Here is a 55,966-nt window from a genome sequence, read left to right as displayed (position 1 = left end):
GTGTTCGAGCTGTCGGCGCAACACCATCTTGCCCCCGAAGGGTCGCCGCAGCGTCATCTCTTCCTGGACAAAGGTGACCAGCGGTCGGGGTACCCGATCGAAGACGGCCTTCCGTGCCATGCGTGCGGCCACGTGACGTTCGATCTCATCCTCGGTGTAGGCCGGCCGCCGCATGGCGTACAACGCCTGGGCGTACTCCGGCGTCTGCAACAGCCCGTGGATGTGCAGAGCTGCGTAGGCCCCGAGTTCGACCGCCTGGTCCTCCAGCTTCGTCAGGTCCCGCACGGTCTTCGGATACCGGGCCTTCTCCACGTCCTCCTTCATCGCTGAGATCTTGCCCCCGGCGCCGAGCACCTCATCGGTCTTGTCCAGGAAGTCCGGCTTGGGGATCCGCCTCGCCCGCTCCACGGACGAAACCATCTCCTCGCCGTACCCGATCGCCGAGCCCAGCTCCGTCTGCTTCAACCCGGCGGCCTCGCGCCACATCTTGATCTGCCGCCCGACCGTCCTGAGCACGGCCGCCGCTTCCTCGTCCTCCACGCCTTCCCCTCCTGACGTACGAGCCGTACGACCCCGCCACCCGTCCGGACAGTCACCCTCCGTACCGGGGTCGTTGCTGTTCAGGGTAGGGAGGTCCGGCCACGCTGGGTGACATGAGTCAGAGATCCCTCGCCCAAATCACCGCTCCCACGCGCCACTTCGCAGTGCAGCTGTCCGCTACTCGAAGAGGTGCTCGACTGGCCCGCCTGCTCACCGAACGCCAACTCGACGAGTGGGGCGAGCCGTACGAGGCTGCCGCGCAGGTGGTGGCGGAGCTGGCGTCCAACGCCGTACTGCATGGACGGGTCCGGGGCAGGGACTTCCGGCTGCGACTGGCGCTGCGAGCCGATCGCACTCTCCGTATCGAGGTCACCGACGCCCGGGGCGACGGGGTCCCGCGCATTCAGGCCCCGGTGGAGCAGGACGCGGAAGGAGGACGCGGCTTGCGCATCGTCGAGGCGTACGCGGACCGCTGGGGCGTGGCGGAGGCGCCGGCCCACGGCAAGACGGTGTGGGCCGAACTGGCCATGATCAGCGCCCCCCGTGAGCGGCGACCTCGCGTACGGACTCGGCGATGGCCCGGAAGTCCTTCTTGAGGAGCGCGCCGTGGTTGCTGGGGACCTTCGCGCTGATCCGGATGTTCGGGTTGCGGACGGTCACCGCATCGAGGCCGGCGCGTATCCGTTCCTGCTCGTCACCGCGGCTTCCGAAGGACGTCCCCGAAGCGACCACATACCGCACCGGGACGGTGATGCCGTCCAGCACGGGGCCCAGCTCGCGCTCCCGGGAGAGCCTGCCGAGCTCGATGTTGCTCTCGGCCTGCTGTGCGGCGGTCATCCGCGGGGTCAGGCCCGTCGGGCGCAGCAGCGGCATGAACCAGCCCAGCCGCCGGAACAGCTTCCGGATCCGCTGCTCCATGGCCTCGTCCAGCCAGTCGTACGGGAACGCGCCGTCGACCAGGACCGCCCCCACGGCACGCTCCGGATTCCGGTCGGCCCAGTGAGCCGCGACGACCGCCCCGTAGGACCAGCCGATCACCAGCGCCCGGTCCACGCCGCGGGCCGCGAGAACGGCGTCGACATCACGGACGGCGGCCTCGAAGGAGTAGTCCGCCGAACGCTTCGACCTGCCGCGGGCCCGCTCGTCGTAGGTGATGTGCCGCCACCCCGCCCCCAGTTCGGCGATGACCCGCCGCCAGTACCCCTGGGTGGCGAACTGGCCGTTGAGGTAGACCACCGGGATCCCGGGCCCGCCGGTGTCGGTGACGGCCAGGGCCGTGTCGTCGACCGGCACCATGCCGGTCCATGCCGAACCGGTCGCGGACGTGCTGTTCTTCGTCATGTGTTCCCCCTGGTGATGAGTTCGGCCGGACAGTTCCGGCGCTGCTCGTTCAGAGACTGCGGGCGGTGATGTCGCCGTGCGAGGTGGTGGCGCGGATGTCGAGTCCGGTGGTGCCGTCGTTCTTGAGGGAGTTGCTGACACGGCCGTAGCCGGTGTCCGCGTCCAGGGCGGCCGAGACGCCGGCGGCGGCGACGACCGAGATGTCACCGGACTGCGTGCGCAGCACGACCGTGCCGCCCAGAGCCTCGGCGATCCGGATGTCGCCCCTCGCGGTGCTGATCTCCGCGGGGCCGCCCAGCCGGCCGACCTCGACGTCGCCGTCGGTCGCGGTGAGCCGGACGCCCGCGGCCTCGTCGATCTTGATCCGGCGGTACGCGCCCTCGAAGACGACGTCGCCGAGCCGCCCGACGCCGCGCAGCTCGGTGCTGTCGGCCTTGGCCTCGACGCGGGAGCCGGCGGGCAGCCGCACCGTGACCTCCACGGCTCCGGAGGGGCCGAGGAGCCGGCCGGCGGAGGCCGATGCCCTGATCCGCAGGACACCGTCGGCGTAGGTGACGGCGGTCTGCTCGGCGGCCTTGGTGTCGCGGCTCCTGGAGGGGTCGGCGGGCAGCACCTCGACGGTGGTGTCGGCGCGGTCCGCGGCGATGAACTGGACACGTCCGGCGGGGATGTCCAGGACGGCGGTGATCGGGGCGGGAGTGGCGAACTTCTGCATCGTGCTCTCCTCTGACTCGTTGTTTCGAACGATGGAAAAGCTACGTTGCGTTCGCCGATTCAGCAATGCATTCGTTGCGTGGAGACGTGGAATGCGCAGGTCACCCCCGAAGAATCGTTGCAACGGCTAGGAAATCAAAGCAACAACCCGGGGGAGGGTGTTGCAATGGGTGGAAAGTGAACGCACTGCGGGCCGCCTGTCGTCCCCGTTCGATTACAGTGCTGAGCTGTCGTACGTATGGACGGTCCCTGGGAGGTCAAGGTGGGTGCGACTGCCGGTGCCGTCTGGGGGCGTACGGAGCAGCAGGACTTTCGCAGCAGGGTGCGCGGGACGTTGCTCGGGCTGGCCGTCGGGGACGCGCTGGGCGCGCCCGTGGACGGGCTGGGGATCGACGGGATCAGGGAGGAGTACGGGGCGGAGGGGCTGGTCGATCTGGCTCCCGCCTATGGCAGACGCGGTGCCGTCACCCATCTCACCCAGCTCACCCTGTTCTCCGTGGACGGGCTGATCCGGGCCCAGGTGCGACGGGACACCGGCGCCTGGCATCCGCCGACCGACCTGCACCGGGCCTATCTGCGCTGGGCCGCCACCCAGCGGGACTGGGGGCCCGACCTGCGGCGCAAGGACGACGGGTGGCTCGCGCGGGAGGAGTGGCTGTACGCGCGCAGGGACCCGAGCAAGGCGCTGCTCCTCGGGCTCGCCGACGCGACCATGGGGACGCCCGAGGCGCCCAAGAACCCCGGTGAGCTCGGGCCGGAGGCCGCAGCCCGGTCCGCCCCGTTCGGGCTGCTCGTGGGCTGGGAGCCGCAGCTCGTCGTCCAGCTCGCGGTGGAGTGCGCGGCGCAGACCCACGGGCATCCGACGGCGTATCTCGCGGCGGGTGCGTACGCCGTGATCGTGCACGCGCTCGCCCTCGGGGAGAGTCTCGACGGTGCCGTGCAGCGGGGCTTCGCCCTGCTGGCCGCCCGGCCCGGGCACCAGCCCGTGTCGGACGCGCTCCAGCACGCGCTCGGTGCCGTAAGGCAGGGGCTGCCCGGGCCGGAGCGCGTGGCGGAGCTGTGCGCGGCCGGTACGGCGGAGAGCCTCGTCGGTGCCGCCGTGTACTGCGCCCTCGTCGCCGCCGACGTCCGGCACGGGCTGACCCTCGCCGTCAACCACGACGGCCCCTCGGCCGCCACCGGCGCGCTGACGGGCGCGCTGCTCGGTGCCCTGCACGGCGAGACGGCCCTCCCCCCGGCCTGGCTGGCCGAGCTGGAGGGCCGTCCCACGATCCTGGAGCTGGCCGACGACTTCGCCATGGAGATGACCCAGGGCCCGGCCCTGCACAGCCCGGCGGGCGCGTCCCCGGGGTGGCTGGCGCGCTACCCCCGGGCATGAATCCGCGCTACCCCCGGGCGTGAACCCGCACTACATCAGCGTGAACCCGCGCCCCCGGGCGTGAACCACAGGACGGCCCCCTCGCAGGACGGCCGCGCCGCCGGACGGCCTCCTCGCTGGACGGCCGCGCGCAGGGCGGCCCCAGGCTGGATGGCCCCCGGCTGGACGGCCCCCCGGCTGGACGGCCCCCCGGCAGGGCGACCGCCCGCTGGACGGCCCCCCGGCAGGGCGGCCTCCTCGCTGGACGGCCCCCCGCTGGACGGCCGCGCCGCAGGGCGGCCCCCGGCTGGACGGCCCCCCGGCTGGACGGCCCCGGCAGGGCGACCCCCCGCTGGACGCCCCCCCCGCTGGACGGCCCCGGCAGGGCGACCCCCCGCTGGACGGCCCCCGCAGGGCGCCCCCCCCCCGCTGGACCCCCCCGCAGGGCGACCGCCCCGCAGGACGGCCGCCCCCCGGCGTACGCACCCCGCCGCTACTCCTTGCCCGGCGTCGCCCCCACCACGCCGTCCGCCGCGCCGGCCGGTGTCGGGATCGCGGCCGACGCCGCCCCGTCCCCGTCCGTGTTGATCTTCTCGATGAGCGCCAGCCGCTCCGGGGTGTCCTCCGGCTTGATGTAGCCGACGAGGATGTAGAGGACCAGCGACACCGCCAGCGGGATCGACACCTGGTACTGGAGCGGCACGCCGCCCTCGACGTTCCAGTGGATCGGGTAGTTCACCAGCCAGAAGGCGAGCAGGCCCATCGACCAGCTGACGAGGGCCGCGGTCGGGCCGGAGCGGCGGAACGCCCGCAGCAGGCCCAGCATCATCGGGATCGCCATCGGGCCCATCAGTCCGGCCACCCACTTGATGACGACCGTGATGATGTCCTTGAACGCCGGGGAGTTGACCTGCGTCGCCGCCGCCATGGACAGGCCGAGGAAGACGACCGTCGCGACCCGGGCGACCCGCAGGCCCTGGCTCTGGTTCCAGGCCCGGGCCCGGGCCCAGATCACCGGCGCGCAGTCCCGGGTGAACACGGCCGCGATGGCGTTGGCGTCCGAGGAGCACATGGCCATGGTGTGCGAGAAGAAGCCGACGATGACCAGGCCCAGCAGGCCGTGGGGGAGGAGCTGTTCGGTCATCAGGGCGTAGGAGTCGGAGCCGTCGGCCTTCTGCGACTCGACCAGCAGCGGGGACATCCACATGGGGAAGAACAGCACCAGCGGCCAGACCAGCCAGAGGATCGCCGACAGCCGGGCGGACCGCTCGGCCTCCTTGGCGTTCGGCGTGGCCATGTAGCGCTGGGCCTGGTTGAGCATGCCGCCGTTGTACTCGAAGAGCTTGATGAAGAGGAACGCGAGCAGGAAGACCGTGCCGTACGGGCCGACCAGCGGCTTCTCGTGGCCCTGGAGCTCGGGGGAGTCCCAGACGCCGAAGAAGCCGCCGTGGTCGTCGAGCCGTACGACCACCGCCACGAACATCGCGACGCCGGCCAGCAACTGGATGATGAACTGGCCGAGTTCGGTCAGCGCGTCCGCCCACAGGCCGCCGATGGTGCAGTAGACCGCGGTGATCGCGCCGGTGATGAGAATGCCCTGGTTGAGGGAGATCCCCGTGAAGACGGACAGCAGCGTCGCGATCGCCGCCCACTTCGCGCCCACGTCCACGATCTTCAGCAGCATGCCGGACCAGGCCAGCGCCTGCTGCGTCTTCAGGTCGTAGCGGTTCTTCAAGTACTCCAGCGGGGAGGCCACATGGAGTCGCGAGCGGAGCCGGTTGATGCGCGGCGCGAACAGCTTCGAGCCGATGGCGATGCCGAGGGCGATCGGGAAGGACCAGGTGACGAAGGACGTGACGCCGTAGGTGTAGGCGATGCCCGCGTACCCGGTGAACATCACCGCGCTGTAGCCCGACATGTGGTGCGAGATGCCGGAGAGCCACCACGGCATCTTGCCGCCGGCGGTGAAGAAGTCGCTGACGTTGTCCACGCGTTTGTGCGACCAGACGCCGATCGCGACCATCACGGCGAAGTAGCCGATGAGCACGGCCCAGTCGAGACCGTTCATGAGTCCCCTTCCACGGGTGCGCCGCCAGGGTCAGGCATGTGAACTCTGGGTTGGGTGACGTGCGCACGGCAAGGAAGAGGAAGGTCAAGAGACCGTAAAAAAGTTCGGTGAGGTGACTTGCATTTATATATCTGAACCGTGTCGCCTGGCTGGAAATCGCCCTCAGCGCATCAGCTCACCCGCGTTCACCAGCAGCGACTGGCCCGTGATCGCCCGTGCCCGGTCCGAGGCCAGGAACACCGCCGCGTCCGCCACGTCCGCATCCGTCGCCGGCTCCGGCAGCGCCATACGATCCGTCAGCCTGCCCAGCACCTCCGCCTCCGACACGCCCTCCGAGCCGGCGGCGAACCGTACGTACGCCCGCACCGGCGGACCCCACATCCAGCCCGGCAGCACGGTGTTGACCCGGATCCGGTACGGCCCCAGCTCGCGCGCCAGCGAGTACATCGCGCTCGTCAACGCCCCCTTCGACGCCGCGTACGCCGCCTGCCGCACCTGCGACGGAGCCGCCACCGCCGACTGCGTCCCGATGAACACGACGGACCCGCCGCCCTGCTTGAGCGACGGCAGACAGGCCCGGGTCATCCGCAGCGTGCCCAGCAGGTTCACGTCCAGGACGGAGCGCCAGGTCTCGAAGTCCGCGTCCTCCAGACCGCCGAAGCAACTGTCCAGCGCGGCCACATGCACCACCGCGTCGATCCGCCCGAACCGCTCCCGCGCCAGCCCCGCCAGCGCCTCGCACTGCGCCTCGTCGGTGATGTCGGTCGCCCGGTACGCCGTGCGCGACCCGTCCGGATCGAGTTCGGCCGCCGTCTTCGCCAGTTGCGCCTCCGTACGCGCCCCGAGCACGGCCCGGCCCCCGTCCCGCACGACGGCCGCCGCCACCTGCCGCCCCAGCCCGGCCCCGACCCCCGACACGACGACCGTCTTCCCCGCGAGCAGCGACATCGAAGCCTCCCGGAACCCTGGCGCAATATCTGACGGAGCGTCAGAGTATGAGCCAGCCGCCAACAGAGGGGAAGGGCATGAGCGACGACACCCGCAGCGAGCTGTACGCCGAACTGGCCGCCGTCGGCCCCTACGGCACCCACCCCGGCCACGCCCTGATCACCCTGGTCGAACCGCACCCGGGCCACGAGTACGCCTACAACCGCTGGTACGAGGACGACCACTACTACGCCGGTGCGATGGCCATGCCCTGGATGTACGCCGGCCGCCGTTGGGTCGCCACCAGGGACCTGCAACTCCTGCGCTACCCCGAGAAGTCGGCGATCGCCCGGCCCGTCACCACGGGCTGCTACCTCTCCACGTACTGGATCACCGACGGCCGCTACGACGACCACATGCGCTGGACGGTCGCCATCAACAAGCGCCTGGGCCGCGACGGCCGCGTCTACCACGACCGCACCCACGTCCTCACCGCGTTCCACGACCACGAGGCGACGGTCTACCGGGACGGGGCGGCGGGCCCGCGCGACGTCCACGCCCTCGACCACCCCTACGCCGGCCTGGTCCTCCAGGTCGTCGAGGCAGGCACCCCCGAGCAGCGCCCGCGGCTGCTGGAGTGGCTGCGCTCCCGCCACCTGCCCAAGCGGCTCGCGGGCTCCCCGGCGGCGCTGGTGACCGTCTTCCGCCCGACCCCGCTCCCCGGCGACCGCATGACCTACGTCAAGCAGGTCGAGGGCGTCGACACCCGGCTGACCCTGCTGTGGTTCCTCCAGACGGACCCGAGGGAGTGCTGGGACCCCTGCTTCACGGACCTGGACGCGGCGGTGGCGGAGTCGGGGCTGGGGCGAGTGGAACTGGTGGCGCCGTTCATCCCGACCGTGCCGGGCACCGACACCCACGTGGACCGGCTCCGCTGAGGGTCAGCGCAGTTCCTCCGGGCAGGGCGTTCCCCTGGGCAGCTGGTACGGGGCCGCCAGGCGGTACGTGCCCGCCCTGGGGGCCAGCAGCTCCGTCCACTTGTCGCCCTGGGCGTCCTCCTCGGTCTCCGTCAGGCAGCCGTTGACGTTGACGTACGTCTTCGGCTCGTCCTCGGGGCGCTCCCTGGAGGCCTGTGTCTCCTGGGGCGGCTTCAGGCTCTTGCCCTCCGCGTCGACGATGCTCAGCCAGGGGGAGTAGGGGATACGGACCAGGATGCGGCCCGGCTTCTTCACCCGGAGGATCATCTCGCCCTGCTCGGCCCGGTCGACCACGGCGTTCGGCTCGGCGAGGGGCGTCGGGGCGGTCACCTTGAACAGCTGCCATTGGTCGTCGCCCCAGATCTGGGTCAGATACGGCAGCCCGCGCCGCACCAGCGCCCGCTCCCGCTGACCCCCGTCACCGTCCGGCTCGTCCTTCGGCAGCACCACGTAGTGCACCGCCCAGCGCTTGAGCCACTCGTGGTAGTTCGCCGAGTTGAGCGTGTCGTCGTAGAAGAGGGGGTTGCGCTCCATGTCGGCCTGCCGGTTCCAGCCGCGGGCCAGGTTGACGTACGGGGCGAGGGCGGAGGCCTCGCGGTGGGAGCGGGCGGGGACGACCTCCACGCGGCCCTTCTCGGCGCCGACCTCCTGCAACTCGTTCACCAGCGGGGCCAGCTCGCGCGACCAGGACGCCGCCGGGGCCGTGTGCACGATGTCGTCGACCGTCTTGTAGCCGATCCACACGGCGAAACCGACGAGCGCGACGACGCCCGCGTACCACTTGCGGCTGCGCGGCACCGTGAACGGCAGCGCGGCGACCAGCGCCACCCCGGCGAACAGCATCGCCAGCCGCGTGATGTTCGAACCGATCTGGGAGCTGACCAGCCACACCAGCACGACCCCCAGCCCGTACACCGCGGCCGTGACCCGGACCGTCTTCCAGTCCTCGGGCACCAGGACGAAGACGAGGACCGAGAACGCGAGCGGCAGCAGCACCGAGCCGAACGTCATCGGCTGCGTCCCCGAGAACGGGAACAGCCACGCCGACACCGCCACCACCGCACTCGGCGCCAGCCCCAGCGCCCACGCGCCCGGCCGCCGCTTCTGCAGGAACAGCGCCGCCGCGACCAGGCCCACGAACAGACCCGCGACCGGCGACGCCATGGTGGCCAGCGCGGCCAGCGGCGCCGCGCACAGGGCCTTCGCCCAGCGCTTGTAACGCCACCGGTAGGGCCAGCAGAACACGACCGCGACCGCGCCGAGCGCGAACATCATGCCCAGACCGAACGTCACCCGCCCGGACACCGCGTTGCAGAACAGCCCGAACACGCCCGCCAGTGACGCCCACAGGGGGTTGCGGACGGAGCGGCTGCGCAGCAGGAGCAGGGTCAGCAGCCCCGCCGAGACCGTCCCCGCGATCATCATCGTCGTCCGCACGCCGAGCACCGACATCAGATACGGCGACACGACGCTGTACGACACCGGGTGCATCCCGCCGTACCAGGCGAGGTTGTACGCCGAGTCCGGGTGCCGGCCGACGAACTCCGCCCAGGCGTCCTGCGCGGCCAGATCGCCGCCGCTGTTCGCGAACGTGAAGAACCAGAGGACGTGGAGCAGTCCGGCGAGGCCCGTGACGGACAGGACCGGGTGCCGCAACATGCGCTCACGCAGCGTCAGGACGAGGGTCCGCAGCCGGTCCTCACGGCCGTCCCGGCTGCCGCCTTCCCCGGCTGCGGGCAGGCGTATTCGCGGGCCGGCGGATACCGGGCCCGGATCGGCGTCGTCGGCGCGTGTCGGCTCCGCAGTGGCCACTCGAAGGCACTCCCCGTTGTCCCGTCTTCTGTTCTCGTCTTCTCTTCCGGCTCTTCCCGGCCGTGTCCCGTCGGTCAGCGGTCCACGGCCTGCCCGGTTCGCGACGCTAGCACGCACCCCGCCGGGCGGCGCCCGGACGGGCCGTCACTCGGCGGGGTGCGGTGGTGCGGGCCGGCCCGGCTCTCAGCCGAGGCGGGTGAGCTTGTCCGCGAAGCCCGGCTCCACGAGATCCTTCTGCAGGGCGACCGGAACCTTGACCGCGCTGCTGCTGCCGTCACCGACGGTGAGCGTGCCCACCTTCGTGCCGGCCTTCGCCGTGTGCGGCAGGTCGTCCGCGGCGAACGTCAGCTTGACGGACAGGCCCGCCCAGCCGACGGCCGTGACGTCCTCGGTGGCGACGACCGGCGTACGGCCGCCGAGACCGTCGTCGGCGTACCCGACGACGTCGCCCTTCTTCAGGATCGTCGCCGACTCCAGCGCGCCCTGCGCGGCCTTGATCAGCCGGTCGCCCTCGTAGAGCGCGGCGCCCAGGATGGTGTTGTCCGGGCCGCCGGCGGGCTGGCGCACCACGGCGCCGACGATCCGGTGGGTCTCGCCGTCGACGTCCTTCCTCGCCGAGAAGACGAGGTTGCCGAGCGCGGAGGTGGTGGTGCCGGTCTTGATGCCGGTGACGTCGTTGTAGCCGACCAGGCGGTTCCAGTTGTCGTGCTTGGTGCCCTTGTAGTCGACGTACGACATCATCGCGGCGACCTCACGGAAGGCGGGCTGCTCCATGGCCGCCTTGCCGAGCTTCACCTGGTCCACGGCCGTGGACACGGTGGTGTTGTTCAGGCCCGACGGGTCGGTGTACGTCGTGTTCTTCATGCCGAGGTCCTGGGCGGCGTCGTTCATCTTCCGCACGAACGCCTTCTCGGAACCCGCGTCCCAGCGGGCGAGCAGGCGCGCCACGTTGTTCGCGGAAGCGATCAGGATGCTCTCCAGCGCCTCCCGCTGGCTGATCTTGTCGCCCTTGGTGACGTCGACGGTGGACTCCTGGCCGGCGTCGGACTGGTCCTCGGCGGCCTGGTCGATCTCGATCTTCGGCCCGTCCTGACCGCTCTTGAGCGGGTGATCGCGCAGGATCACATAGGCGGTCATGACCTTGGCGACGCTCGCGATCGGCACGGGCTTCTGCTCGCCGGACGACCCGAACGAGCCGATGCCCTGCACGTCCAGCGCGGCCTGGCCCTTGGCCGGCCAGGGGATGTCGACCTTGCCGCCCTCGAAGGTGTAGCTGTCCTCGGCGGTGAGGTCCAGGGTGGGCGCCGGCAGCGGGCGCACGCTCTGCACGACGCCGAGGAGGACCACCAGAAGCAGCACCAGCGGCGTCCAGATCTTCACCCGCCGCACGGCCGTCCGCAGCGGGGTGTCCGGCGGCGGCGGGGTGTTCGTCAGTTCGGCCAGCAGGTCCAGCGGCGGCCGCGGCGGCAGGGGCTGCTGGGTGGTCCGCTCGGGGCCGACGGCGGGCACGGGTGCGGTGGCGTCGGCGGGGGCGGGCGGAGTGGCTTTGGCGGCCGGAGTGGCCTGTCCGGCCTGTGCACCGGCCTGTGCACCGGTCGCCGGCTTCCGCGTCGACGGATCGTCCAGCGGCTTGAGCGCGACGAACTTACTGGTCCGCTCGGCTTCCTTCTCGGGTTCCTTCCCAGGCTTGGTCTTGGCGTCCTTGGCGGCCCCGCCCAGCTTCAGCATGGTGGTGGGCTGATCGACCGGGGGCCGCACGGCCTTGAAGACGGCGGTGGGCTGGTCGACGGGGGGTGGGGTGTCGCCCTTGTCGGTGTCGGAGTCGTCCGACTTGGAGGCGTCGTCGGTGTCGTCGGCGGGGGCGCTGTCCGCGGAGGCGGCCTCGGAATCGCCCGCGCCGCCGGTGGCGGAACGGTCCGCCTCCGGCTCGTCGGCCTCTTCCCGCCCATCCCGGGCCTGGGCACCGTCGCCCTTCGGCTGCTCCTGGACGCCGGCGCCGTCCTCGGCAGCGTCGTCCGTGTCTTCGGCCTCTCGGTCGTCCCGATCGTCTGCGCCGGCCTCAGCAGGCTTCTCAGGCTTCTGGGCGTCCGTGTCGGCCTCTGCGGCCTCTTCCGCCCTCTCAGCCGCCTCCTGGCCGTCCTCAGAGCCCTTGTCGGCGCCCTCGGCTGCCGCGGGCTCCTCGTCCTGGTCGGCCGACGCGACCCACGCGGCCACGGCGTCCCGCAGCCGCCCGTCACTGGCGGCGGCGTCACCCCCGCGCTCACCGGAGCCGGAGCCCTTCACAGACTCCTGGGACGCGTCGACCGCCGCGCCCTCGGCCTCGGCGTCCTGCTCGGCGTCATCCGCCGCGCCCGCACCGCTGACGTCCTGCTCGGTGTCACCGGCCGTGTCGGCCTCGCCCGCGTCCTGTTCGGTGTCAGCCGAGCCCGCGGCATCCGCGCCGCCGTCGTCCGGCCCGGCGTCCGTCGCCGAGTCCGCCTCGTCCGCGCCTCGCTGGGCGTCAGTCACCGTCCCCTCGGCGTCCGCGTCGTTCTCGTCCCGCTCGGCGTCGCCGTCGGCCGGCCCGGCGTCAGCCGCCGAGTCCGCCTGGCCGGCGTCCCGCTCGGCGCCCGCGCCGCTCACACCCTGCTCGGTGTCGGCCTCGCCGGCGTCCCGCTTGGCGTCAGCCGTGCCATCGGCATCCGCGTCGCCGTCGTCCGGCCCGGCGTCCGTCGCCGAGTCCGCCTCGTCCGCGCCTCGCTGGGCGTCAGTCACCGTCCCCTCGGCGTCCGCGTCGCTCTCGTCCCGCTCGGCGCCCGCGCCGCTCACACCCTGCTCGGTGTCAGCTTCGCCGGCGTCCTGCTCGGCGTCGGCCGTGCCCGCGGTGCCCGCGTCGTCGGCGCCCCGCTCGGCGTCCGCCACCGCGTCCGTCTCGCTCTCGTCCCGCTCGGCGCCGGCCGCCGGCTCGGCGTCCGACGTCTCCGTCGGCTTCTCCGCCGTCCGGGTGGAGAACACGCGGGTCGCCGTGTCGGCGCCGCCGCGCTTCGTGGACCTCTCCGTGTCCCGGGCCACCGCGAGGCGCGGGTCACGCTTGGGTGGGGCCTCGCTCCTGGCCTCGGGAACCGGACTCGCGCTCCCCGACGTCGGTTCTGCCGACGACTCGCGCTGCTTCGACCTGTCGGGGGACTCGCCCGCCACCGATGCCTCCTCCTCGCGCCGCACTCCCCGCGTGCGCGTACCGAACCGTGAACCGCCGCCCGTGACACCGCTCCAGGCGCTGTCCGAACCATGTACCAGTGTCCTGTGCGCGCACTGAACCCATCCGGTAGACGAGAACGACATACCTACTGGTTCCACTACGAACCGGTCACGCACCCTCGACAGACCATTGTGAGAGGGGTCACCCTGTCATTCATCCACGCGGGGAGGCATGGATGGGCAGGAGCCGCAGAACACTTCCGGAGGAGCTTCTGCTGCTGGCATTGGACCCGACCACGGGTACCACTGCGCAGCCGCAGTCGCTCGACCTCGGTCTGGCCGGAGCACAGCTAGTGGAGCTGGCACTGGCCGGACGGATAGCCCCAGACGGGGATCGTATCGCCGTGGTTGTACCACGGCCGACTGGAGATCCAACGTTGGACTGCGCGTTGGAGTTGCTGCGTAGGCGCGGCGCTCCCGTGCGGGCAGTGAACTGGATTGGCGGGCCGCGTCTCGGGCTCCGCCAGACCTACCTCTCGCATCTGGAGCGGTGCGGCATGGTGCATGCCGTGGCCGGCCAGATGTGCGGAGTGCTGCCGACGACTCGCTACCAGGCGACGGACACGGAGATCAGCCGGGAGATCAGGGCCCGGCTGGACTCGGCGATCCGCACCGGCGTACCGCCGGACCCGCGGACCGCCGCGCTCGCCGCCCTGGCACACGCGGTCGGCCTCGGCAAGCACCTGTACCCGGGCAACGAGGGGCGTTCCTCTCGGTCCCGGCTGCGGGATCTGATCAGGCACGACCCCATGGGCGGTCTCGTCGCGCACGCCGTGATGGACGTCCAGAACGGCGTGGCGGCGCAGCCGCGCCGCAGCCCGGCCCCGTCCGGCCGTCAGGCCGCCGGCGGAGCCAGGTCCGCAGCGGAACCCGCCCGAGGCGTTCCGATGCAGCCGCGCCACGGGAGCATGGCGCGCGCCGTGGCCCACTGAGCCGCGGACCCACAGCACCACGCAGTACCCCAGAACCCGGTCACGGGAGCCGCTGTCCGAGCGGGGCGGGGAGAGCACACACTCTCCCCGCCCCGCTCGGCGTGCCCTGTCCGAACTGGGCGTGTACCCGTCGCATATCCACCGTTTCCCAGCGGTAGGAAGCACCTTGGTGGCAGTCTGCTCAACAGCAGATACGCAAAGTAGAGGCACGCAGCCGGAGGTGCACGTCCCGTGGCGTCCAATGTCAATCCCACCGTCAGGCGGCGCCGGCTGGGCCAGGAGCTGCGCAGGCTCCGTGAGCTCAAGGGCATGACGGCCGAGGAGGTCGCCGAGCGGCTGCTGGTCTCGCAGTCGAAGATCAGCCGGCTGGAGAACGGCCGGCGCAGCATCAGCCAGCGCGACGTGCGGGACCTGTGCGGGGTCTACGAGGTCGAGGACCAGCGGATCGTCGACTCGCTGATGCAGATGGCCAAGGACTCCCGGCAGCAGGGCTGGTGGCACGCCTTCGGGGACATCCCGTACAGCGTCTACATCGGCCTGGAGACGGACGCCGAGTCGCTCAGGGTCTACGAACCCCAGATCATCACCGGCCTGCTGCAGACGCGTGCGTACGCCGAGGCCATCATCCGGGGCGGCTCGCCCGAGGCCTCGGAGGCGGACAACGACAAGCGCGTCGAGGTCCGGCTGCGCCGGCAGGGACGTATCACCGCCGAGACGGACCCGCTGCGGCTGTGGGTGGTCCTGGACGAGGCGTCCCTGCACCGGACCGTCGGGAGCCGGCAGGTGATGCGCGAGCAGCTGGAGCACCTCATCGAGATGTCGCAGCTGCCCCACATCACCGTGCAGGTGCTGCCGTTCGAGGTCGGCGCGCACGCCGGCATCAACGGCCAGTACTCGATCCTGGAGTTCGCCGACGCGGCCGACTCCAGCGTGGTGTACATCGAGGGCGTGACCAGCGACCTGTACCTGGAGAAGCCGCTCGACGTGCAGAAGTACACGGTGATGTACGAGCACCTGCGCGCGCAGTCGCTGAACGTGGACCAGTCGCGGCAGCTCATCGAGCGCCGGGCGAAGGAGTACGCGCGCTGACCTTCCGTGGCGCGCTCCATGGTGCACGACCTTCCGTCCGGCAAAGTGCGGGATGCTACACCCCTGCCACGCCTGCCTGTAAGTCTCCCCTGGAATATGCCATCCGGTCGAGTGAATGACTGCTCCGAACGAGGATGTTGGCGAGTAGCGTCGATCACGCCAACCACCAGCACGGGTTGGCGTAAACGCAACTGGCTACGGAGCGAACATGGCAATTCGTCTGGGCGCCACGGAAACGTGGACGACGTCCTCCTACACCAACAACAACGGCGCCTGTGTGATGGTCAGGTCGACCGTCGAAGAGGCCCTGGAGCTCGGGGACACCAAGATCCCCGAGGGCCCCAAGCTGGCCTTTCCCGCCGACGCGTGGAGCGCTTTCGTGGCCTCGGTCAAGGCCTGAGCCACCGCTGGACAACAGCACAAGCACCACCGAAGAGCCCTCTCGACCAGCTTCGCCGTCCTTGCCGAGAGGGCTCCGCTTGTGCCCGCGGGCGCCTGAGGGCGATCAGCTCACCGGGAACGCCACGTCGCACACCGGGTCCTCGGCTCCCGCCGCCTCCCAGTCCGCGAAGTACAGCTCACGGCACGGGCCGGCCGGGGTCAGTCCCTGTGCCGCCATCCACTCCTCCACCGCCTCGAACGCGGCCAGGATCTGCGGGTGCGCCACCTGCGCCTTGGTGATCCGGGTGTACGCCAGCCGCCGGGCCGGCTCCACCCGCACCGCCGTCTCCCACGCCCGGCCGTGCCGCTCCGCCCACGCCCGTGCCGCCGCCTCGTCGGCGACCGGCACGCACGCCTCGGCGGGGCCGTCGCTCTCCATCGACACCTCGGCGTGGTAGGCGACGTACGGCACCCCGCTCACGCCCCCGCACTCCCGGGCCGCCGCCTCCAGCCGGCCCAGCGAAGCCCCGATCCACGCGGGCAGCTCGTCCGCCAGCGTGTGCCGCTTCTCGGTGATCACCACCTGCTCGGGCACGTCCACCGTCTCGACCGCGAACCTCTGGTACATCTCGGAGCTCCTCCCCGACAGTCGTCCACGGAGGTACTCGGCGAGCGTCCGCTGCCCCGCCACCCGCGCCTCGACATCCGCCCAGTACGCGCCGAGCAGCCCGGCCGCCGTCGGCCCGTCGCCCGCCGCGACCACCTCGGCGATCCGGGCGAGCGGCATGTCCAGCTGCCGCAGCATGGCCACCAGCCGGGCCCGTTCGACCTGTCCGGCGCGGTAGTAGCGGTAGCCGGTGGCCTCGTCGACGTGCGCCGGGGACAGCAGCCCCAGCCGGTCGTACAGCCGCAGGGCCTTGGCCGACAGCCGGGCGCGCGCGGCGAACGCCCCGATGGTGAGCAGGTCACGGTCCGGTACGTCCACCACGGCATCCTCCGTCATCGGGCGGCTCTTCCGCCCGATGACAAGGAGGCTCGGCCCTGCCCCAGGGGCAAGGTCAACGGGGCCGTATTCAGGCCAGCTGCGCCTCGATCGCCGTCACGAGCTCCGTGGCCTCGGGCTCGGTCTGCGGGGAGAAGCGGGCGACGACCGTGCCGTCCCGGCCGATCAGGAACTTCTCGAAGTTCCAGCGGATGTCCCCGCTGTGCCCCTCGGCGTCGGCGAAGCCGGTCAGGCGCTCGTACAGCGGGTGCCGGTTCTCGCCGTTGACCTCGACCTTCTCGGTCATCGGGAACGTCACGCCGTAGGTCGCCGAGCAGAACTCGGCGATCTCCTCGGCGCTGCCGGGCTCCTGCCCGAGGAACTGGTTGCAGGGCACGCCGAGGACGGTGAAACCGCGCTCGGCATAGCGCTCGTGGAGCTTCTCCAGCCCGTTGTACTGCGGGGTCAGGCCGCACTTGGAGGCCACGTTCACCACCAGCACCGCCTTGCCCGCGTACTGGGACAGGTCGGCGGAACCGCCCTGGAGGGCACCGATCTCGACGTCGAGGGGAGAGGAACCGTTGCTAGTTGTCATGAGCGGATGCTAACTCCGGCCGGTGTCGGCCCGGCCGGTTCCGGCCTCCACCAGCACCTGCCCCGCCCCCGTCCGCGCATACAGCACGGACCGGCCCGCGCGGCGCCGCTCGACCAGACCGGCGTCCAGCAGCACCCTCAGATGCCGGCCGACCGAGCCGAGGCCCTGGCCGGTCACGGCGACCAACTGGCTGGTGCTCATCGGGGAGTCGAGAAGGACGAGCACCGTGGCCCGGGCGGCCCCGAGCAGCGCGCCGAGGCTCGCGGGGACGGTCCGGCCGCCGGGGTCGGCGAGCACGCCCGCGCACGCGTAGACCACCGCGTACCGGTCGGGCTCCTCCCAGGACACCCAGCCGGTCTTCGGGGTCACCGGCACGAACAGGAGCTCGGCGCCGGAGATCTCGCGGGGCGGGTACTCGTGCAGATTCACCTGGAGCCGGTTGTCGCCCAGCCACCGGGTCCGGCCCGGTCGCAACGCGTCCAGCACCGCCGCCCAGCCGCCCCGGCTCACCTGCGCGGTACGGGCGACCACGTCCGCCTCCAGCACCCGCCGGCGCCGGTCCCAGTCCGGCCGTACGGTCTCGGTCCAGACGTACGTCAGCAGGCCGGCCGCGCGCTCGGGGAGGTCGTCCCGGTCCAGGGCGGCGGGAAGCGGGCCGGCGAGGGAGGTCCGCAGATGGGCGCGGGCCTCGGCAGGGCGGGCCGCCCGCACCCGTGCCACCCCTTCCTCGAACGTCTCCTGGTCTCTCGGGGTGGGCGTGAGGAAGTCGGCGATCCAGAGCCGGCCCAGACCGGCGCGGACGAGCAGCGCGGTCACGGGGTCGGCGGCCATCCGGGCCCGGTAGCCGGGCAGGTGGTCGCGCAGCCAGGCCCGTTCGCCCGGGTGGGTGGGTGTGCCCCGGTGCAGCAACTGGAGGCAGGCGAAGGTCTCGGCGAGCGGGGAGAGCACGAACCGGCTCCCGGCCAGGGTGTCGGCGTTGATCTGCCACCAGCCCATGGGCACCCCCCCGACGTTTCGCACCTGCGCGAAACAATAACCACGCGATCCGGGCCGCCGGAGACTCCCCGCATGCGCAGTTACCGCGAACTGTTCCGTACCCCCGAGTTCACCCCGTTCTTCCTGGCCGCGTCGGCGCAGACGGTCGCCCAGACGATGGGCGAACTGGCGCTGGGCACCCTGGTCTACCGGGCGACCGGGTCGCCGCTGCTGTCCGCGGTGAGCATGTTCGGCTCGTCGCTGGTGCAGGTGCTGGGCGCGACGCTGCTGCTCTCGGCGGCCGACCGCCTGCCCCCGCGCGCGGCCCTGACGGCCCTGTCCCTGATCTTCGCGGCCGGCACGGCGGCACTGGCCCTGCCCGGCTTACCGATCTGGGGCCTCCTCGCGATCGTCCTGGCCATGGGGATGGCGAAGTCGGTGGGCGGGGGAGTGCGCTGGGGCCTGCTGAACGAGATCCTCTCCAAGGACGGCTATCTGCTGGGCCGCTCGGTCTTCAACATGATGAGCGGCCTCATGCAGATCGCCGGATACGCGACCGGCGGCGCGCTCGTGGCCCTGCTGTCCCCGCGGATCTCCCTGCTGGCGTCAGCCGCCCTCTACGTCCTGGCGGCCGTGGTCGTCCGCCTCGGCCTGACCGGCCGCCCGCCCCGTACGGCCGGCCGCCCCTCGGTGTCGGCGACGTGGCGCGCCAACGCCCTGCTCTGGTCGTCCGCACCCCGCCGCCGGATCTATCTGGCCCTGTGGATCCCGAACGGCCTGGTCGTCGGCTGCGAATCCCTCTACGTCTCCTACGCCCCCGACTCCGCCGGCACCCTGTTCGCCTTCGCGGCGCTCGGCATGCTGGCCGGGGACGTCCTGGTGGGCCGCCTGGTCCCACCGCGCCTGCGCCCCCGCCTGGGCCACCCCCTCCTGCTGCTCCTGGCCGCCCCGTACCTGCCCTTCCTCCTGCACCCGCCCCTCCCGCTGGCGGCAGCCGCCGTCACGCTGGCCTCGGTCGGCTTCGGCGCGAGCCTCGTCCAGCAGGAGCGCCTGGTGGCCCTGACGCCCGACACCCTCACGGGCCACGCCCTGGGACTGCACTCGGCGGGCATGCTCACGATGCAGGGCGTGGCCGCGACGCTCGCGGGCTCGGTGGCCCAACTGACCTCCCCGGCGGGGGCGATGACGGCGATGGCGACGGTGTCGGCCGGGGTGACGCTGGCCCTGATGGCGGCGGCGAGGCGGGAGCGGCGGGCGATGGCGCCGGTGGCGGGACAGTGAGCCGTTGTGGTGACCGGTCCGCTACTCGGCTGTGGCAGGTCCGCTACTCGACGCCGGGCACCTGCTCGGCCTCCACGAACACCGCGGGAACCTCGTTGTCGGCCACGACCCGCGACAGCAGGACGGCCAGCCGCTCCCGTTCGGCGCCGCTCAGTCCGGACGGCAGGGCCTCCATCCGGCGGCAGGTCTCGGCGTAGAACTTCTCGGCGAGCGCGGCGCCTTCCTCCGTCAGCCCCACCCGCACGGCCCGGCCGTCGCGCGGGTCGGCCTCCCGCCGCACCAGTCCGCGCCGCACCGTCCGGTCCACCAGCCCGGTCAGGCTCGACTTCGCCAGCCCGAGCGTCTCGCCGAGCTCGCCCATCCCGTACGGCCGCGGCATCAGCACGCAGAGGAGCTGCCCCTGCTGGGGTGTCAGCCCGTACGCCCGGCCGGCCTCCGCGTACACCCCGTCCACCAGGAACGCAGCCCGTACGAGCGCGGCGACCACCCCCACCTGCCCGGTTGCCCCTTTCCCCATCGGGTCAGAGTACCGACCGGTAGGTCCCCGCGCGGGTCACTCCTCCTCCTGGGCACTCTCCTCCGGGGCCCCGCCTTCGATGAGCCGTTCCGCGATGTCGTCGGCCCACTCCTGGGCCCAGCGGCGGAGCCCGGCGACGGCCTCGGCGTCGAGGCCGTGGGCGGTGAACGCGCTGTCGTCGAGCCAGTCCGTGCCGGTCAGCCGGGCCTGGAGGTCGGTGAGGTCGAAGGGCTCGGGGGTGTGCCGGCGGCCGAGCTCCTCCAGTTCCGGGTGGCTCCAGCGGGCCGAGGCGGCGTGTACGTCGACCAGGTCGCGGGCGAGCCCGCGGTCGGCCAGGTCCCGCACACGGGTGCCGACCAGGTCGTCGAGGGAGAGAGCCGGTCCGAGCCCGGTCGGCACGGGCGGGCGCCACAGCACCTCCTTGCGGACGCCGACCTCGTACTCCTCACCCGTCGCCGCGTCGGTGACGAGGAACTGGGCGGACAGCGGATCGCTCTCCAGTGACTGCACGAGCCAGCCGCGCGCCACCAGCCCCGTCCGGACGGTGTCGGCGATGCCGTCCATCCCGGCGGGGTGCTCGGTGGCGACGTCCACGTCCCGCCCGCCCCGCCGCACCAGCCCGTGCGCCAGCACGGCGTACCCGCCCGCGAGGACGAGGCCGTACGCCTCACCCACCGCGAGAAGATCACCGACGAGCCGCCGGACGGGCTCGGGGACGGGGGGTGGTGCGGACATGTCCTTGATTATCGCCGGGCGGCCTCTCAGGGGCGCGGGGAACTGATCCCCTACGGCTTGCGGCCGACGCCGCAGTACGCGTCCACACCCTCGGCGACATCGGCGGGCTCCGCCCGCCACTGCGGCACCCGGACCACGCCCGGCTCCACCAGCTCCAGCCCGTCGAAGAACCCGGCGATCTCGGCAACCGGCCGGACGTAATACGGCACGGCCCCACTCGCGTTGTAGGCCTCCGACGCGGCGATCATGCCCTCACTCGTCGCGGTGCTGTCGCTGATCACCAGGTGGCTCCCGGCCGGCAGCCCGGCCATGAGCCGCCGCACCAGCTCCCGCGCCTGCTCGTAGTCGGCGACATGCCCCAGCGTGTTGAGGATCATCAGGCCGACCGGCCGGGACAGGTCGAGCGTGCCCGCGGCCGCCTCCAGGACCGCCTCCGGGTCGTACAGGTCGGCGTCCAGATAGGCGGTCCTGCCCTCGGGCGTGCTGGTGAGCAGGGCGTTGGCGTGGGCCAGCACGATGGGGTCGTTGTCGACGTACACGATCCGGGAGTCCGGTGCCACGCGCTGGGCGACCTCGTGCGTGTTGTCGGCGGTCGGCAGCCCGGTGCCGACGTCCAGGAACTGCCGCACACCCTGCTCGACGGCCAGGTACCGGACGGCCCGGCCCAGGAACCGGCGGCTCGTGACCGCCACGTCGACCAGGCCCGGGAAGATCGACTTGATCTGGTCGCCGATCTCGCGGTCGACCTCGTAGTTGTCCTTGCCGCCGACGAAGTAGTTCCAGAAACGGGCCGAGTGCGGCTTGGACGTGTCGATACGCACACGCAGGCTGTCGTCGGGCATGGCGGGGCCTCCTGGGGGGTGGGGAAGGGGGACCGGTCCACCAACCTAGGTGAACTCCCCGACCGGATACGGATGTTGTCCGCCCCACCCACCGCTCCCCCGTGGGGTTTCGGCCACGTGGAAGAGAGCCGCGCCGCCCGTCACACCCCGCCGGAGGCGAAACCGCCCAGGCGCCGGCCGCCGGCCCCGCCGTCGATGCCGTGCCGCCGCGTGGCCAGCCAGACGCCGCGCCCCACTGCCCACAGGACGAGGCCGGCGGCGACCGGCGTACCGAACATGAGCACCAGCCCGGCACCGATGTTGGCCCCGACGACCCCCGCCGTCAGGATCCGCCACCCCACACCGGCCATGAGGCCGACGACCACGAGCGGCCCGAGGACCCCCCACCAGCGCCGGTCCATCGCGCCACGCCGCGCACCCCGTACGAGCACCGCGCCACCGATCCCCGCCAGCACCAGCGCGATCCCGCCGACGGCGGCGGCCACACCGTCCCCGATGTCCCACGGCTGGAAGGCGTGGTCGAGCTCGCTCGCAGGCAACCCGTCGTAGTCCTGCCGGCCCATCAGCCCCCAGGCGGCGACAGGCACCCCGAGAACGAGCGCGACCCCGGCCGAAAGCATGCCCCGTGTCTTCATACGGCCATGGTCACGTGGGCGGGGCGGGGCCGTCATGAGCACCCGTACTCAAGTAGTGCGGCGGGCAGCCCGAAGTGCTCGGCGATGACGCGGATGGTGTGGCTGCCGTCCGGGTTGAAGTCCGGGGCGGTGTCGTAGCGGGTGGTGCGCCCGACGATCCCCTGCTCCAGGAACTGCCGTATGAACAGGTCGGCCTGGCTGCCGAAGCGGCGGGACTCGCGACGCGCGCCGACGTTGAAGATGCAGACGGCGAAGCCGCCGCGGCTGTAGGCGAACTGGTACGGATGCTCGGCGCAGTGGGGCACCGCGTACCGGTCGCCGCACGAGCAGGCGGGTGTGGACGCCAGGAACACCATGTCGACGTTCCGCCGGTCGCGCACGCGGTCCTGGTACCGGAAGCCGGTGATGTACTGGCCGAGCTGCTGGACGGCGCCGCCGTCCGGGGTGGTGTCCGGGTGGTGCGTCAGCCAGGCCCAGCCGTCCGCCGTGCCGGAGGCCGCGGGCGGCAGCCCCGCCTCGCTGAAGAAGCCGGTGAGGTCGGCCGGGGGAATCCCCCGGCAGAAGGTGAGGAAGGCGGCGGGCGCGAGCCAGGTCACCGGTCCGTCATCTCCGGGGACAGCGGCGGCGAGGGCAGGGCGAAGAAGCCGGCGACCGCCCGGACGATGCGGTTGTGATCCTCGTAGTAGTGGTCGAAGCAGTCGTGCCCGCCCTCGTCCGCCTCCGCGCACCCGGCGTCCGGCCCGATCAGCTTCGCGGCCAGCAACTCGGCGGACAGGTAGTCGGGGTTGTCCCCCGGCCGCTGCGTCAGGTCCTCGAAACTGAACCAGGTGATCAGCCGCCCGTCCCGGTAGTACTCGAAATGCGGCGCGTGCCCCTTGGCACTGCACGGCTCGGTCACGAACACGACGATCTCGGCGCCCGCGGATATCTCCCCATAGGGCACGGGGTCGAAGTCCTCGATCTCGACGTTGACCATGTCGTGGACGCCCCACACCCACCCACCCCCCTCCCCGCTCACCAACGGCTCCCGCCGCAGCCGGCGCAACCCCTCGGCAAGCGCGTCCAGCCCCATCCCGCGCGCGAACACGAGATTCACCTCGTCGTGCCAACCGGATTCCAGAACCGCGCTGGACACATGCATCCATTCAGGCATGCGGCGCATCGTAGGACCGGGCACTGACAACGGGCCGGAGAACCCTGCGCTGTCAGACCCGTCGCATAGGGTTCCCGGCATGGCACTCGCGGACATATCGCGCGTCGAGATCGAGAAGGCGATCGAGGAGTGTGACCGGCTCGGGCGGGACGCCTTCCTGAAGAGCTACGGGTTTCGCCGTGCGCGCCGCTACCTGCTGGCGCACGAGGGCAGGCACTACGACTCCAAGGCGATCGTCGGGGCGGCACACGGCTTCCTGCCCGGCGAACGGCCCCTCGCCCCCGACGCGAAGGGTTTCTCCGGCGGCGCCGAGCACGCCGCCCGACTCCTCGGACGCCTCGGCTTCGAGGTCGTCGAGGAGTCCGGGGCGAGCGCTCCGCCCCACGACGAGTTGATCTCCCGGATCACCCACCTGAAGGTGAACGGTTCCGCAAGCCGCCGGGCCCTGTACAAACCGATCGCGTTGCTGTGGGCCATGGGACGGGCCCTCCGGGGCGAGCCCCGGCTCCTTCCCTGGTCAGAGACCGAGGAAGCGCTCAAGGGGCTGTTGGAGAGGCACGGGGCGAGGGGCGAGCGCCTGCGCCCCGACTACCCGGTCGCGTCTCTCCACCGCGACGGCATCTGGGAGGTGCGGGACTGCCCGCGCCCGGTACCCACCGCTCACGGCGACGCCCGGCTGAAGCGATGGTTCGCCACGCATCAGCCACTCGGCGGCCTCGCCGAACCCGTGTACGAGCGGTTCCGGCACTCCGCGGTGACCCGTCTCGCCGTCCTCGACGAGCTCCTCGGCACGTTCTTCGAGGACCTCGACCCGGATCCGCTCCTCGCCGACGTGGGCCTGGACGACGTGGAGTCGGCCGAACCGCACACCCCGCAGGACCGCGCACCGGAACAGTGGCTCATCACCGCCGCCGAGTACGAACGCGGTTGCAGGCTCGTCGAGGAACAGGAATCCGAGACCCACGGCCGCCGGGTCTCCCGGACCACCCGCAGCCCGGTCCGTTCCCGGGCCGCCCGCTATCTGGTCCTGAGCCGCAGCGGCGGCCGCTGCGAGAACCCCGGCTGCACGGGCCAGCCGGCCGACGTCACCGACCGCGAGCACCCGATCCTCGAGGTCGACCACGTCGTCGACCTCGCCCTGGGCGGTCGCGACCACCCCAGCCAGATGGTGGCCCTCTGCCCCAACTGTCATGCGGTGAAGACCCGAGGGCGTACCCGGGAGGCACTGCGCGAGACCCTGCTCAAGGTGGCGATGGAGCGACACGCCGCCGGCGGCACCGACGGAGCCGCTCCTCCCGGGCCCCCGCTCTAGAACCCGGGGTGGCGCGACGGCACTTGTCGCCGTCGCGCCGGAAGGGCGGTGTGTGCTCCGCGTGTTCCCGCGGTGTTCTCCGAGGCCGTTCGCTCAGCCGGGAGCCACCGCGCGGCCCGTCTGCGGGGAGATCATTCCCGCGCACAGGCCACGGGACGTCAGGCCCCGGGCGATGCGGGGGATCGCTGCGAGGGTGTTGGCGGACCAGTCGTGCATGAGGATGGTCTGGCCGTTGGTGAGGCGGGCGGCGGCCTGGACGATCGCTTCCGTGCTCGCGCCGTTCCAGTCCTGGGAGTCGACGTCCCAGATGATCTGGGTCAGGCCGTGGCGGGCCGCGACCGACTTGACCGTCGCGTTGGTCTCGCCGTACGGGGGGCGGAACAGTTTCGGTGTGCCGCCTCCCGCGTTGGCGACGGCCTGCTGGGTCCGGGAGATCTCGGAGTCGATCTGGGACTGGCTCAGACCGGTCAGGTGCGGGTGGGTGTAGCTGTGGTTGCCGATCCACATGCCGGCGGACACCTGGGCCCGGACCAGGGACGGGTTGGCGGCCGCGTGCTGGCCCTGGTTGAACATCGTGGCCCGCAGCCCGTTCTGGCGGAGTGCGTTGAGCAGTCCGGTCGTGTTGCCGGACGGGCCGTCGTCGAAGGTGAGGCCGACGTATCCGGTGCAGGCGGCGGCCCGGGACGGGGCGGCGACCGCGGTGGTGGCGGTGGTGGCCGTGAGGGCGGCGGCTGCGGCCGTCGTGAGGACCGTCAGTCTCGTGAGCAGGGCGCGGAACGAGGACGGTGGTGTGGTTCCCATCGTCAGCGCACCGTGATGCTGGAGTTGCCGCTGCTCTGGTAGCCCTCGGTCGCCATGATCATGTAGTACTTGAAGTTGCCCAGGGGCATGCCGGCCCGGGCCCAGGCGTCGAAGTGGTTGCCGGCCGTGATGGTGCCGCCGGTCCTCCTGGACTGCCGGACGCTCCAGTACTGGTCGAAGGTCCGCGTGCCCTCGACGGACGGGGCGTTGTACCGGGTCGTCTTGTAGATGTCGTACGTACCGCCGTCGCTGGTGACGGTGCCCTTGTACTGGCCCGTGGGCCGGTACGTGCCCCAGTTGTCGACGATGTAGTACTCGACCAGCGGGTTCGCCGTCCAGCCGTAGAGGGTCAGGTAGGCGTTGCCGGACGGGTTGAACGTGCCGGAGTAGTTCACGGTGCGGCGGGCGCCGTTGCTCCAGCCCTTGCCGGCGACGAAGTTGCCGGTGTTCCGCCATGAGGTGCTGTACTTGCCGCCGGACGACAGCGTCATGGAGACCGTGCCCGGGGCGTCGGTCCAGAAGGAGTAGAAGTAGCCGTTGTCGGTGCCCGTCTTGTTGCTGGTGACGACCGTGTCGGCGTGGGCGGTGCCCGGCATGGCGATGGTGGCGAAGGCGACCAGCAGCATGGTGCAGGTGCTGCTGATGAGCAGCCGTAAGCGGCTCGATGACTTCTTCATGGGGGTGCTTCCTCCTCGTCCTCGTGGGGGTCGGTCGATGGGGAGCCTGTGTCTTCGGGAGTGTTGGCCGGGCCCTGTCAACTGTCAATGGTTTCGGTGAGAGTTTCGAAATATTCGTCGGCTGTCGTGGGGCGGGCGTAGGGGTTTCGCCCAGGTCAATCGGTATTTTGGCGGCTGGGTGGGTGGCCGGTCCGGCGAGCCATCTGCCCATCTGACACGGAGGGCAGGGTTCCGGTAGCCGAATGTTTCGCGGCGTTTCCGGATCGGGTGGGCGGCCGGGTCCATCGCCTGAGGGCTGGCCGAAAACCGTTCAAAAGACGGCAGTTGGGCGCGTGTATTCTCCGCGAGTGACACCTACGTCCCCGGCAACACCCACCCCTTCCACCACGGACGCCGAGTGCCTCGCTCTCACCCGTAGCCTGCGCCGCAGGGGAACGCTCGTGCTCTCCGTGTTCGCCCTGGTGTGGGCCGTCGCGGCGGCCTCCGGGACCGGTTCGGCGACGGACGTCGCCCCGCTGGGCATCGAGGTGGCGGCGCTCGTGCTCACGGCGGCGGCGATCTACCTGGGATACCGCAAGGACGCCCCGCCCTCGCCCCGCACGGTGAGCCTGCCGGCGAACTGGGCGCGCGGCGTGGGCATCGTCAACTCCGTCGAGCTGGTGGCCGTCTTCGCCGTCATCGCCGTGTCCAACGCCTCGGGCCACCCCGAGGCCGTCCCCGCGGGCATCGCCCTCGTCGTGGGACTGCACTTCTTCCCGCTCGCCCGGCTGTACGACCAGTGGCAGTACCGGTGGACGGCGGCGCTGCTGACGGCCGTCGCGGTCACCGGCTTCGTCCTCGTCGCGGCCGGCCTGGCGAGCGAGACCGTGCGGATCGTGGTCGGCCTGGGCAGCGCGGTGGTGCTGTGGGCCTCGTCGTACCACCTGGCCGTACGCGGCTGACGCCGCCTGCGGAGACGGCGCGCAGATGATGCACGAGAGCGAGGACATCGAGCAGGAGAGGAGCCGGCTGTCGCACGGGTCGGCATCAGAAGACGCGCCCCCCGTTCTGTGCGCCTTCGACCTGCGGACGAGCTGCCCGGTCGACGAGTTCGGCCTCAGGGTGCGTTCCGTGCTGGACCCCGCCCTTCACCTGGCGCTCTCGCAGCCGTTCGAGGGCGAGGACCTCCCTGTCGGCGGGATTCCGGACTGGTTCGTCGCCGCGGGCCGGGGAGGGACCGGGCCGGTCCCCGACTTCGCGGCCCGGGGCAGGGAGCGCTACACGGCCGCGGTCGGGCAGGGCCCGTGGGACGTGCAGGAATGGCTGTACCAGTTCGACCCCGAATCCGAATTCCGAGGGTGGGCCTGGTGGCACCTGACCCGCTCGGGGGACCGCCGGGCGCGGATCTGGGTCGACTCATGGGGCGAGTCCTTCTTCGCCTGCGACGAACTCCGCTGGCTCGCCTACGTCTCCGGTGCCGAGGACGTCAGCGGTCCGGCCTTGGTGAAGTCCGCTGCTCTCGTCATCCCGGAGCACATCTCACCCGGTGGCGCGTGAAGCGGCCGGGCCCAGGGGTCGGGGGCTGTCCCCACCCACGAGCGGTGGCTCGCCGGATGGGCGACGGCATGCGCGAGAAGTGATCGTGTACCCACGGGTTTCCGCGACGGGCTTCCCGCTCGCCGGGCGACCCACGAAGACCGATCACAAGGGAGAAACGTGAAGCGTCCCACGGAGCACGCTCTGGCCCGCCGCACGCTGCTGGCGGCCGGCATGGCGGCGGCAGCCGGTGCCGGAACCGTGTGGGGTACGGCAGGGAAGGCCGCCGCCGGCGAGTGGAGGGGACCGGTGGGGAACGGGCCGGTGGAAGCCGAAGTGACGCGCCTGGAAGCCGGGTTGATCGAGCTGCGGCGGGACCTCCACCGGCACCCCGAGCTGCCGGGGGAGGAGCGTCGTACCGCGGACGTGGTGGCCCGGGAACTGCGGGCGGCCGGGCTGACCGTCACCACCGGGGTCGGCGGCCACGGTGTGGTCGGCGTCCTGCACGGCACGCGCCCGGGCCGGACGGTCGCGTACCGGGCGGACATGGACGCCGTGCCGCCGAAGGACATCGTCGGGGGCGGCCAGGCCGCGGCCCACCTCTGCGGGCACGACATCCACACGACGGTGGCCCTGGGCGTCGCCACGGTCCTGGCACGGCTGCGGCAGCACCTGAGCGGCACGGTGGTGTTCCTCTTCCAGCCCGCCGAGGAGAGCCTGTCCGGAGCCCGCGCGATGATCGAGGCGGGCGTGCTGGAGCGCACCCGCGTCGAGGAGATCCACGCGCTGCACTGCGGGCCCTTCCCCGTCGGCCGGTTCGCTGTGACCGGGGGCTACGGGATGCCCGGCCAGGACAAGGCGGAGGTGACGCTCCAGGGCCCGGACGCACCCGAGGCGGCACGGCGCCTGGCCGCCGACATCGGGGCGCTCGCCACGGTGACACCCCCGCAGACGCCCGCGGACATCGAGCGGATGGTCACCGACGCCCGGACGCCCGACGGCCCGTTCGCCCGCTTCGTCGCGCTGCGGGCCTCGGCACAGGACACCAAGGTGAGCGTGTCCTACCGCTGTTGGCCGCGGGAGCGGTACACGGAGATACGCGGGGAGATCCGCCGGCTGGCGACGTCGTACGCGGGAGCCGCCGTGAGCTTCCCCGCCGAGCCGTTCCCGGCCCTGGTCTGCCCGGAACCCGACGCCCGCGCGCTCGCCCGCCATCTGCGCCGCGCACCGGGCCGTGACCCGGTCGTCACGCTCCACTCCGCGTTCCCGCCCTTCAGCGGCGAGGACTACGCCCTCTACCTGGACCGCGTCCCCGGCACCTACACCTTCCTCGGTGTCCGTGCCCCCGGCGCCCCCATCACCGCCGGCTACCCGCACTTCCCCGACTTCGCCCCGGACGAGCGGTCCATCGGCATCGGGGTGCGGGCGATGGCGGGGTGGCTGGCGCAGCGGAGTCACCGTCAGGGCGTCCCCGGAGGTCACGCAGTCCGGGACCCGTGGGGCAGCAGCAGCGTGGAGCCGGTGTGCAGCGTGACGCGTATCGGTGTGAAGTCGACGGCGTCCACCGGGGACTTGCCGGTCCCCGGGTTGCGGGCGTAGCGCGGATGGGCCCCCGCACTGATCTGCCAGCGGATCCGGTGCCCGGCCGGGAAGCGGTAGGCGGTGGAACTCATCCGCACGGTGACCTCCGAGGGGGCCTGCCCCACCGTCTCCAGCCGGGCCAGCCCGTCGCAGACGTTGATGGAACGGCCCTGCGCGTCCACGTCGCACAGGCGGGTGAAGACATCGGCGTACCCGGTGTCCGTGGAGACGCTCAGCCGCGCGGAGACCGCACCGAGAAGGTCCACGGGTTCGGTCAGCGGTGGACCGGTGAAGGTCAGGACGTCCTCTCGCCCCTCCAGAGCGCTGTTGTCACGGGGACCGGCCGTGCGCGAGAGCAGGGGACCGCCGATGGACGGGGTGGGGTCGGCGGGGTCGTAGCGCAGGGAGGCCAGGGGGGCGGGGGGCCGTGCCGTTCACGCCGCCCCCGGACCCCGCGTCGGCTCGCTGGTCGAGATGCCCGTCCGCGGTCGGAACCCATGAGATGGTGCCGGCGGAGAGAGACGGCCAGTCGTCGAGGTCCCGCCACGCGTCCTCGCCGCCGACGTGCACCCGCACCCGCGTGGGACGCAGCCCGGACGGCTCGCCGCACAGGTGCGCACGCAGCCAGGCCAGGCTCTCGGCGAAGACCTCGGGCCAGCCCTGCTGCATGGCGGAGGTATGGGTCCACGGGCCGACGAGCAGGGCGGTGTCGCATCCGGCCTCGCGCAGCCGGGCGTACTGCTCGAAGCTCTGGTCGACCAGGGCGTCGTACCGTCCGGTGATCAGGCTCGTCGGGACGCGAAGCCCCTCGGCCGCCCGCGCCAGGGACGCGCCGTCCCAGTACGGGTCGCCGGCGTCCGGGTGCGCCATCACGTCGTCCAGCCACGGCACGTCTCCGAGCGCGGACGCGTACGCCCCGCGCAGCGGCCGTGCGGTGACGATGTCGCGCATACGGCGCTGGAGACGCAGCGTCGCCCCGGCGAACGGTGCGATCCCCCGGTGCTGGTACGCCATGCCCAGGCCGACGAGCAGGGCGTTCTCCAGCCGGAGAGCGCCGTCCGCGTAGAACAGGGCGTACGGGTCGTGCAGACCCACCTGCACCACCATGGCCTTCAGTTCCGGCGGCGGGTCGAGGGCGAGCGCCCACTGCACGTATCCCAGGTAACTGGGGCCGATCGTCCCCAACGTCCCGTCGAACCAGGGCTGTCGGCGCAGCCAGGACACCGTGGCCAGGCCGTCGGCGGCCTCGTTGCGCCACAGATCGAACGCGCCGCCCGAGCCGCCCGTGCCGCGGCAGCTCTGCAGGACCACGTGGAAACCCTGCTCGGCGAAGAGCATGCCGTACATGGGCGACCAGGGCAGGCCCCTGCCGTACGGCGAACGCACCAGGAGGGTCGGGAAGTCACCGGCCGTCCGGGGGAAGTAGTGGTCCGTGACCAGCGGACTGCCGTCGGCGGCCGGCACCACCAGGCCCGGCTCCCACCCCACGTCGTGCCGCTTGTCCGGCAGGCCGCGCCAGATCGCCCTCATCATCCGCGAGGACAACGGCGGCTTCCCACGTGATGCCATGGTTCCTCCTCTATTCTCGTACGTCGTACGAGAATAGAGGATGCTTGGATGGTGATGCACGGGACGGGAGGACGAAGACAGTGACGCGTGACGGCGGCGGGTCCGCAACCCCGGGGACCGACCCGCAACAGCTGTGGCTGAGCCCCGGGCAGCCCCGCAGGGGCCGCAGGCCGGGCTTCAGCCGCGAGGCGATCACGGCGGCCGCCGTGGCCCTGGCCGACGCGGAAGGGCTCGAAGCGGTCACCATGCGGCGGGTCGCCGCACAGGTCGGAGCCGGAGCCATGTCGCTCTACAGCTACGCCTCCGACAAGGAGACGCTGCTGGAGCTGATGGTCGACCACGTCAGCGGCGAACTGCCGGCGTCGGCTCCTCTCACCGGCGACTGGCGCGCCGACCTGAAGACCGTCGCCCACCGCCAGCGCGACCTGATGCTCCGCCATCCCTGGCTGCCCGCCGCCCTGTCCACCCGCCGCAGCCTGGGCCCCAACACCCTGGCGTTCCTGGAACACGCCCTCGCCGCCCTGCGCCCCACCGGTCTGGACGGTGCCGCGAAGCTGGAGGTCTTCGCCCAGCTCACCGCGTTCGTCGCCGGACATGTCACCTACGAGATCACGCAGGCGGCCGCGGCCAGGTCCCCCGACCGGGCCGCGGCGGAAGCCCGCTACCTCGCCACCGTCGCCGCGGACGGCCACCACCCGGAACTCGCCGAAGCCCTCGCGGCCCCCGCACGCACCGTCACCCCCGAGGCCACTTTCACCCGCTTCCTCAACCGCCTGGTCGACGGCCTCGCCACCGACTGATCCCGCTCCGCTTCCGCTGCTTCCGCCGCGAACAGGCCCCGGGGGCCGGATCAGCTGCGCGGCAGGAGGAGACGGGAGAGGACGGCCGTGGCGAACAGGAGAGCGGCGACGGCGAGCAGGCCGATGCGCATGCCCGGGAGGGAGAAGTCCCCGCCCGGGCCGGCGAGCAGACTGCCGAACAGGGCGACGGACAGCGCACCGCCGGTCTGGCGAAGGGAGTTGAGCAGCCCGGACGCGGTGCCCGCGCGCTCCTGCGGGACGGCGTCCATCAGCAGCGCGGTCACCGCGGGCACCGCGAGCGCCCCGCCGACGCTCAGCGGCAGCAGCAGCACGAGCACCAGCCACACCGGAGTGTGCGCGGCCAGCGGCAGCATGGCCAGCATCGCTCCGGTGAAGATCAGCTGCCCCGCGACGATCACCGGCCGCCGCCCGATCCGCTCCGCCAGCCGCGGTGACACCAGGTTGGTCGCCGTCACCACCGCCGACATCGGGACGAACATCAGCCCGGCCGCGATCGCCGACATTCCGCGCAACTGCTGGTAGTACAGCCCGAGCAGGAAGATCCCGCCGTAGAAGGCGGCGTTGACGGCGAAACCGACCGCGAGCGGGACGGCCACCCGGCGGTCCCTCAGCATGCCCAGCGGGACCATGGGCCGGCGGTGCCGGGCCTCCACCACGTAGAAGGCGTACCCGGAGGCGAGGGCGAGCGCGGCGGCGGCCGCCACGGGGCCGCTGGTCCAGCCGAGGCGGCCGCCCTCGATCACCGCGAAGGCCAGCCCGGCCAGGGCCAGTACGGCGGTGAGCTGACCGCCGCCGTCCAGTGCGGCGGGCCGGCGCGGGGAGCGCGGCACCCGCACCAGCAGGCCCAGGATCACCGCGCCCACCGGGAGGTTGAGCAGGAAGACCGCCCGCCAGCCGGCCGAGTCGGTGAGCAGCCCGCCCAGCACCGGGCCCGCGGCCATCGCCACCGACCCGCCGACCGTCCACAGCGCGATGGCGCGGGCACGCGCCCGGGAGTCGTCGTAGGCCTGCCGGATCAGCGCCAGCGAGGCCGGCATCACGATCGCGGCGGCTGCCCCCTGCGCCACGCGCGCACCGACCAGCACGCCGATGCCGGGCGCGAGCGCGCAGCCGAGCGAGGCGAGGGTGAACAGGGCGACGCCCCACGCGTAGGCGCGACGGGCGCCGATGCGGTCGGCGAGGGCGCCCGCGGAGAGCATCAGGGCCGCGAACATCAGGGTGTAGGCGTCGACCACCCACTGAAGCCCGGCCATCCCGCCGCTGAGGGAGTCCCGGATCGCGGGCAGCGCGATGTTCACGGCCGAGACGTCGACGGTGATCACGGTGAACCCGAGCAGCGAGGCGACCAGCGCGACGCCGCTCCGCCGTGGCACGGCGGGGCCCTCGGCAGGCGGCGACGCGGTTGTCCGGGCCGGGGACGAAGACGGGGCGCGGGTGGTCGGCATGAAGAACTCCTGGTGCAAGTGACGTCTCGACACAGTGACCGGGCGGGCGGCCGCAGTCCGTTTTCCGAGGCCGCGGACCGGTGTCGCGCACCCCCTGGGCCCCGGCGGCCGGGCCGCCCGCTCCGGTAGCTCAACTCTCCTCCCGCACGCGGCCGCCCGGCAGACCGCGCTGTACCCGGGGTGCGGTGTTCCAGGCCCTGACACGGCCCCCCACGCTCCTTGACCGCCTGGGACAATGGCCGGATGGCAGCAGCAGCGGATACGAGGGGCACGGAACTCGGCCGGTACCTGAAGGCCCGCAGGGCGCAGGTGCGCCCGGAGGACGTCGGTCTTCCGGCCGGCGCGGGCCTGCGCCGCACTCCCGGACTGCGCCGTGAGGAACTGGCCGCGCTGGCCGGAGTGAGTGTCGACTACTACATCCGCCTGGAGCGCGGCCGGGAGACCAACCCGTCCCCCGCCGTCGTGGACGCTCTCGGCCGCGCCCTGCGGCTGCGCGGCGACGGTTACGAACGCCTGCACGAGCTCGCGGAACTGGCCTCCGGCCGGCCCTCCGAGCTGCCGGCCTGCTCGGACCACACCGTCCGCGAGTCGGTCCTGCGGATGCTGGAGTCGGTGCGCCCGCTGCCCGCGTATGTGGTGAGCCGCTACAACCGCGTCCTGGCCGCGAACCCGCCGGGCCGACGGCTGATGCCCGGGCTCTGGGACTGGCCCGAGGACCAGCGCAACCTGACCCGCTACCTCTTCCTGCACCCGGTCGGCCGGACGCTCTACGAGCCGTGGGAGGAAACCGTCGCCCTCTCGGTGGCGCACCTGCGGGCGGTGGCCGGAGCCGACGCGGACGATCCCGAGCTGACCGCGCTCGTCGGCGAACTGGTGCTGAAGTCAGCGAAGTTCGCGCAGCTCTGGGAGCGGTACGACGTCTGCGAACGCGGCGGCGGACAGAAGTGCTTCCAGCACCCGAAGGTCGGCCCGATGACCCTGACCTACGAGGTCATGCGACTGGCCCGGACGGGCGGCCAGCGCATGGTGGTCTACCAGGCGGCCCCCGACACCCCGGACGAAACGGCCATGCTCCGCCTGGACCCGGCGAACACCCACCCGAAGCCGACCCCCGCGGAGCCCTCCGCCATTCCCTCCCCGGCCCACGCCTCGACCGGCTGACACCCGGCACCCTCGCCGTGCCGGGTGTCGGGTGTCGGGATCGGGTCGTCTCACCGGCGAGTGAGTGCTCCGCAGAGCCAGTCGGCCGCGGTGGGCAGCCAGTCGGGCCGGGCGTTGCCCAGGAGGTGATCGCCGTGCGGGACGAGCAGGTACTCGCCGTGCGGCGCCAGGCGGGCCAGCTCCTCCCCGTTGGTCACGCCGGGGATGACGTCGCGGCCGCCGTCCACGACCAGGAGCGGGCAGGCGATACGCGGCGCCGACGCGGACAGGTCGACGTGGCGGACGAAGTCGCGGGCCGCCTCGGGCCCTCCGGCCCGCCGGGTGAGGATGTCCCGCACGACGGGCGGGGCGGTGTCCCAGTCGAGGCGGAAGGGCCCGCTGACGGTGGCGGCAGCGGCCACGCGAGGTTCATGGGCGGCGCTCTCCGCGACGTAGTAGCCGCCCAGACTGAGCCCGATGAGCCCGACCCGGTCGACCCCGAGCGCGTCGATGACCCGGCCGATCACCTGGTGGTAGTCCGGCCGCACGGTGGTGGTGGCCGTGAGTACGCCCTGGCCGGGCCCGTCCATCGTGAACACGGCCACGCCCCTGTGCAGGAGGGCCGAGGTGACCGCGTGGAACTCCTCCTTGCCGGAGTCCAGGCCGGGGACCACGACCACAGTGGCCGGCGCGTCGGCGGGGCCGCGCAGCCAGCCGGTGAAGCCCGGCCCGTCGATCCTGCGGGCACCGGGTTCCAGGAGGGCCAGCGCGCGGCCCATGGCACGGTCCGCCTCAGCCGCGGCCAGGGCCTGGCCCCCATGCGGGGCGAGCGTAGCGATGTGAAACCAGCGCGCTGCCACCTGATAGTGCTCGCCCGCCGACAGCGGGGAGGCGGCCCGCTTCGCTCGGGCGACGTGCTCCTGTGCGGTACGGGCGAAGGCCTCACCCCCAGCCCTCGACGGATGCCAGTTCACCGGTGACGCGCTCGTACTCGTGCGGGTCGAGCCCGGCTCCCGTGGCACGCGTCATCTGGGCGGTGGCGAATGCGACGACGGATTCGCCGCCGGACTCGACTCCGGACTCGACTCCGGACTCGACGCCGGATTCGGCGGCGCTCATCGCACCGTCCCCGTGGTGAGGACGGCCTTGCCTCGAATACGGCGTTCCCGTAGGTCGACCAGTGTCGGCGCGGTCTGCTCCCAGCCGGCGACGAGGCCGATCTCCGGATGCAGCCGCCCGCCCTCCACCAGCCGCACCAGAGTGGTCAGGTCGGGGCCGTAGGGCGCACCGGCGTAGTGGAAGTGGCGGATCGTGGCCCCTTCGGGACCGCCGAGCAGGTCGAAGAAGTCGAGAGTCACCGGAGTGCGGCTGGCCTGGCCGAACCAGATCAGCGTGCCGCCCGGGGCCAGCTTCGACACAGCGACCGGCAGATGTGCGCCGCCGGTGGATTCCAGCACCACGTCGAACGGCCCCTGAGCCTCGGCCACCTTGTGCACGACCGCTGCCGCCCCCAACGCGCGCAGCCGCTCACCGCGAGACGGCGTGGCGGTCACCACGCTGACCTCCGCCCCTGCGGCTGCCGCCAGCTCCGTCACGTAGTGGCCGACACCGCCCGACGCACCGGTCACCAGGACCCGCCGCCCCACCACGCTGCCGGCCGCGCGAAGGAGCCGGAGCGCGGTGATCCCGGCCAGCGGCAGGGCCGCGGCCCGCACGGCGCCGATGTCGTCGGGCAGTACGGCGAGCGAGTGGGTGGGCACTGCCGCGTACTCGGCCCATCCGCCCTGCGCCGGATGCCCCACCACTCGGGTGCCGGTCTGCGGGCCCGACCCGTCGGCCGCGGCCTGCACCACCAGACCGGCGACATCTTTGCCGGGACACAGCCCCGCCCCCGGCTGCTCCAGAAGGAACGTCTCGCCCCGATTCGGCGAGAAGGCCTCAACCCTGATCAATGCCTCGTCCGGCTCCGGGACGGGCTGGGCGTCCTCCGCGAACGCGACCGGACGCGCCTGATTCCCCGTGGGGATCAATCTCTGCATGCGATGCATGAAACGGGCGGCGCTACCGAGGAATCCAACAAGGAAACGGAAACGCCCACAACTGTCGGTTGTCGCCTACGGTGACAGACGTGGATCTCGACTTGGCGCACGTTCGCGCCTTCGTACTCGCCGCACAGGAGCTGCACTTCGGACGGGCGGCCGAGTCACTGTCGATCTCGCAGCAGGGGCTGTCCAAACGGATCGCGCGGCTGGAGTCCCAGCTCGGCACCGACCTGTTCCTGCGCAGCGGGCAAGGGGTGCAACTCACCGAGGCGGGACGGCGCTTCCTGGGACCGGCCCGGCAGACGCTGGCCGTCGCGGACCAGGCCCTGGCCGCAGTGCGGGGCGAGCACCGTCCGCTACGGGTCGACGTCTGGGGCCACCTGTACGCGCCGATGCGGGCACTCGCCCAGGTCGCGGCGCGGACCGGCGAGCTGCCTCTGGAACTCGGACACGGCCGCGATCTTCCCTCGGTGGCGGCCGCACTGCTGCACGGCGACATCGACGCGGGCTTCGGGCGGGTCCATCCGCCCCTGCCTCCCGGACTGACACATCGTCTGGTGCGCCTTGAGCCGGTGGACGTCATCCTCCCCGAGACCCATCCGCTCGCGTCCGAGCCCGCGCTACGGCCCGAACAACTGCGGGACAGCGTGCTGTGGACTCCCGGGTCGCTGGACCGGCTCGACTTCCTGCACCGCTTCGCCGAGCAGTTCGCCATCCGGCACCACGCCGAGGCCCCCAACCTGGGCCTCGACCACTTCCTCACCGGCCTGACCGCGGACGCGCACCGCTTCTCCCTCATCCCGTCCGACGTGCCGCTTCCCCAGGCCCCCGGGGTCCGGTCCGTTCCCCTCGTCGACCCCACACCGCTGTACGCCTGGTCACTGCTGTGGCGCACCAACAACGGACATCCACTCCTGCGTGAACTCCTGAGCACTTTCACGACCCAGGCCGGCCGCAACCGCTGGCTGGAGTACGACCCGGCCCAGGACTGGCTGCCCGAACTGTGAGTGCATCGTCCTTGGGATCTCCGGCGCGCGGACCACGGTGCAGGTCGTCAGGGAGGAAGAGCACGCGGGCTACGTCCGGATCGGGGCCGAGGCCGGTCCAGGTGTCGCCGTCCGCCACCTGGTGTGTGTCGTAGGCGTCGAGCGCTTCTTCCCAGAAGATGGTGCTGCAGCTCAATACGACGCCCGCGGCGTCCACCGCGCACACCGGGATCTCCACTGAAACGACCGGCAGAGGCCCAGTCTGGGTCGCGCGACAAGTGAAGTGCAGCCAGTCCGGGCACTCGGGGCCTTGGGGTGCGGTCGCAGCTCCCAACCAGTGATCCGGGCGGTCAGGGGCAACATGCTCGTGCAGAGGGGCTAGCCGCAGCTGTGCGACCGCCGGTCCACGGCGTGGACGGACGAGCGGTCTGGATCTTGATTCTGGGACGATGCCCGCATGACTGATGGGATACGGAATGCGTATCTGGAGGCGGCCGAGACGGCCGTGGACCTGCTGGCCACCGAGCAGGTAGCCCACTGTTGGAAGGACGAGTCCGTGCTCGCCGGGATGTCGGTGGGCGGACTGGCCGGTCACCTTGCTCGGAGCGTCCTGCAGGTCGAGTGGTTCCTCGACGGCCAGGTGCTCGGCGCGGAACCGGTGTCGCCGGTGCGGTACTACGCGCGACTCGTCGGCACATCGAAGCCGGACTCGGCGCTGAATGCCGGGGTGCGTGCCCGTAGCGAGGAAACAGCAGCCGCTGGTCCCGCTGCCGTGGCTGAGCAGGCACGGGTGGCGTGGGAGCGGCTGACGCGACGGCTGAGCACGGAGCCGGTCGATCGACGGGTGGAAGTCCTCCACCGGCCGGGAGAGGAGATGCTGCTCAACGGCTACCTGCAGACCCGTTGTGTCGAGCTGGCGGTGCACATCGAAGACCTCGCGCTCAGCGTGGGCACTGATCACCGGGCACCCGACGCTGCTCTCGCCATAGCGGTGGACATCCTCGTCGCAGCCGCCCGCGACCGGCACGGGGACCAGGCCGTGTTGCATGCGCTGGCCAGGCGCGAGCGCGACGTTCACCAGGCCCTGCGGGTGCTGTAGCCCGGTCCCGCCTCAGGGGCGTCCCACCCGTTGTCGCCTGACCTCTTGCCTCCACCGCCGTACCGCCGCGGCGTATGCGCTCCTCGCAGACGATGGTGGGGGAGGGGCCGGCCAGGAGATGTGGCGTCCGCGTGGCATTCCGGGGTGGTGCCGGATCTGTCGCCGTCCTGGTCGCCGTCATGGCGCTGCCCTCACTTCGCGGCTAGGACCCGGACCAGCGTGCAACGAGGGACCGTGAGCGAGCCGGTCGTCCGGCATGTCGCACGGAGTTCGATACTTCGTTCAGCGATCGAAGGTATGGCCACGCCTGCCGGGCGTCAATATCTCTGCCGAAGAAGGCCCCTTTCGCGTCGGGCGCCCGGCAGGCCGTCACCCTCGCCCGCTGCCCCGCGTTACCCAAACGTGATGGCCTGCTTCTCGCGCAACCTCTTGACCAGGGGGGACGGCGGGCGCTCATATGACCTCCCCATTACTGACCACTTGAGGGAGGTACAGCCGTGGCACATCCGGCGCACAGCAGCACCTCCCTGGCAGGCGGCGGCCAACGATTAGACGGCACTCCTTAGACGGCACTTCCCACGGCCCTTCTTGCTGCGGAAGCCGGGCGAGGTGACCGCCCGTACTCCCTGCGAGGCGGCCCGACCCGAACACCTCCGGTCGTCATTGAACCCGGACTCATCGCCCCGTCGGCGACTCATCACCCGCGTCGGCCGGGCGACGCGAGCGCCACGACCACTTCCACTTCGCCGGCCCCTCCCTGATCCCCCCGCCCGCCCATCCGCTCCTCCGGCGCCGCGCGCATCGCCGGCTCCACACCCCCTGCATCCGGCCGCTCCCGGCCTCCCCGCCCAGACCACCCTCTGACGGCACGCGTCACGCATGTTCGATATCTCGAACGTTGGTCGGTCGTCAGAACGTCATCACTTCCACGGTTCCCGACGGAACGTCAGAAGCCGCAGCAACCGAGTCCCATCCCCGGGCCGGCTCAACGAAGGAGATCAAGCATGCTCAGCAGAAGGAACTTCCTCACCGCGGCGGTCGGCGTGGCGGCTGCGACCGGACTCGCGGCCTGCGCCAAGGAGGACGGCAACGCTGCCGCCTCCGCCGGCAGCGGCAGCAAGGCGATCACCCTCGGCTTCTCCCAGGTCGGCTCGGAGAGCGGCTGGCGCACCGCCAACAGCGACTCGGTGAAGTCGGCCGCGAAGGACGCGGGTTACACCCTCAAGTTCTCCGACGCCCAGCAGAAGCAGGAGAACCAGATCTCCGCGATCCGCAACTACATCGCGCAGAAGGTCGACGTCATCGCCTTCTCGCCGGTGGTCGTCACGGGTTGGGACGCCGTGCTCAAGGAGGCCAAGGCCGCGAAGATCCCCGTGGTCCTCACCGACCGCTCCGTCGAGACCTCCGACGATTCCCTGTACGTGACCCTGGTGGGCTCCGACTTCACGGACGAGGGCCGGCGCGCCGCCAAGATCCTGGAGAAGGTCCTGGAGAAGGCGGGCCACAAGGGCGCCGTGAAGATCGCCCAGCTGGAGGGCACCACCGGCGCCGCACCCGCGATCGAGCGCGCCAAGGGCTTCAAGGAGGTCATGGAGGCGGACCACGCGGACGACTGGAAGGTCGTCGTCAGCCAGACCGGTGACTTCACCCGGGCCGGCGGCAAGCAGGTCATGGCGGCCTTCCTCCAGTCCAACCCGGACATCAACGTGCTCTTCGCGCACAACGACGACATGGCCATCGGCGCCATCCAGTCCATCGAGGCGGCCGGCAAGAAGCCCGGCAAGGACATCCTCATCGTCTCCATCGACGGCGTGAAGGACGGCTTCGTCGCCATGTCCGAAGGCAAGATCAACGCCATCGTCGAGTGCAACCCGCTGCTCGGCCCGCAGTTGATGGAGGTCGTGAAGAAGGTCAAGGACGGCGAGACGGTCGAACGCTGGATCAAGACCAAGGAGAGCGACTTCATGCAGGACCAGGCCAAGGACGCGCTCCCCACCCGCAAGTACTGACCGACCGTCCCCACGGCGGGAGCCTCCGGCCGGCCGGCATCCCCGGCCGGGAGGCTCCCCGCGGACCTGGACCATTCACGAGGAGCGCTGCCATGGCAGAGCCGCAGCCCGTCCTGGAAATGACGGGCATAGTCAAAGAGTTTCCGGGGGTACGGGCTCTGTCGGGCGTCGACTTCCGGCTCTTCCCCGGCGAGATCCACGCCTTGATGGGTGAGAACGGCGCAGGTAAGTCCACCCTCATCAAGGTGCTGACGGGCGTCTACTCCCTGGACGGCGGCACGATCACCCTGGACGGCGAGTCCGTACGGTTCGGCAGCCCGCTGCAGGCGCAGCACGCCGGCATCAGCACGGTCTACCAGGAGGTCAACCTCTGCCCCAACCTGTCGGTGGCGGAGAACATCTTCATCGGACGCGAACCCACCCGCGCCGGCCGCATCCAGTGGAAGCGGATGCGCAAGGAGGCGGCGGAGCTGGTCGACCGGCTCGGACTCGACATCGACGTCGCCGCGCCGCTGTCCTCGTACCCGCTGGCCGTACAGCAACTGGTCGCGATCGTACGGTCGGTGGGAACCGGGGACCGTGACGCCGCGGGATCCGGCACCAAGGTACTGGTCCTCGACGAGCCGACCTCCAGCCTCGACCGCGACGAGGTCCTCGAACTGTTCCGTCTGATGCGGCGGTTGAGGGACGAGGGCGTCGCGATCCTGTTCGTGTCGCACTTCCTCGACCAGATCTACGAGGTCTGCGACCGGATGACCATCCTGCGCAACGGCACCCTGGTCGGCGAGCACCTGGTCCGCGACCTCGACCAGGTCGGACTGATCGAGCTGATGATCGGCAAGGCCCTGGACCAGCTCGAGGAACTGGCCGAGCACCAGATGCACTCCGACGTCGGCGAGACCCTGGTCAAGGCCGAGGGACTCGGCCGCACCGGCGGGATCGCCCCCTTCGACCTGGAGATCAACAAGGGTGAGGTGCTCGGCCTCGCCGGCCTCTTGGGATCGGGCCGCACCGAACTCGCCCGGCTGCTGTTCGGAGCCGACCAGCCCGACAGCGGCAAGGTGACCATCGGCGGCAAGCAGGTCTCGATGAGCGCCCCGAACGACGCCATCGAGGCCGGTGTGGCGTTCTGCTCGGAGAACCGCAAGAGCGAGGGCCTGGTCCCCGACCTGACGGTGCGCGAGAACATCATCCTCGCTCTCCAGGCGGCCCGCGGCTGGACCCGGCCCATCCCGGCCTCCCAGCGCGACGAACTCGTCGACACGTACATCAAGGCGCTGGACATCCGCCCCGCCGACCCGGAGGCCCGCGTGGGCCGGCTCAGCGGCGGCAACCAGCAGAAGGTACTGCTCGCCCGCTGGCTGATCACCCGGCCGAAGCTGCTGATCCTGGACGAGCCGACGCGCGGCATCGACATCGGCGCCAAGACGGAGATCCAGAAACTGGTGGTGTCCCTCTCCGAGGACGGCATGTCGGTGCTGTACATCGCGGCCGAACTGGAGGAGGTGCTCCGGCTCAGCCACACCATCGGAGTGCTGCGCGACCGCCGGCTGGTGGCGCGGCTGACCAACGGGCCGGAGATCACCACCAGCAAGATCCTCGAGACCATCGCGAGCGGAGAACACCAGTGACCACCACCTCCCGCTGGCGAGCACTGACGCATCACCACCTGTTCTGGCCGGTCGCGGTCCTGATCGCCCTGCTGCTCGTCAACGTCCCCTTCACGCCCGACTTCTTCTCGATCAACATGACGAACGGCCACCTCTACGGCAGCCTCGTCTCCATCGTGCTGTTCGGCTCACCGCTGATCCTGGTCGCTGTCGGCATGACCCTGGTCATCGCCACCGGCGGCATCGACCTCTCCGTCGGTGCCGTGGTCGCCATCACCGGCGCCCTGACCTGTTCGTACATCAGCGACCAGGCCGACCAGAACGCCGTGTCCGCGGTGTTCCTGGCGATGGGCATCGGGCTGGTGGCCGCGGTCGTCTGCGGTCTGTGGAACGGCTTCCTGGTGGCCAGGATGGGAATCCAGCCCATCATCGCGACCCTCATCATCATGGTCGCGGGCCGAGGTGTCGCCCAGCTGATCACCGACGGCCAGATCATCACCGTCAACAGCGAGCCGTACAAGCTGATCGGCGGCGGCTACTGGCTGACCCTGCCCTTCTCCATCTTCGTGGTGGCGGCGGTGGTGGCCGTCACCGTGGCGCTGACCCGCCGCACGGCGCTCGGCCTGCTGGTCGAATCGGTCGGCGGCAACGCCGAGGCCAGCCGCCTGGTCGGCATCAGATCCACCCGCATCAAGATCATGGTTTACATGTTCTGCGCGCTGTGCGCGGGCATCGCGGGCCTGATGATCAGCTCCAACACCTCGGCCGCGGACGGCAACAACGCCGGTCTGTGGATCGAACTCGACGCGATCCTCGCCGTGGTGATCGGCGGCACCTCGCTGCTCGGCGGCCGGTTCTCCATCGGTGGCACGGTGGTCGGCGCCCTCGTCATCCAGACCCTCACCACCACGATCTACACCATCGGCGTACCGACCCAGACCAACCTGGTCTTCAAGGCCGCCGTCGTCATCGTCGTCTGCCTGCTGCAGTCCCCGAAGTTCCGGGCCAAGGTCTTCGGCGCCAAGGGCCTCAAGGGCCCGCGCCGGGACGCCGCCCCGGTGGAGCCCGCTCCGGCGGCCGACGCCGCCCCGAAGATGGAGGTGTCGCGATGAGCGCGACCGCCCAGACCCCCAAGGCGGCTCCGCGCGGCAGCACCGCCTCCCGTGCCGCGCGCCTGCTCGGCGACCGGCGTCTGCCCGTCCTGGTCACGGCCGCCCTGTTCATCGCCATGTACGTCGGTGGCCTCAGCCGGTACCAGAACTACGGCTTCGCCGAACCCCAGGTGTTCCTCAACCTGTTCATCGACAACGGCTATCTGCTGGTCGCCGCTATCGGTGCCACCTTCGTCATCATGTCGGGCGGCATCGACCTGTCCGTGGGATCGGTGATCGGCTTCACCACCATGTTCACGGCATGGCTGGTGGAACGTCAGGGACTGCCGCTGCTCCTGGTCGTCCCCCTCGCACTGGCCGTCGGCGCCTTCGGCGGCTTCCTGATGGGCTACGTCATCCACAACTTCGAGATCCAGCCCTTCATCGTCACCCTCGCCGGGCTCTTCCTCTTCCGCGGACTGTGCCTGGTCATCAGCAAGGAGTCGATCTCCATCAACGACGCCTCGGTGGGCACCCTCGCCCAGACGCGGGTGTCGCTCGGCCTGGGGGAACTGTCGATCGGCGCCCTCGTGGCCCTGGCCGTCCTCGGTGTCGCCTGCTACGTGCTCCACTACACCCGCTTCGGACGCCGTGTGTACGCCATCGGCGGCAACGAGCAGTCGGCCCTGCTCATGGGCCTTCCGCTGGGCGGCACGAAGATCGCCGTGTACACGGTGAGCGGCTTCTGCTCGGCCCTGGCGGGTCTGCTGTTCATGCTGTACATCCAGTCGGGCGACCCGCTGCACGCCGTCGGCATGGAACTCGACGCCATCGCCGCCGTGGTCATCGGCGGCACCCTGCTGACCGGAGGTTCCGGTTATGTGCTGGGCACGCTCTTCGGGGTGCTGGTGCTCGGCCTGATCAAGAGCGTCATCACGTTCGAGGGGACGCTCAGCTCCTGGTGGACGAAGATCGCAACCGGTGTGCTGCTGTGCGCCTTCATCCTGATCCAGCGGACCATGACGTCACGCCGGAAGACCTGACGGGCACTGCTGAGAGCCGCGACGGCGGCAACTGATCCGACGCGCTCGGCGCAGCGCCCACGGGGGGCACCGGAAAGTCAGACAAAGACAGGGGAAATGCACATGCGCGCGCTTCTCTCCAGGCTGTCGGCGATAGCGCTCGCCGCCTGCCTCCTCTTCACAGGCCAGGCCCTGACCACACCTGACCGGGCCGCCGCCGCCGACCCGGGCTACCTGATGACGCACTTCATCGGGGAGGGGTCGACCGGTCAGCAGATCTACTTCTCGCACAGCACGGACGGCCTGAACTGGAGTGACCTCAACGGCGGCGGGATGACCCTGCGTTCCACGGTGGGCACCCGTGGGGTGCGCGACCCCGCACTGGTCAGAGCCCCCGGCGGTGACAAGTACTGGATCATCGCGACCGACCTGTGCATCGGCTGCGGGCAGTCATGGGACGACTCCGTGAACAACGGCAGCCGCAACCTCGTGGTGTGGGAGTCGACGGACCTGGTCACCTGGTCGCAGCCGTGGCTGCTCAACGTGGCCGGCGCGATCCCCGACGGGCGCAACGCCTGGGCGCCGGAAGCGATCTGGAACCCCGAGACCAACGACTACGTCCTGTACTGGGCGACGAACGCGACCAGGGACGGCGTGCTCAAGCACCGCATCTACTACGCCCGCACCACCGACTTCCGCACCATCACCACCCCGCAGCTCTACATCGACCGCCCCGGTACCCAGAACATCATCGACACCCAGATCGTCGAGGTGCCGTCCGGCGTCGGCAGCTACCGCTACGTTCGGGCCTCCGGCGACGGCCAGATCACGCTCGAAGGCAGCAACTCGATCCTCGGCACATGGACGAACCTCGGCAATCTCTCCGGCATCGGCCTGACCGGCTCCCAGGTCGAAGGCCCGATGTGGATGAAGTTCAGGGACCGCAACGAATGGACCCTGTACCTCGACCAGTACGCCTCCGGACGCGGCTACATGCCGGTCACGACGACCAACCCCTCCGCCTCCGGCACCTACCGGCTCCCGGCGTCAGGAAGCTACAACCTGGGCGGGACGAAGAAGCGCCACGGCGCGATCCTCACCCTCACGGCCGCCGAGGAGAGCCGCGTGCTCGCACGCTGGGCCGACACCCCGGCCAAGCGGCTCCAGTCGTTCAACTTCCAGGACCGCTACGTGCGGCACACCAACTTCGACGTGCGCATCGACCAGAACGTCACTGGCCCGGACGCCCAGTTCCGGCCCCGACCCGGCCTGGCGGGCTCGGGCACCGTCTCCTTCGAGTCGGTCAACTTCCCCGGCCACTTCCTGCGGCACGCCGGATACGACTTCCAGCTGGCCTACAACGACGGCACCCCCCAGTTCGCCGCGGACGCCACCTTCCGCCAGGTCACCGGCCTCGCCGACTCATCCTGGTCCTCGTTCCAGTCGTACAACTTCCCCGACCGGTACATCCGCCACTACGCCTACGAACTCCGCCTCGACCCGATCACCACCACGACGGCCCGCAGCGACGCCACGTTCCGCCTGACGAACTGACCCACGCCTGCGCGAAGTCCCTCCGCCATGACGGGGCCGCGGGCGGTTGTGCCTGCGGCCAGCGGGCCCGTCGCCCCGGCCCCGGGTCGAGCCGGTGCGGGTGCAGCGGCGGGTCAGCGCGGTCGGCACCGTCATGGTCTGCCGGCAGGTCGTCTCCCTCGGCCGCCCCTACGCAGGCCAGACGGTGACCGTGCACGTGTCGGACTCCACGATCACCGTCGACCTGGACGGCCAGGTCCGCGTCATCCGGCGCACCACCGACGTTCCGGTCCGTAACGTGAAAACGAACAAGCCCCACGGGGCTTCCCATGTTGTCTAGGCCCACCGTCAAGCATCACCTGGGATCAAAACGTCAGGCATCAGCTGGGATCCGACACGGTCGGCGGGGACTTGACGTCGAGTGGGATAGGCGGCAGTTCGGTGTTCTGCCGCCGGTGGGTGAAGGGCGGAAGAGTCAGCCCAGCTCGCCCATCGTGCTGCGCAGCCAGTCCAATGGGTCGGTCGCCAGTAGTTGGTCGGCGAGCTCGATCGCCGTCTTTGTCACGAGGCGGCCGCGGCTGTTGTCGATCCAGCGCTGTGCGTGCTCGTAGCCCTGGGCTTTGTACTCGAGGCCCTGCAGCATGCATTCCAGCTTGTCCGCGTCTCGTGCGCAGATCGCTTCGGGAGTTTCCCGGGCCTCGTATTCGTTGATCAGTTCGCGCACAGTGGATGCGAGCGCCTCGGGCATGCCCGCCACCTGGTCGGCGGTGACCACCGCGGGGTCGGCTTCGCCGGCGCCGTACTTCTTGGCCAGGTGGTTGACGTCTCCGGTCCTGGTCTCCTGCGAGTCGTGCCAGACGGCCAGGAACGCGGCGCGGGCGGGGTCTGCCCCCTCCAGTTTGGCGATGATCGACGCGATCAGCGAGGTGCGCCAGGAGTGCTCGGCGACGCTCTCCGGGTCGCGCACGCCTGCCATCCACCACCCGGTGCGTTTCGACTGCTTGAGCGTCCCCGCTTCGTACAAGAACCGTGCCACCTGGGTCAGCTCTTCGGCCACGGTCGGGTCTCCTCTCACGCCTCGGCGAGGCGGATCGCATACCTGATGCTGTCCAGTTCACGGCGAGCGCGAGCCGACAACTCCTGGCTATCCAACATCACCGGCAGCCGGTCGCGCAGGGCTCGAGTCGCTGCCCCGGATTTCAGCAGGTTCGGCCGGATGGTGAGCAGGGACCACAGGGAGTGGATGGTCAGGTCGACGTACCCGTGGTGAGGAGCCAGTCCGTTCGCGAGGTGGGAGAGCAGCTTGTCCCCGGGCCAGGGGCCGGGCTCGCGGGAAGCGATGAAGTCGTCGGACAGTTCGAGGTGGCGGCTCTCGCCGACCCAGTACGCCCAGTAGTTCAAGTTCGCGGCCTCGCCGCGGTCGTCGTCGAGCAGGACGGTGTCGATGAAATGGCCCATCCGCTCGCGGTCGCCCTGCCGCGCGGCGACGGCCGCCACGGAGCGGGCGTTCAGCCAGTTGATGAGCCAGCCTCCGGGCCTTTCCGCGTTCTGCTGGTGGGCGAGCCACTCGAAAGTGTCGGACTGGTCGTCGTAGCCGGACAGGTACAGCGCCTGGCGCCGTAACAGGAACTGCTCCTTGCGTCGCGCCTGTTCTGCCGTGTCCCGCATCCGTGCGAAGAACTTTCGCCTGTCGGTGGCCGGCAGTTCGGGCGCTGACGGTACGGGTCCTCGGCGGGGCCGCCGGGGCGCGGGCAGATCGCGAACCGGCTGGGGCGGCACCTGGGTGAGCGGCCATGCGAGGACCTCGACCAGGTCGCGCTGCATGACCCACGCCCCGAGCGGGCTCTGGTCAGCGGGTGTCTGCTCGTCCAAGGCGTCGGCCAGGAGAACGTCGGCCTCTGTCGCTCTCTCAAGAGTCTGAAGCAGGGCGGGGGAGGTGCCCATCTGCATGAGGCGGTGCCGGTGCACGAGCATCTGCCCGACCGGCAACGCGGGCAAGGGCCGGCGTCCGGACTCCCAGCCGCGATCGTGTCCGACGAGACCTCCAGCCGCTCGGCCACATCGTCCTGCGTCTGGCCGAGCTGCTCCCGGATGACCCGGAATGTGTATCCGGAGATGACCCCGATTCGGGGTCGCGCGGGCGTACCCCGACCGCTAGTCAGGGTTCGTCCTGAAATTGACGGCACCTCGACCACCTGTCCCCGCGTGGGCCCCATCCATACCTGTACTGCCAGTCACTTCAGCCCGTGACCGGCGTTTTCTACCGTTCGGACAGTAGCGACTCGACAACTCAGCGTAAAGGGAAGGTGTAGCCGTGGACGCCGATACGCCAGCAGGTATCCAGCCGGGGGAAGCCTCGGGCGCACTCAGCGTTCTGCGCCCGATCGGGGCCGAGCCCGGCGTGCTCATCCACCCCACTGCGGACCGTCGGCTCGCGACGGAGGACTGGCTGCTGGCGACGTTGCCGCCCGCGTTCCGGGACCGGGCCCGGTGGGAGTGGCAGCAGCACCGGGTGGCGATGCTGCCGCTCGGTGGGCTTTTCTCCGCCCTACGAATTCCCGAGTGCCTGTTGGCCGCTCTGAGCACCAGTACCGAAGCCGGCTGCTTAAACGAGTTCCTGGCCGAGGCCCTTGGGGGCGGGCCGGTCATCTGTGACCCGCGCTTTTCGCGGTACTACGCGCTGTTGCCCGCCAGCATGCCGGCGACACTGCATCAGATGGCCGAGGCGTGGCGTGCCCTGGATGTCGATTGTCTCGGCCACGGCAGCTATCTGGGAGTGCCGCGGCTGGATGCTGTGAACCGGGAACAGGCGCTCGCCTCTTACTGGTCGGTGCCGATGGACTCGGCCGCAGTGCTGTGCACTCCGCTCGCGGTGGCCCGGCTGATCGCCGCCGGACGGCGCTGCCTGGAGACGGAGCCCGAGGCATGAGCGGTACGCCGTATCCGTCATTCGTCGATGTCCCGTGGGCGGATGCGTACGCGCGGCTGGCGAAACACTGCAGCACCTGCGTGACGTGCACGGCCGTGGAGACGAGGAGGGCGTGAACCTCGAACTCCCCTGCGCGACGGCCGACCAGTTGGACGAGGCGTACCGGCAGGCACGGCGTGCACCCGCCGCCTCGACGTTCCCGGCCCGGGATTCCACCGCCTCCAGGGGCGTCGAGACGGTGGCGGGACCTCTCGACCGGCCGCGTTGATGTCAGAAGCACATGTCAAAGGCCCCGGACCATGATCGGTCCGGGGCCTTTGAGCTGGTGCCCCCGGCAGGATTCGAACCTGCGACACCCGCTTTAGGAGTTTTCCTTGGGCGGGGCTGTGACCTGCGGAAACGTCGACTGCGGGGCGCCTGGCCTGGGAAAACACCCCTCCGTAGTTCTCGCCTGTTCACGGGGTTTCCCGGCCTCATGTGTGCTGGATCCGTTCTGCCGGCAGCTTCTGGCGGGGGATACGCCGTATGCCCGGCTGGTCACCGTTCGGCTTGCAGCCCCGGGAACAGGGTGCGAGCGCGGTGGGGGTCGGGAGCGATGAAGACCCCGTCGGAAGTGACGAGGCTCGTGTCAGGGGCTGTCCGGGTGGCGATCGACCCGCTCACGAAGATCTTGCGGTCGTCCCTGCCGGTGACGCGGGCGAGGATCCGCAGGGGTGTTTCCAGTGGGACCGGGCGGTGGTAGCGCATCTGGAGAGAGACCGTCAGGCCGGGCATCCCGGCTGCCGCGCAGACGCGCCCCATGAGTTCGTCCAACAGCATGGCGCTCATGCCGCCGTGGCCGTAGCCGGGTGGCCCTTCGTGGGCGATGCCGAGCGTGCAGTGACCCACCAGGCCGTCGGCGGTGGGCGTCACCTGTACGGGCGGGGCCAGCGGGCTCCCGGCCCCGGTCACAGGGCTGTAGATACGTGTCCCTGTGGGGAACTCGTCCACCTGGGGGATCTCCGCCCGCGACCGCCGTCGGCCCGTCAGCTGGCTGGTGACAGCGCGGACGCCGTCCGCCACACGGTGGAGGGTGTCCGGGGAGGCGGCGGTGCGGACGGTGGCTTCCACCAGGGCGCGCAGTTCGTGGCCGAGGTGGGTGATGGCCGCCTTCTGGTCTTCCAGTTCCTCTTCCTCGGCTGTCGCTCGCGTGGGGTCGGTGGCAGTGCCGGTGGGCGGCGGGTCGGTGAGGGAAGTGTGCATCGGGTTTCTCGGTGGGGTGGGCTGGTGGGGTGCGGGCCGGGTGCGGTCAGTCATCGGCGCGGACGAAGACCGGCTTCAGGTGCTTCTCCGGCAGCGCGGTCGGCAGGTCCTCCCAGTCGATGACGTGGGAGACCACCTTTTCGGGGGCGACCCTGCCGGAGGCGGCGAGTTCGAGGGCGTCGGGGATGTGGGCGCGCACGTTGTCGCGGGCGATGCGCAGGGTGACGCCGTTGAGGTACATGTCGAGCAGTGGCAGTTCACCGGGACGGAAATGGTTGCCCGCCGACTCACAAATCCCCTCCGGGGTCAGGGATTTGACGGCCAGGGCGAGCTGGTCGACGCGTCCGGTGGCCTCGACGGCGATGTCGTAGCCCTGGGGGATCGGTTCCAGGACTTCGGCGGTGGCGGCGCCGAAGGCGCGGGCCAGGGTGCGGTGTTCGGGGTCGGGGTCGACGTAGAGCACTTCGGAGGCGCCGAGGGCGCGGGCGATGTCGCACACGTACAGGCCGATGCTGCCGCGGGCGACGACCAGGACGCGTGCTCCGGGCCGGGCCTTGAGGTGGGGGGCGACCAGGCGCCAGGCCAGGGACCAGTTGTCGCTGGCGGAGGCCATGGCGACGGGGTCGAGGCCGGCCGGCAGCGGGACGAGCATGGCGTCGGCGTAGGGCACGCGGACCAGGTCGGAGAAGAGGCCGCCCCAACTGCCGCCGATCGGTGCGCCGTACATCGCCATGTAGGGCACGGCGGTGCAGTGCGCGGTCAGCCCGGCCCGGCAGCGCTCGCAGGTGCCGCAGTTGATGGACCAGGGGACGACGACCAGGTCACCGGGGGCTACGGCGGTGACGGCGTCGCCGGTCTCGACGACCCGGGCGACGCACTCGTGGCCGAGGGCGAAGGGCGGGTCGATGAAGCCGTGGCCGGCCAGGATGGAGGAGTCCACGTCGCAGGAGGTGGCGGCCACCGGCGCGACGATCGCCTCCCCGTCAGCCTGGAGTTCCGGGTCGGGCGCCTCGCGCCACTCGACGGTGCGCCGGGCGACGTAGGTCAGTTCACGCATCGGCGCGCTGTCCCTTCGCCAGTGCCACCAGGTCGGCGTAGCGGATGACGGAGCCGCCCGCGCCCCAGGTGCCGTCGGGCTGTTCGTGGACGAGCACCCACACTCGCAGGGCGTCGTCCGGGCCGAGGCCGGCGGCGGCCAGGACGGTCTTCGTCGCCTCCTCGACCAGGCCCGCCTTGCGGCGCTCGGACAGGGCTCCGTGCGGGACGGTGACCTCTACCAGGAAGCGCGGCGCGTCGTCCTCGGCGGTGATCTGGGCGTCTTCCGGCAGTTCTACGAGGTAGCTCCATGCCTGGGCGCGGAAGAACGCCGTGTCGGGTGCGCCCTCCCCAGCGCAGCAGTACGGCGGCGAGGTCGCGCTGGATGCTCAGACGGCCCTGTTCGGTCAGGGCGCCGGCGGGGGCTGTGAGCCGGATCATCGGCATGGGCATACCTCTCTTCGTTGCGTTCGTCTTCGTTTCGTTCGACGACCAGGTTTATGACGGTCGTTATAAACGACGGACACGCTAGACTATGACGGCTGTTATAGCCAGTGGGGTCGAAGGGATCGGGTACGTGGCCAAGTCAAGTCCGGCGGCGCGCGAGCGGATCGTGGCCGGCGCGGCCGACATGATCAGTCGACGCGGTCTGAACGCGACGAGCATCCGCGAGACGGCCAAGCACGCCAGGGCGCCGCTCGGCTCGACGTACCACTACTTCCCCGAAGGTAAGCAGCAGTTGGCCACCGAGGCCGTCCGCTACACGGGCGAGTGGGTCGCCCGCAGGCTGCGCAGGGAGTTGGAGGCGGGACCGGTCGCCGGGCTGCGGGCGTTTCTCGACCTGTGGCGCAAGATCGTCGTCGACAGTGACTTCCGGGCAGGCTGCCCGGTTCTCGCCGTCTCCATCGAGGAGCCACCCACTGACGAGACGCCGGCCGCCCTGGTAGCGGCAGCTGACGTCTTCGGCGCCTGGGAAAGCCTGCTGGCCGACTCGCTGTGCGAGCACGGCGCCGAGCGTGAGCAGGCGGCCCAGCTCGCCACCCTCGTCGTCGCGGCCGTCGAGGGGACCGTGGCGATGTGCCGTGCCAAGCGCAGCACTCAGCCCCTGGACCGCACCGCGGAGCAGTTGCAGGCGCTCGTCCTCGCCGCGATCAAGGGCTGACCGGGCGGGGGCAGGGCTCCGTGCATGCCTGGAGGCCCGTCGCTGTCGACTTCAGGCGCCCAGCGCGGCACGGACGGCTTTGGCCCTCTCCTCCGTGAACACGCCGCTCTCAAGGAGTGGGAGGACGGACAGCACGCCCCCGGACGAGCCCCAGCTGCCCTCGTCGATCACGCGGAAGTTGACCCACCACGTCGGTGACGGCTTCTCCAGTCCGCAGGACTCCGCCAGCGCCGCCAGGACACGCTCGATGACCTGGCCTCGTACGTCCGGCTGCCAGGCGGCGTCCATGACCGCGATGTCGATCACCATCACGTCGAGTTCCTGGCCGGCGTCCGAAAGCAGCCGCCCGCCGATCGCCATCATGTCCCGCTCGCGCTCGACGAAGTGCACCTGGAACCCGACGCGGGCGGCCGGAGCGGGCTGTCCCACCTCGGGCACCAGCACCGCGTCCGTCAGCGTCTCGGCCAGCTCGCGGCGCCGGCCGAGGTCGAGGCGTCCCTTGGGGGCGTTCACGGTAATGATCGTCACGACATCCTCCTATGACAGACGTTATAGAAACCGAGGCTACACGCTTCTATAACGACTGTCATACTCGGAGTGTGGACTCTCAGTCCGAGATCACGGCGGTGCGGTTGATCCACTCCCTGCCATGTGCTGCCCGGTGCATGAAGGCGGCGACGTCCGCGCGGCTGATCGTCGGGTTGCCCTTCATCGGCAGCCGGTCGTCCGCGCGGTACGTACCCCTGGCCGGGCCGTGGGTCAGCCTGGTCGGGTAGACCAGGGTCCAGTCCAGCCCGCTGGAGCGGATGCTCTCGTCCGCGATCGCCTTGTCGGCGTAGATCGACCGCAGCAGCGTGCCGTAGATCAGCTTCTGCGCGCTGCTCGACCAGCCGAAGGTGTCGCCGACACCGAACGACGACAGCCACACCAGGCGGGAGACACCCACTTCCCCGGCCGCGCCGATCACGGCCACCGAGGCGCGCGTGAAGAGGCCGTCGGCGCGCACCGAGTTGCCCCTGCCGAGCGCGGAGACGATCGCGTCGTGCCCGGCCGCCGCGGCGGCGAGGTCGCGGTGTGAGGTGGCGTCGCCGGTGACCGGCGTGACCCGCTCGGCCAGGTCACCCAGGGCCGCCGGGTTACGCACGAAGGCCGTGACCGAGTCGCCGGATCGCACGGCCAGATCGACCACATGACGACCGGTGGGACCGGTCGCACCGAGGATCAGCAGTTTCATGGCAGGGGCTTCTTTCGTGTGCGACGTCAGGAGAGGTCGGCGAGGTCGTCGTCGGTGAGGGTGATCGCGGCGGCGGCCATGTTGTCCTCCAGGTGGGAGAGAGACCCCGTGCCCGGGATGGCCAGGGCCATCGGGGAGGAGGCCAGCAGCCAGGCGAGGCCGATCTGCGGGACGGTGGCACGGTGCCGGGCCGCCACCTTGGCAAGACGCTCGTCGTCGAGTTCCCGGCCGCCACCCACAGGGAAGAAGGGCACGAAGGCGATGCCGGACTCCTGGCAGGCGGCCAGGAAGTCCGCTTCGTCACGCTGGCCGGCGTGGTTCTGTACGGCGGCGACGGGCGCGATGGCACGAGCCTCCGCGAGATGGCCGGTGTCGACGTTGCTGAGGCCGAGGTGCCGGATCAGGCCCTCCTCGCGCAGCGCGGCGAGTGCCTCGAAGCGCTCGGCGAGCGACTCGCCGTGCGGGGGTGCCATCGCCCCGATGCGCAGGTAGACGAGATCGAGTCGGTCCACGCCCAGGCCGTCGAGGTTGGCTTCGACAAAGCCACGCATGTCGGCCGGGGTGCCATGGTGGAGGCCGTCGGGGCGGATGACGGGCCCGACCTTGGTGGCGATGACCAGGTTGGACGGGTAGGGGTACAGGGCCTCGCGGATCAGGTTGTTCGCACGCACCGCACCGCCGTGGCTGACGTAGAAGTCGGCGGTGTCGATGTGGTCGACCCCGAGTTCGACGGCGCGCCGCAGCACGGCACGGCCGACCTCCGGGTCGCGGGCGGGACCGCCCATACCGTCCTTGGAGGGCAGCCGCATGGCGCCGAAGCCGAGCCTGTTGACGTCAAGGTCGCCGCCGAGGCGGAATCTGTTGCTCATGGCCTCCAGCCTGCAAGGCCCGGCATCAGCCGACGAGCCCGTGGCACTTTGCTGCCACCGGCACAATGGATGCATGACACAGGTCGTGATGCTTCGCAGTGATCTTGAGCTCTGGGCGCGCATCAGACCCTTGGCGGAGTCGGACGACACGGAATGGGTCAACGTCGCCCGCGACCTCGACACCTGGCCCGGCGCCCGTGAGGCCGCCCGCCTGACGATGCGTCGTGACGGGGCGGTCCGGGCCCGCAAGCTGTACAGCCCCGCGGTGCTCGCCGACGAGCGCGACCGGGAAGCCCTGCGCGAGATGGCCGCCCACGGCATGCAGATCCGGATCACCGCCACCCCATTGTCCCGGGGAACCTTCTTCATCGACCGGCGAACCATGATCCTCACCAGCCCCATGACATCCGCACCGGCCGCCCCTGGACACCGCACCTACACCGTGAGTGCCACACCAGCCTTGGTCGACGGGGCCTACGCGCTGTTCGAAGCCGCGTGGGAGAGCGCCACCGACCTCGCGGCCTCTCTGAGCGCGGAATGGCCCCGGATCGACGCCCAAAGCGCAAGGGTCTTGCGCGCCCTGGCCTCCGGCGCCACCGACGAGACAGCCGCACGGGAACTCGGCATGTCGCTGCGCACCTACCGCCGCCGGGTCGCCGAACTGCTCGTCGCCCTCAACGCGGGCTCCCGTTTCCAGGCCGGACTACGCGCCGGCGAGATGGGCCTGACCCGCGGGTGATCACCGCCATAACCTGACACGTACGGATACGGATACGGCCGACCACCAGCCCCTACAGGCGTAGTAGCTGCTGTGCAGCAGTGACCGCTGGCGTTGGTTCGTGTCCGGTGGTGTTGTCCGTGCGGGTCAGCGGCGCCTGGCACGTTCTTATCTCTCACTCGTGCAGCGATTGGGGGCGGGAGGGCGCTGACCTGGGGTTTCGCAGGGAAGTATGCGTTGAACTGGGAAAACTCCTCTCGGTTCTCACAGATCAACGCTGTTTCCCAGGCTCATGTGCCCTGGATGTGCCCTGGCGGCTTCAGAATGCCATTGGCTTCGCGAGCAACAACGGCTCCTGATCCAGGCCCTCGAGGACGAGATGGGGGACGACTTCGAGGGCGATGTCCATGGCGTACTCAAGGGCGGCTGCGCTTTTGGACTTGTCGACGTCCAGGGCCTCGGACCACTTCCGGGGCTGGTACCGGGCCAGCATCGAGAAGCTGTAGAGGATCAGCCACCAGGACATGAGGGGAGTCGGGGGGTTCTTGGTGGGTTCGAAAGACGGACGTACGAAGCGGTCCGCGTTGAAGCGGTAGGCAGGAGCCCTGCTGTCGAAGAAGCGGTCGACTTCAGGCTCCTCCATCCCACGCTCGGGGGCAGGCCAGCAGATGTCAACGGAGAAGCGCCCAGGGCGGATCTCTGTGGAGGCATCCTGCTCGCCGCCCCAGAGACGTGCGTCGCGCAGACCTGGGTACTTCGGCAGGAACGATGTCAGCCACGCCCTCCTGTCCGCCGCCGAGGGCGTCTCGTCGTTCACGCAGACCGTGGCGCGCAGGTACTCGATCGGCGGCGCGGTGTCGCCGTTCCAGCTTTCCCAGTCGCCTCGCAAGGCTGGCTGGCTATCGGCGAGGAACATGACCGCCGGGTCGCTCATCATTCCTTCAAGCGGCGCCTCAGTGAGTTCGGGAATCGAGTTCCACAGGGCCCCGAGGCTGATCGCAGCCGCCGCACGCTCGGATCCTGTGGCGTCGGACACAGCCTGGAACGCGCCTTCGCCATCGGGCCTGACAGCCACGTCGGGGATGCTCTGCTCCATGTCGAGGATCTTCAAGCCGTGCTTGTCGAAGGTGAATCGGCCTGGTGCATGGGCCGCGGTCATCGCGAGGCCGGCCTGCACGAGGCCGTAGTACAGGTTGATGGGCCGTGTGGCGGCGGTGACGACCTTCGCCGCGTTCATCTGCTCTTCGAACTGCTGCAGGGCAGCGGCGAACGTCTTCCTTCTGGACGACGACTACTTGAGCTTGGTCTTGTTCACCAGGCTTGTACGGCGGTGCCGCAGGCCCACTCGAACGATTGTGGTTCCGTCCATACTTCGGCTTTCTTGTGTGCAGGGCCATACGCACGCCGGGCGCTTGGCGTGGAGGCGCAGGGTTG

The 55,966-nt window shown here is 70.9% G+C and carries 52 protein-coding genes and 5 pseudogenes (1 of these 57 cut by a window edge); 25 read left to right on the top strand and 32 right to left on the bottom strand.

Features of this window, described 5'->3' with window-relative positions; genetic code table 11:
* Positions 1–540 carry the 5' portion of a helix-turn-helix domain-containing protein gene (locus QF034_RS17240; protein WP_307175811.1) on the bottom strand. Its footprint begins 273 nt before the window's first position, so only the first 540 of its 813 coding nucleotides appear in the window; its start codon is at positions 538–540; its stop codon lies beyond the left edge, outside the window.
* Between the two features lie 113 nt (positions 541–653).
* On the opposite strand from QF034_RS17240, the gene QF034_RS17235 reads away from it, so the two are divergent.
* Positions 654–1,136 carry an ATP-binding protein gene (locus QF034_RS17235; protein WP_307175810.1) on the top strand — a complete coding sequence of 161 codons (483 nt, stop codon included), beginning with the start codon at positions 654–656 and terminating at the stop codon, positions 1,134–1,136.
* Here the strand turns inward: QF034_RS17235 and QF034_RS17230 are convergent.
* Together QF034_RS17230 and QF034_RS17225 are read right to left on the bottom strand one after the other, a co-directional pair.
* A complete protein-coding gene (locus QF034_RS17230; protein ID WP_307175809.1) occupies positions 1,072–1,881 on the bottom strand; it encodes an alpha/beta fold hydrolase in 810 nt (269 codons plus the stop codon). The two genes, QF034_RS17235 and QF034_RS17230, sit on opposite strands and share 65 nt — an antisense overlap.
* A gap of 49 nt (positions 1,882–1,930) precedes the next feature.
* Entirely contained in the window at positions 1,931–2,596 is a 666-nt protein-coding gene (locus QF034_RS17225; protein ID WP_307175808.1) for a DUF4097 family beta strand repeat-containing protein, read from the bottom strand.
* A gap of 261 nt (positions 2,597–2,857) precedes the next feature.
* Between QF034_RS17225 and QF034_RS17220 the strand changes: the two genes are divergently transcribed.
* On the top strand, positions 2,858–3,973 hold the full coding sequence (locus tag QF034_RS17220; RefSeq protein WP_307175807.1) for an ADP-ribosylglycohydrolase family protein: 1,116 nt from the start codon (positions 2,858–2,860) through the stop codon (positions 3,971–3,973).
* A 472-nt stretch (positions 3,974–4,445) separates the two neighbouring features.
* Here the strand turns inward: QF034_RS17220 and QF034_RS17215 are convergent, their stop codons facing one another.
* Positions 4,446–6,020 (bottom strand): sodium:solute symporter family protein, encoded by a 1,575-nt coding sequence (locus QF034_RS17215; protein ID WP_307175806.1) that lies wholly within the window; start codon positions 6,018–6,020, stop codon positions 4,446–4,448.
* A gap of 162 nt (positions 6,021–6,182) precedes the next feature.
* Positions 6,183–6,968 (bottom strand): SDR family oxidoreductase, encoded by a 786-nt coding sequence (locus QF034_RS17210; RefSeq protein ID WP_307175805.1) that lies wholly within the window; start codon positions 6,966–6,968, stop codon positions 6,183–6,185.
* A 77-nt stretch (positions 6,969–7,045) separates the two neighbouring features.
* Here QF034_RS17210 and QF034_RS17205 point away from each other — a divergent pair, with 77 nt between their 5' ends.
* Positions 7,046–7,885 carry a hypothetical protein gene (locus QF034_RS17205; protein WP_307175804.1) on the top strand — a complete coding sequence of 280 codons (840 nt, stop codon included), beginning with the start codon at positions 7,046–7,048 and terminating at the stop codon, positions 7,883–7,885.
* 3 nt (positions 7,886–7,888) lie between these two features.
* Here the strand turns inward: QF034_RS17205 and QF034_RS17200 are convergent, their stop codons facing one another.
* Together QF034_RS17200 and QF034_RS17195 are read right to left on the bottom strand one after the other, a co-directional pair.
* Positions 7,889–9,736, bottom strand: coding sequence for a DUF8823 domain-containing protein (locus QF034_RS17200; protein ID WP_307175803.1), 1,848 nt, complete (start codon positions 9,734–9,736; stop codon positions 7,889–7,891).
* Between the two features lie 183 nt (positions 9,737–9,919).
* Positions 9,920–12,913, bottom strand: a complete 2,994-nt coding sequence (locus QF034_RS17195; protein ID WP_307175802.1) for a D-alanyl-D-alanine carboxypeptidase — start codon at positions 12,911–12,913, stop codon at positions 9,920–9,922.
* 236 nt (positions 12,914–13,149) lie between these two features.
* Between QF034_RS17195 and QF034_RS17190 the strand changes: the two genes are divergently transcribed.
* The 3 genes from QF034_RS17190 to QF034_RS17180 all read left to right on the top strand — a co-directional run bounded on the left by QF034_RS17190 (position 13,150) and on the right by QF034_RS17180 (position 15,394).
* Positions 13,150–13,905 (top strand): GOLPH3/VPS74 family protein, encoded by a 756-nt coding sequence (locus QF034_RS17190; protein WP_306966089.1) that lies wholly within the window; start codon positions 13,150–13,152, stop codon positions 13,903–13,905.
* A 231-nt stretch (positions 13,906–14,136) separates the two neighbouring features.
* Entirely contained in the window at positions 14,137–14,994 is an 858-nt protein-coding gene (locus QF034_RS17185) for a helix-turn-helix domain-containing protein (RefSeq protein WP_307175801.1), read from the top strand.
* A gap of 208 nt (positions 14,995–15,202) precedes the next feature.
* Positions 15,203–15,394 carry a DUF397 domain-containing protein gene (locus tag QF034_RS17180; protein ID WP_010035575.1) on the top strand — a complete coding sequence of 64 codons (192 nt, stop codon included), beginning with the start codon at positions 15,203–15,205 and terminating at the stop codon, positions 15,392–15,394.
* 105 nt (positions 15,395–15,499) lie between these two features.
* Here QF034_RS17180 and QF034_RS17175 read toward each other — a convergent pair whose 3' ends face one another.
* The 3 genes from QF034_RS17175 to QF034_RS17165 form a co-directional block, all read right to left on the bottom strand.
* Complete coding sequence (locus tag QF034_RS17175) at positions 15,500–16,378, bottom strand: MerR family transcriptional regulator (protein WP_307175800.1); 879 nt, start codon at positions 16,376–16,378, stop codon at positions 15,500–15,502.
* Between the two features lie 70 nt (positions 16,379–16,448).
* Positions 16,449–16,952, bottom strand: a complete 504-nt coding sequence (locus tag QF034_RS17170) for a glutathione peroxidase (protein WP_307175799.1) — start codon at positions 16,950–16,952, stop codon at positions 16,449–16,451.
* 9 nt (positions 16,953–16,961) lie between these two features.
* Positions 16,962–17,948: an ArsR/SmtB family transcription factor gene (locus tag QF034_RS17165; protein WP_307175798.1), complete on the bottom strand. Its 987-nt coding sequence runs from the start codon at positions 17,946–17,948 to the stop codon at positions 16,962–16,964.
* 72 nt (positions 17,949–18,020) lie between these two features.
* On the opposite strand from QF034_RS17165, the gene QF034_RS17160 reads away from it, so the two are divergent.
* The gene (locus QF034_RS17160; protein WP_307175796.1) at positions 18,021–19,208 is read left to right on the top strand and encodes an MFS transporter; all 1,188 of its coding nucleotides are present in this window, start codon (positions 18,021–18,023) and stop codon (positions 19,206–19,208) included.
* Between the two features lie 43 nt (positions 19,209–19,251).
* Here QF034_RS17160 and QF034_RS17155 read toward each other — a convergent pair whose 3' ends face one another.
* The 6 genes from QF034_RS17155 to QF034_RS17130 all read right to left on the bottom strand — a co-directional run bounded on the left by QF034_RS17155 (position 19,252) and on the right by QF034_RS17130 (position 23,090).
* Positions 19,252–19,725, bottom strand: a complete 474-nt coding sequence (locus QF034_RS17155; RefSeq protein WP_307175795.1) for a MarR family winged helix-turn-helix transcriptional regulator — start codon at positions 19,723–19,725, stop codon at positions 19,252–19,254.
* Positions 19,726–19,761: 36 nt separating this feature from the next.
* Entirely contained in the window at positions 19,762–20,460 is a 699-nt protein-coding gene (locus tag QF034_RS17150) for a hypothetical protein (protein WP_307175794.1), read from the bottom strand.
* Positions 20,461–20,510: 50 nt separating this feature from the next.
* Positions 20,511–21,302 carry an SAM-dependent methyltransferase gene (locus tag QF034_RS17145; RefSeq protein ID WP_307175793.1) on the bottom strand — a complete coding sequence of 264 codons (792 nt, stop codon included), beginning with the start codon at positions 21,300–21,302 and terminating at the stop codon, positions 20,511–20,513.
* A 140-nt stretch (positions 21,303–21,442) separates the two neighbouring features.
* Positions 21,443–21,937, bottom strand: coding sequence for a hypothetical protein (locus QF034_RS17140; protein ID WP_307175792.1), 495 nt, complete (start codon positions 21,935–21,937; stop codon positions 21,443–21,445).
* A gap of 32 nt (positions 21,938–21,969) precedes the next feature.
* Complete coding sequence (locus tag QF034_RS17135) at positions 21,970–22,533, bottom strand: hypothetical protein (RefSeq protein ID WP_307175791.1); 564 nt, start codon at positions 22,531–22,533, stop codon at positions 21,970–21,972.
* Positions 22,530–23,090: a DUF6461 domain-containing protein gene (locus tag QF034_RS17130; RefSeq protein ID WP_307175790.1), complete on the bottom strand. Its 561-nt coding sequence runs from the start codon at positions 23,088–23,090 to the stop codon at positions 22,530–22,532. Before QF034_RS17130 ends, QF034_RS17135 begins: the two co-directional genes overlap by 4 nt.
* A gap of 79 nt (positions 23,091–23,169) precedes the next feature.
* On the opposite strand from QF034_RS17130, the gene QF034_RS17125 reads away from it, so the two are divergent.
* The gene (locus QF034_RS17125; protein ID WP_307175789.1) at positions 23,170–24,402 is read left to right on the top strand and encodes an HNH endonuclease signature motif containing protein; all 1,233 of its coding nucleotides are present in this window, start codon (positions 23,170–23,172) and stop codon (positions 24,400–24,402) included.
* Positions 24,403–24,495: 93 nt separating this feature from the next.
* Here QF034_RS17125 and QF034_RS17120 read toward each other — a convergent pair whose 3' ends face one another.
* Complete coding sequence (locus QF034_RS17120; RefSeq protein WP_307175788.1) at positions 24,496–25,203, bottom strand: polysaccharide deacetylase family protein; 708 nt, start codon at positions 25,201–25,203, stop codon at positions 24,496–24,498.
* 2 nt (positions 25,204–25,205) lie between these two features.
* Positions 25,206–25,829 carry an endo-1,4-beta-xylanase XynA gene (gene xynA, locus QF034_RS17115; RefSeq protein ID WP_307179898.1) on the bottom strand — a complete coding sequence of 208 codons (624 nt, stop codon included), beginning with the start codon at positions 25,827–25,829 and terminating at the stop codon, positions 25,206–25,208.
* 491 nt (positions 25,830–26,320) lie between these two features.
* On the opposite strand from xynA, the gene QF034_RS17110 reads away from it, so the two are divergent.
* The 3 genes from QF034_RS17110 (at position 26,321) to QF034_RS17100 (ending at position 28,994) form a co-directional block, all read left to right on the top strand.
* Complete coding sequence (locus QF034_RS17110; RefSeq protein ID WP_307175787.1) at positions 26,321–26,821, top strand: DUF7010 family protein; 501 nt, start codon at positions 26,321–26,323, stop codon at positions 26,819–26,821.
* Between the two features lie 25 nt (positions 26,822–26,846).
* Entirely contained in the window at positions 26,847–27,416 is a 570-nt protein-coding gene (locus tag QF034_RS17105; RefSeq protein WP_307175786.1) for a hypothetical protein, read from the top strand.
* 213 nt (positions 27,417–27,629) lie between these two features.
* Complete coding sequence (locus QF034_RS17100) at positions 27,630–28,994, top strand: M20 metallopeptidase family protein (RefSeq protein ID WP_370880948.1); 1,365 nt, start codon at positions 27,630–27,632, stop codon at positions 28,992–28,994.
* Here the strand turns inward: QF034_RS17100 and QF034_RS17095 are convergent.
* Positions 28,895–30,506, bottom strand: a pseudogene (locus tag QF034_RS17095) (CocE/NonD family hydrolase); the annotation flags it as partial. The gene QF034_RS17100 and the pseudogene QF034_RS17095 sit on opposite strands and share 100 nt — an antisense overlap.
* Positions 30,507–30,625: 119 nt before the next feature.
* On the opposite strand from QF034_RS17095, the gene QF034_RS17090 reads away from it, so the two are divergent.
* Positions 30,626–31,345: a TetR/AcrR family transcriptional regulator C-terminal domain-containing protein gene (locus tag QF034_RS17090; protein WP_307175785.1), complete on the top strand. Its 720-nt coding sequence runs from the start codon at positions 30,626–30,628 to the stop codon at positions 31,343–31,345.
* Positions 31,346–31,395: 50 nt separating this feature from the next.
* On the opposite strand, the gene QF034_RS17085 is transcribed toward QF034_RS17090, so the two are convergent.
* Positions 31,396–32,811: an MFS transporter gene (locus tag QF034_RS17085; protein ID WP_307175784.1), complete on the bottom strand. Its 1,416-nt coding sequence runs from the start codon at positions 32,809–32,811 to the stop codon at positions 31,396–31,398.
* A 243-nt stretch (positions 32,812–33,054) separates the two neighbouring features.
* On the opposite strand from QF034_RS17085, the gene QF034_RS17080 reads away from it, so the two are divergent.
* Positions 33,055–33,972: a helix-turn-helix domain-containing protein gene (locus QF034_RS17080; protein ID WP_307175783.1), complete on the top strand. Its 918-nt coding sequence runs from the start codon at positions 33,055–33,057 to the stop codon at positions 33,970–33,972.
* A 50-nt stretch (positions 33,973–34,022) separates the two neighbouring features.
* Here the strand turns inward: QF034_RS17080 and QF034_RS17075 are convergent, their stop codons facing one another.
* Genes QF034_RS17075 through QF034_RS17065 form a run of 3 tightly spaced genes read right to left on the bottom strand, consistent with a single transcriptional unit; the run spans position 34,023 to position 35,990 of the window.
* Positions 34,023–34,925, bottom strand: a complete 903-nt coding sequence (locus QF034_RS17075) for an alpha/beta hydrolase family protein (protein WP_503167792.1) — start codon at positions 34,923–34,925, stop codon at positions 34,023–34,025.
* Positions 34,894–35,070 (bottom strand): hypothetical protein, encoded by a 177-nt coding sequence (locus tag QF034_RS17070; protein ID WP_307175781.1) that lies wholly within the window; start codon positions 35,068–35,070, stop codon positions 34,894–34,896. Before QF034_RS17070 ends, QF034_RS17075 begins: the two co-directional genes overlap by 32 nt.
* The gene (locus QF034_RS17065; RefSeq protein WP_307175780.1) at positions 35,067–35,990 is read right to left on the bottom strand and encodes a zinc-binding dehydrogenase; all 924 of its coding nucleotides are present in this window, start codon (positions 35,988–35,990) and stop codon (positions 35,067–35,069) included. The genes QF034_RS17070 and QF034_RS17065 overlap by 4 nt, the downstream gene beginning before the upstream one ends.
* 89 nt (positions 35,991–36,079) lie before the next feature.
* Between QF034_RS17065 and QF034_RS17060 the strand changes: the two genes are divergently transcribed.
* The 8 genes and pseudogenes from QF034_RS17060 to QF034_RS17025 all read left to right on the top strand — a co-directional run.
* Positions 36,080–37,000, top strand: a complete 921-nt coding sequence (locus tag QF034_RS17060; RefSeq protein WP_307175779.1) for a LysR family transcriptional regulator — start codon at positions 36,080–36,082, stop codon at positions 36,998–37,000.
* A gap of 436 nt (positions 37,001–37,436) precedes the next feature.
* On the top strand, positions 37,437–38,078 hold the full coding sequence (locus QF034_RS17055; RefSeq protein ID WP_307175778.1) for a maleylpyruvate isomerase N-terminal domain-containing protein: 642 nt from the start codon (positions 37,437–37,439) through the stop codon (positions 38,076–38,078).
* Between the two features lie 1,004 nt (positions 38,079–39,082).
* On the top strand, positions 39,083–40,087 hold the full coding sequence (locus tag QF034_RS17050; RefSeq protein WP_307175777.1) for an ABC transporter substrate-binding protein: 1,005 nt from the start codon (positions 39,083–39,085) through the stop codon (positions 40,085–40,087).
* Between the two features lie 92 nt (positions 40,088–40,179).
* Positions 40,180–41,718, top strand: coding sequence for a sugar ABC transporter ATP-binding protein (locus tag QF034_RS17045; protein ID WP_307175776.1), 1,539 nt, complete (start codon positions 40,180–40,182; stop codon positions 41,716–41,718).
* On the top strand, positions 41,715–42,809 hold the full coding sequence (locus QF034_RS17040; protein WP_307175775.1) for an ABC transporter permease: 1,095 nt from the start codon (positions 41,715–41,717) through the stop codon (positions 42,807–42,809). The genes QF034_RS17045 and QF034_RS17040 overlap by 4 nt, the downstream gene beginning before the upstream one ends.
* Complete coding sequence (yjfF, locus tag QF034_RS17035) at positions 42,806–43,831, top strand: galactofuranose ABC transporter, permease protein YjfF (RefSeq protein ID WP_307175774.1); 1,026 nt, start codon at positions 42,806–42,808, stop codon at positions 43,829–43,831. The genes QF034_RS17040 and yjfF overlap by 4 nt, the downstream gene beginning before the upstream one ends.
* A gap of 102 nt (positions 43,832–43,933) precedes the next feature.
* A complete protein-coding gene (locus QF034_RS17030) occupies positions 43,934–45,364 on the top strand; it encodes a glycoside hydrolase family 43 protein (protein WP_307175773.1) in 1,431 nt (476 codons plus the stop codon).
* A 52-nt stretch (positions 45,365–45,416) separates the two neighbouring features.
* Positions 45,417–45,683, top strand: a pseudogene (locus QF034_RS17025) (IS481 family transposase); the annotation flags it as partial.
* A 135-nt stretch (positions 45,684–45,818) separates the two neighbouring features.
* On the opposite strand, the gene QF034_RS17020 reads toward QF034_RS17025, so the two are convergent.
* Positions 45,819–46,400: an HD domain-containing protein gene (locus QF034_RS17020; protein ID WP_307175771.1), complete on the bottom strand. Its 582-nt coding sequence runs from the start codon at positions 46,398–46,400 to the stop codon at positions 45,819–45,821.
* A 14-nt stretch (positions 46,401–46,414) separates the two neighbouring features.
* Positions 46,415–47,559, bottom strand: a pseudogene (locus QF034_RS17015) (helix-turn-helix domain-containing protein).
* Positions 47,560–47,657: 98 nt separating this feature from the next.
* Here QF034_RS17015 and QF034_RS17010 point away from each other — a divergent pair.
* Positions 47,658–48,272 carry a hypothetical protein gene (locus QF034_RS17010; RefSeq protein ID WP_307175770.1) on the top strand — a complete coding sequence of 205 codons (615 nt, stop codon included), beginning with the start codon at positions 47,658–47,660 and terminating at the stop codon, positions 48,270–48,272.
* Between the two features lie 112 nt (positions 48,273–48,384).
* Positions 48,385–48,540 (top strand): hypothetical protein, encoded by a 156-nt coding sequence (locus QF034_RS17005; RefSeq protein ID WP_307175769.1) that lies wholly within the window; start codon positions 48,385–48,387, stop codon positions 48,538–48,540.
* 269 nt (positions 48,541–48,809) lie between these two features.
* On the opposite strand, the gene QF034_RS17000 is transcribed toward QF034_RS17005, so the two are convergent.
* The 3 genes and pseudogenes from QF034_RS17000 to QF034_RS16990 all read right to left on the bottom strand — a co-directional run bounded on the left by QF034_RS17000 (position 48,810) and on the right by QF034_RS16990 (position 50,996).
* Positions 48,810–49,514, bottom strand: a complete 705-nt coding sequence (locus tag QF034_RS17000) for a PaaI family thioesterase (protein WP_307175768.1) — start codon at positions 49,512–49,514, stop codon at positions 48,810–48,812.
* 46 nt (positions 49,515–49,560) lie between these two features.
* Positions 49,561–50,571, bottom strand: a complete 1,011-nt coding sequence (locus tag QF034_RS16995) for a zinc-dependent alcohol dehydrogenase (RefSeq protein ID WP_307175767.1) — start codon at positions 50,569–50,571, stop codon at positions 49,561–49,563.
* A pseudogene (locus tag QF034_RS16990) lies at positions 50,564–50,996 on the bottom strand (tautomerase family protein). The gene QF034_RS16995 and the pseudogene QF034_RS16990 overlap by 8 nt, the downstream one beginning before the upstream one ends.
* A gap of 130 nt (positions 50,997–51,126) precedes the next feature.
* On the opposite strand from QF034_RS16990, the gene QF034_RS16985 reads away from it, so the two are divergent.
* Positions 51,127–51,711: a TetR/AcrR family transcriptional regulator gene (locus QF034_RS16985; protein ID WP_306966145.1), complete on the top strand. Its 585-nt coding sequence runs from the start codon at positions 51,127–51,129 to the stop codon at positions 51,709–51,711.
* 51 nt (positions 51,712–51,762) lie between these two features.
* Here the strand turns inward: QF034_RS16985 and QF034_RS16980 are convergent, their stop codons facing one another.
* From QF034_RS16980 to QF034_RS16970, 3 genes are all read right to left on the bottom strand, one after another.
* Positions 51,763–52,239, bottom strand: a complete 477-nt coding sequence (locus tag QF034_RS16980) for a tautomerase enzyme (RefSeq protein WP_307175766.1) — start codon at positions 52,237–52,239, stop codon at positions 51,763–51,765.
* A 79-nt stretch (positions 52,240–52,318) separates the two neighbouring features.
* On the bottom strand, positions 52,319–52,945 hold the full coding sequence (locus QF034_RS16975) for an NAD(P)-dependent oxidoreductase (RefSeq protein ID WP_306966147.1): 627 nt from the start codon (positions 52,943–52,945) through the stop codon (positions 52,319–52,321).
* A 26-nt stretch (positions 52,946–52,971) separates the two neighbouring features.
* On the bottom strand, positions 52,972–53,814 hold the full coding sequence (locus tag QF034_RS16970) for an aldo/keto reductase (protein ID WP_306966148.1): 843 nt from the start codon (positions 53,812–53,814) through the stop codon (positions 52,972–52,974).
* Positions 53,815–53,887: 73 nt separating this feature from the next.
* On the opposite strand from QF034_RS16970, the gene QF034_RS16965 reads away from it, so the two are divergent.
* Entirely contained in the window at positions 53,888–54,553 is a 666-nt protein-coding gene (locus tag QF034_RS16965; RefSeq protein ID WP_306966149.1) for a helix-turn-helix transcriptional regulator, read from the top strand.
* 298 nt (positions 54,554–54,851) lie between these two features.
* Here the strand turns inward: QF034_RS16965 and QF034_RS16960 are convergent.
* Positions 54,852–55,802, bottom strand: a pseudogene (locus tag QF034_RS16960) (YaaC family protein); the annotation flags it as partial.
* Positions 55,803–55,966: the final 164 nt, after the last annotated feature.

Origin of the sequence: Streptomyces africanus, assembly GCF_030816955.1 — a bacterium.
Classification (GTDB): Bacteria; Actinomycetota; Actinomycetes; order Streptomycetales; family Streptomycetaceae; genus Streptomyces; species Streptomyces africanus.
This window is presented reverse-complemented; position numbering and strand designations above follow the sequence as displayed.

Coding starts and splice junctions, on each gene's coding strand:
- QF034_RS17235 (WP_307175810.1), top strand. CDS start 654: ATGAGTCAGAGATCCCTCGCCCAAATCACCGCTCCCACGCGCCACTTC.
- QF034_RS17230 (WP_307175809.1), bottom strand. CDS start 1,881: ATGACGAAGAACAGCACGTCCGCGACCGGTTCGGCATGGACCGGCATG.
- QF034_RS17225 (WP_307175808.1), bottom strand. CDS start 2,596: ATGCAGAAGTTCGCCACTCCCGCCCCGATCACCGCCGTCCTGGACATC.
- QF034_RS17215 (WP_307175806.1), bottom strand. CDS start 6,020: ATGAACGGTCTCGACTGGGCCGTGCTCATCGGCTACTTCGCCGTGATG.
- QF034_RS17210 (WP_307175805.1), bottom strand. CDS start 6,968: ATGTCGCTGCTCGCGGGGAAGACGGTCGTCGTGTCGGGGGTCGGGGCC.
- QF034_RS17205 (WP_307175804.1), top strand. CDS start 7,046: ATGAGCGACGACACCCGCAGCGAGCTGTACGCCGAACTGGCCGCCGTC.
- QF034_RS17190 (WP_306966089.1), top strand. CDS start 13,150: ATGGGCAGGAGCCGCAGAACACTTCCGGAGGAGCTTCTGCTGCTGGCA.
- QF034_RS17180 (WP_010035575.1), top strand. CDS start 15,203: ATGGCAATTCGTCTGGGCGCCACGGAAACGTGGACGACGTCCTCCTAC.
- QF034_RS17175 (WP_307175800.1), bottom strand. CDS start 16,378: ATGACGGAGGATGCCGTGGTGGACGTACCGGACCGTGACCTGCTCACC.
- QF034_RS17170 (WP_307175799.1), bottom strand. CDS start 16,952: ATGACAACTAGCAACGGTTCCTCTCCCCTCGACGTCGAGATCGGTGCC.
- QF034_RS17165 (WP_307175798.1), bottom strand. CDS start 17,948: ATGGGCTGGTGGCAGATCAACGCCGACACCCTGGCCGGGAGCCGGTTC.
- QF034_RS17160 (WP_307175796.1), top strand. CDS start 18,021: ATGCGCAGTTACCGCGAACTGTTCCGTACCCCCGAGTTCACCCCGTTC.
- QF034_RS17155 (WP_307175795.1), bottom strand. CDS start 19,725: ATGGGGAAAGGGGCAACCGGGCAGGTGGGGGTGGTCGCCGCGCTCGTA.
- QF034_RS17150 (WP_307175794.1), bottom strand. CDS start 20,460: ATGTCCGCACCACCCCCCGTCCCCGAGCCCGTCCGGCGGCTCGTCGGT.
- QF034_RS17145 (WP_307175793.1), bottom strand. CDS start 21,302: ATGCCCGACGACAGCCTGCGTGTGCGTATCGACACGTCCAAGCCGCAC.
- QF034_RS17140 (WP_307175792.1), bottom strand. CDS start 21,937: ATGAAGACACGGGGCATGCTTTCGGCCGGGGTCGCGCTCGTTCTCGGG.
- QF034_RS17130 (WP_307175790.1), bottom strand. CDS start 23,090: ATGCCTGAATGGATGCATGTGTCCAGCGCGGTTCTGGAATCCGGTTGG.
- QF034_RS17125 (WP_307175789.1), top strand. CDS start 23,170: ATGGCACTCGCGGACATATCGCGCGTCGAGATCGAGAAGGCGATCGAG.
- QF034_RS17120 (WP_307175788.1), bottom strand. CDS start 25,203: ATGGGAACCACACCACCGTCCTCGTTCCGCGCCCTGCTCACGAGACTG.
- xynA (WP_307179898.1), bottom strand. CDS start 25,829: ATGCTGCTGGTCGCCTTCGCCACCATCGCCATGCCGGGCACCGCCCAC.
- QF034_RS17105 (WP_307175786.1), top strand. CDS start 26,847: ATGATGCACGAGAGCGAGGACATCGAGCAGGAGAGGAGCCGGCTGTCG.
- QF034_RS17100 (WP_370880948.1), top strand. CDS start 27,630: ATGGCGGCGGCAGCCGGTGCCGGAACCGTGTGGGGTACGGCAGGGAAG.
- QF034_RS17085 (WP_307175784.1), bottom strand. CDS start 32,811: ATGCCGACCACCCGCGCCCCGTCTTCGTCCCCGGCCCGGACAACCGCG.
- QF034_RS17080 (WP_307175783.1), top strand. CDS start 33,055: ATGGCAGCAGCAGCGGATACGAGGGGCACGGAACTCGGCCGGTACCTG.
- QF034_RS17070 (WP_307175781.1), bottom strand. CDS start 35,070: ATGAGCGCCGCCGAATCCGGCGTCGAGTCCGGAGTCGAGTCCGGAGTC.
- QF034_RS17065 (WP_307175780.1), bottom strand. CDS start 35,990: ATGCAGAGATTGATCCCCACGGGGAATCAGGCGCGTCCGGTCGCGTTC.
- QF034_RS17055 (WP_307175778.1), top strand. CDS start 37,437: ATGACTGATGGGATACGGAATGCGTATCTGGAGGCGGCCGAGACGGCC.
- QF034_RS17050 (WP_307175777.1), top strand. CDS start 39,083: ATGCTCAGCAGAAGGAACTTCCTCACCGCGGCGGTCGGCGTGGCGGCT.
- QF034_RS17045 (WP_307175776.1), top strand. CDS start 40,180: ATGGCAGAGCCGCAGCCCGTCCTGGAAATGACGGGCATAGTCAAAGAG.
- yjfF (WP_307175774.1), top strand. CDS start 42,806: ATGAGCGCGACCGCCCAGACCCCCAAGGCGGCTCCGCGCGGCAGCACC.
- QF034_RS17030 (WP_307175773.1), top strand. CDS start 43,934: ATGCGCGCGCTTCTCTCCAGGCTGTCGGCGATAGCGCTCGCCGCCTGC.
- QF034_RS17000 (WP_307175768.1), bottom strand. CDS start 49,514: ATGCACACTTCCCTCACCGACCCGCCGCCCACCGGCACTGCCACCGAC.
- QF034_RS16995 (WP_307175767.1), bottom strand. CDS start 50,571: ATGCGTGAACTGACCTACGTCGCCCGGCGCACCGTCGAGTGGCGCGAG.
- QF034_RS16975 (WP_306966147.1), bottom strand. CDS start 52,945: ATGAAACTGCTGATCCTCGGTGCGACCGGTCCCACCGGTCGTCATGTG.
- QF034_RS16970 (WP_306966148.1), bottom strand. CDS start 53,814: ATGAGCAACAGATTCCGCCTCGGCGGCGACCTTGACGTCAACAGGCTC.
- QF034_RS16965 (WP_306966149.1), top strand. CDS start 53,888: ATGACACAGGTCGTGATGCTTCGCAGTGATCTTGAGCTCTGGGCGCGC.